Raw genomic sequence first — 57,671 nt, forward strand, 5'->3', positions numbered from 1 at the left:
TGTCCGGCGGCTTTACCTACTTCGCCAAGCAATTACAGGCCAAACTGGGCATCGATTACGTATTCGCCAACGAGTTGGAAGTGGTCGACGGCAAAGTGACCGGCGTGGCGGTCGAGCCGATTGTCGACGCGCAACGCAAGGCCGACCTGCTCAAGGAGCTGGCGCACAAGGAAGGGTTGCGTCTGGAGCAGACCATCGCGGTAGGCGACGGTGCCAACGATTTGCCGATGCTGGCGATTGCCGGGTTGGGCGTGGCGTTCCGGGCCAAGCCGCTGGTCAAACAGTCGGCCAAGCAGGCCATTTCGACCCTGGGGTTGGACGGTGTGCTGTATCTGCTGGGCTTTCGCGACCGCGATGGCCAGCTCTGACTGACTCAATCCGGTCAGAAAATGTGGGAGGGGGCTTGCCCCCGATAGCGGTAGATCAGTCACTTTGATGTTGACTGATACTCAGCTATCGGGGGCGAGCCCCCTCTCACATTAGATCTCTGCAAATATTGGATCAGGCTTTCGGCAGGCCGATCCCTTGACCCATCTGCACCGGCGAACCGGCCAGCAGCGCTTCTGACCACTGCACTTGATCCGGCCCGAACAGCACGATCGCGGTGGAACCCAACTTGAAACGTCCCAGCTCCGCACCTTTTTCCAGGTGGATCGGCGCGCGGGCGGCTTCGTCATAGCGGAAGGTTTTCAGCTCGCGCTTGGGTGGCGTAACCAGGCCGGCCCACACGGTTTCAATCGACGCCACGATCATTGCGCCCACCAGCACCACAGCCATCGGGCCGCGTTCGGTGTCGAACAGGCAGACCACCCGCTCGTTGCGCGCAAACAGCTCCGGCACGTTTTCGGCGGTGGTCTGGTTGACCGAGAAAATCCGCCCAGGCACATAGACCATCTCGCGCAGCGTGCCGGCCAGCGGCATGTGCACGCGGTGATAGTCCTTCGGCGACAGGTAAATAGTGGCGAAATCGCCGCCCATGAAAGGCGCCGCCATGGCTGCATCGCCGCCCAGTAATTCCAATACGCTGAAGCTATGGCCTTTGGCCTGGAACACACGGCCATGCTCGATCGGGCCCAGTTGGCTGACTGCGCCGTCGGCGGGGCTCAGCACGACGCCGGGGGTGGGGTCGAGTGGGCGCGCGCCGTCTTTCAAGGCACGGGTGAAGAACGCGTTGAAGTGCTCATAAGCGGTCACGTCCTCCACCAGTGCCTGGGACATATCCACTTGATAGCGCTTGGCGAACCATGTGGTGAAGGCATTTTTGAACCAGCGCACGCGGCACTCGGCCACGCAACCGGCCAGACGCGACAGTAAGTGGTGCGGCAGCAAGTACTGGCTGAGGATAAACAACTGCTTTTTCATAACTGTCCTTAAACCTTAAGTCTTTTCAACGGGCGTGTCGGGGTGATTACCCCATTCGCCCCAGGAACCGGCATAACCTTTGACTCGCGGATAACCGAGCGCCTTGGCCACCAGGTAGGTGAAGCCAGAGCGATGGTGAGTCTGGCAATGGGTGATGATTTCTTTGTCGGGCGTCAGGCCCAGGTTTTCAAGAATCTGTGGCATGTCGCGGCGGATGCGCAGATTGCGCGCCTTATCCATGCCTTCAGTCCATTCGAAGTTGACCGCACCGGGGATATGCCCGCCCTTGGCCGCGAGCACCTTCTCGCCGGAATACTCCAGCGGGCCGCGCGCGTCCCAGATGCCCAGGTCGGCAGCGCCAAGACGGCTTTGCAGGTATTCGCGGGTGGCGGTGGGGCCATCGTGCAACGTGACGCTGACCGGGCCGCCGGCCGACGGGGGGACGTCGGTGGAGACGGGCAGGCCGTCTGCCAACCATGCCAGCAGGCCGCCGTCGAGATAGTGGTATTTCTGATGGCCGATCACGTCGAGCAACCAGATAAAACGCCCGGCCCAGCCGCCGCCTTCGTCGTCGTAGACCACGTAGGTCGCATCCGGCGTGTGGCCGAGTTCGCCAAACAGCTTTTCCAGGTCGGCCTTGTTCGGCAGCAGGCCCGGAGCCGGCGGTTGGCCCAGTTGGGTGCGTTTGGGGTCAACGAAGTGCGCGCCGGGGATATGCCCTTCGGCGTAGCGGGCGGCGCTGGTGAGGTCCACCACAATCAGGTGTTCGGCACCCAGGCGACTTTGCAGGTCGGCGGATTCGATCACCAGCGGCAAGCCAGAGAAGTCAGGCATGTGAGGTCTCCTGGGCATAAAAGTTGGCGATAAAGGATGGCGATTGTAGCGCAAGCATCAGGCGCCGCGGTTGGTAAAGCAGTGCAGGGCCTTTTCGATGCATTGAGCGGTTTTGCCGAACGCCTGCACGGTGGTTTCCGAGAACGGACCGCCGCCCTGGTCGGCCACCATCAGCATCACGACTTTGCCGTTGCAGCTCAGGGAGCGCAGCAGCAAGTGTTCGCCATTGAACAGGCGGCGCAGGATCGGCGGCAGCAGCGCGGAGAACTGCGCGTGGTTGTCCGGTGTGAAGCGCACCTGGGCGGATTTTTCCAGCAGACGCTGGAGCATTGTGCTGTGGACCACATCCAGGCTCAGGTTGGCGGCATCCTTGGGTAGGCCGTCGACCTGATGCACGCGCAGGGTGCTTTGGGCGCGGTCGGTCATCAACAGCATCACCCGTTGCATGCCGCTGGCAACCAGCGCCTCTTTGGCGCAGGTAGTCAGGTGCATGGCGTTGGCAAAGCGGCTCGGTTCCATCAGCAGTTCGGTGCAGCGGCTGCGCCACACGGCCAGCGCCTCGGCGGTGGGCGGCGGGGCGGGCAGCAAACCACGGTGGATCTTCTGCACATGCCACGGCCAGATCAACGACAGCGCCGGGTGCCAAAGGTCGGGCATCAGCGTGGTGCGGGCGCTGGTCACTGCCTGTTGATGGACTTGCTGCTGCACTTCGGCCAAGGGTTGTTGCAGGTACAGAGCGGTGAGGAATTGCCAGCGCTGCGTGTGCGGGCAGGTCCAGGATTCTTGGGCGGACATCGCTAGGCCATTGGCCAGCAGTACGGTGTTGGCCGGCTGGTTCAGCCAGCGGCGCAGATGGGGGGCGGCGTCCAGCAATTGCTGCTGGTGCAGTGGGTCTTCGTCGCGGGCGATACGCAGCGCTTTGACCAACATGCGTTGCTCATTCAGCAGCAGGGTATAACCCTGGGATACCCACATCGGCAGGTGCCAGGCTTCGGTCAGGCCGATGCACAAGTCCAGCAGGCGTACGCCGAATAACTGCTGTTCAACCACGCGCGCCGACTCACCCTTGTGGATAACCCGCAGCTCCCATTCTTCCAGCAGCTTGGGATAAGCCACCGCCATCGGCCACAGCGGCGACAAAAACAGCAGGCTGCCCCAATGAATGTCTTGCCACAGTCGCGCCAATCGGCTGCCAAACAGACCGTTGGCTTGCTGCGAGGCGTGCTGACTGACCAACAATAGCTGGCGCAACGCCACGGGAATGTCTTGGTCGGGCACCGACGGCAAGCGTGCCAGCAGTTCCTCGGCGCGCTTGAGGCCCAGGCGGTTGAGTGCCACTTCGAGGTTTTCCGCCGGTTCGGCTAGGCTGCCATGGGTATGGCTGTTGGCCTCGCGCATCACGCTGAGCACCAGCGCCGGGCTGTTTTGCATCAGCTCGGCAATATCTCGCAACGAACTGCGGTTGTCGCGGATGGCTTTGCACACACGGTCGTGGCTGGTCTGTGGAACGGGCAGGCGCACCTCGTCCAGACGCTTGATCCAGTCGGGGAGGGAAGCAGGTTTTGCAGTTGGGTCGATTTTTTGTTTGGCCATGGTAGGGGCGCGATCATCACTTGCGGTCAACACGCCCAGAGCGGGCCGAACTGGCTTTTCGCCTTAACGGGCTATAGTCTGGCGCAGTTTTGCCGATAAGTAGAACAAGAGTTTTTCAGTTCCCCCAAATATGTCCATGAACCTGACGGCGCAAGTACTCATCTCCTATGGCTAAAATTATCGGCATCATCGTCGTCCTCGCGAGCGTGCTCGGCGGTTACGTCCTTTCCCACGGTAAGATCGCCGCGCTGATCCAACCTTTCGAAGTGATGATCATCGGCGGGGCGGCATTTGGTGCATTCCTGCAAGCCAACCCTGGGTACATGACCATGCACGTGGTCAAGAAGTCCCTGAGCATGTTCGGCTCGCGCTTCTCCCACACGTTCTATCTGGAAGTGCTGGGCCTGGTCTACGAGATCCTCAACAAGAGCCGCCGCGAAGGCATGATGGCCATCGAGGCCGACATCGAAGACGCCGCCGCCAGCCCGATTTTCGCCAAGTACCCGGCCGTGCTCAAAGACGAGCGCATGACCGCCTATATCTGTGATTACCTGCGCATCATGTCCTCCGGCAACATGGCCCCCCATGAGCTGGAAGGGTTGTTCGACATGGAACTGTTCAGCCTCAAAGAAGAACTGGAGCACCCGTCTCACGCGGTGACCGGCATCGCCGACGGCATGCCCGGCTTCGGTATCGTGGCGGCGGTACTCGGTATCGTGGTGACCATGGCCTCGCTGGGCGAGGGTGATCAGGCGGCCATCGGTATGCACGTAGGTGCGGCCCTGGTGGGTACCTTCTTCGGTATTCTCGCGGCTTACGGGTTCTTCGGTCCGCTGGCGACCTCCCTGGCCCACGACGCCAAGGAAGAGATCAACCTGTACGAATCGATCAAGGCCAGCCTGGTGGCGTCCGCTTCCGGCATGCCGCCTTCGCTGGCGGTGGAGTTCGGTCGCAAGGTGCTGTACCCCAAGCATCGCCCAAGCTTCGCCGAGCTGGAACAAGCGGTTCGCGGTCGCTAAGCCATGGAAAACAACCAGCCGATAATCATCAAGCGCGTCAAGCGCTTCGCTGCGGGGCACCATGGTGGTGCCTGGAAAATCGCCTTCGCCGACTTTGCGACGGCGATGATGGCGTTCTTTCTGGTGCTGTGGCTGATGTCTACCGCCACGCCTGAGCAGAAGATCGCCATCGCCGGCTACTTCAAAGACCCCATCGGTTTCTCGGAAAGCGGCACGCCCTTTGTGATCGACCTGGGCGGCTCGCCTCAACTGGCGCCTGAACGCACCATCAACCCGGAAGTGAAGACCGAGGCGCCTCAGGAGAAAATCCCGATTGAGCGCGATACGGTCGAGTCCATGGCCGAACAGGTCGAGCAGGAGCGTCTTGAGCTACTGCTGCAGGAGTTGCAGAACAAGGTTGAGGAAAACCCACAACTGCTGAAGTTCAAGGACCAGATTTCTTTCGAGATCACCCCCGAGGGTTTGCGCATCCAGATCACCGACGCCGCCAACCGGCCGATGTTCGATTCCGGCAGTGCGCGTTTGAAGCCGTACTTCGAGGACATCCTGCTGGCCATGGCCGACACCATCAAAGCGGTGCCGAACAAGATCAGCATCAGCGGCCATACCGATGCCAAGCCTTACGCGGGCCAGGGCGACTTTGGCAACTGGGAGCTTTCGGCCAACCGCGCCAACGCGGCCCGTCGTGCCCTGGTGGCCGGCAGCTACCCGGATGCGCAAGTGGCGCGAGTGGTGGGTTTTGCCTCTTCGCAACTGTTTGATGCGAAGGATCCGTACAACCCGGTCAACCGGCGTATCGACATTGTCGTGCTGACCAAAAAAGCTCAGCGTGCGATCGAAGGCGATCAACCGCCTGCGACGCCGGCTCCAGGCGCCGGCGCGCCAGGTGAAGTGCCCACTGACCCGAACGCTATCCCGTCAGGGCAGGAGCCGTTGCCGGCCCATGAACTGCGGCAGAAGTTGAATTTGTTCGATGACGGTGGGGTGAAAGACCCGACGGTGCCCAAAGCGGGCTCATAAGCTGTATATAAAAGGCCGCGATCATCGCGGCCTTTTCACGTCTGCTTCGCAGGGCAAGAAACCGGTCAGTAGCTGCTCTCAGGCAAGCTCGCAATGATCGACCGATAGCTATTCATCCGCTGCTGTTGCACGCGGCCATCTTCCAGGGCCTTGAGCAGGGCGCAGCCCGGTTCGCGGTCGTGCTTGCAGTCACGGAAGCGGCAGGTGCCGATCAGGTCGTTGAACTCGATAAAGCCGGCTTCCACATCGCTGCGGCTGACGTGGCCGAGGCCGAATTCGCGGATACCCGGGGAGTCGATCAGCTCGCCGCCGCCGGGGAAGTGAAACAGTCGCGCGGTGGTGGTGGTGTGGGTGCCCTGGCCGGACAGCTCCGACAGCGGCCCCACTCGGGTGTCGACTTCCGGCAGCAGGCTATTGACCAGCGACGACTTGCCGACGCCGGACTGGCCTACGAACACGCTGATGCGCCCGTCCAACTGTTGTTGCAGTTGTTCCATGCCATTGCCGTGATGGGCCGAGACTTCCAGCACCGGGTAGCCCAGGGTGCGGTAGACCGCCAGCAACGCATTGAGCGCCGGAGCATTCTGTTCGTCGATCAGGTCGAATTTGTTCAACAGCAGCAGTGGGCGAATGCCGGCGTGCTCGGCGGCCACCAGGTAGCGGTCGATCAGGTTGGCATGGGGCTCGGGCAGCGGCGCGAAAACAATCACGATCATGTCGACGTTGGCCGCCACCGGCTTGAGCTGGCCGCGACTGTCGGGGCGGCGCAGTTCGGTGCTGCGGGGCAACTGGGCGACGATCACGCCGATCCCTTGGTTGCCAGCACGCCAGACCACGCGGTCGCCGGTGACCAGCGCCGGCAGGTTGGCGCGCAAGTGACAACGGAACACCTGGCCAGCGAGTTCGCCTTCCAGCGCCTCGACTTCGACCTGCACGCCAAAGTGCGCGATCACCAGACCCGTTTGTTCGGGGCCCAGGTCGCCGCCCTCGAGCGCTTCCACGGCGGAGGATTCACGTTTGGCGGCGCGGGCAGCGCGTTCGCCTTGAATCTTTTCGATGCGCCAGTTTTGGCGACGGTTGAGCTGGCGTTTGGCCATTGGTGTTCCGTATCGATAATGCAAAGGTTTGGGTGAAACGGTCGCGAGTCTAGCACGCCCCCGCCTGCTAAACTGCGCAGCTACGCCAAGGTGCCAAGAGAAACGAGCCATGCAAAACCCACAGAACCTGATTTGGATCGATCTGGAAATGACCGGTCTGAACCCCGACACCGACGTCATCATCGAGATGGCGACGATTGTTACCGACAGCAACCTCAATACCTTGGCCGAAGGTCCGGTGATCGCCATCCACCACAGCGACGCAGTGCTAGCCACCATGGATGAGTGGAATACCCGCACCCATGGCAATTCCGGCCTGACCCAGCGCGTGCGCGACAGTCGCATCAGCATGGCCGAGGCTGAAGCCCAGACCATCGCCTTCCTGGAGCAGTGGGTCCCCAAGGGCAAGTCGCCGATCTGCGGCAACAGCATCTGCCAGGATCGTCGCTTCCTTTATACCCATATGAAAGCGCTGGAAAGCTACTTCCATTACCGCAACCTGGACGTGTCCACACTCAAGGAACTGGCTGCGCGCTGGGCGCCGGAAGTCAAAGACAGCTTCCACAAGGGCAGCACTCACCTGGCGCTGGACGATATTCGCGAATCGATTGCCGAGCTGAAGCATTACCGCAAGCACTTCATCAAGGCTTGAAACGGTTTCTTACCGTGTCCGGGCTTCCTGTTGTGAGCGGGCTTGCCCCGCGCTGGGCTGCGTAGCGGCCCCACTGCTGTTGCCGCATTTTTCCCTATAGATATCATCGCCAAGTATTTGGGGCTGCTGCGCAGCCCGGCGCGGGGCAAGCCCGCTCACTACAAGGATCGCCATCATGCTGCTGATGCTTTACCTCATCGCCATCACCGCCGAAGCCATGACCGGCGCCTTGTCCGCCGGTCGGCGCGGCATGGACTGGTTTGGGGTGGTGTTGATTGCCTGCGTGACGGCGCTGGGGGGCGGTTCGGTGCGGGATGTGTTGCTGGGGCACTACCCGCTGACGTGGGTCAAGCACCCTGAATACCTGGTGCTGACCTCGGTGGCCGCGCTGGTGACGATCTTTATCGCGCCGCTGATGCGACGCCTGCGCTCGGTATTCCTGGCCCTGGACGCCGTGGGCCTGGTGGCGTTCACCTTGATTGGCTGCATGACCGCCCTGGAAATGGGGCACGGCATGCTGGTGGCGTCGGTCAGCGGCGTGATCACCGGGGTGTTCGGTGGCATTCTGCGGGATATCTTCTGCAACGACATCCCGCTGGTCTTCCGCCGCGAGTTGTACGCCAGCGTGTCGTTCCTCGCCGCTTGGTTCTATCTGTTGTGCCTGCATCTGGAGCTGCCCGGTGAGCAAGCCATCCTGCTGACGTTGTTCAGTGGCTTTCTATTGCGTCTGCTGGCGATCCGCTTTCACTGGGAAATGCCCAAGTTCGTCTACAACGATGATGTGCACTGACGCTCGGCATGCTGCTTGAGCGCCCATTCCACATGCTCGCGCACCAGCTCCGACGGGTACTCGCGCCGCGCTTTCAGGGCCTCCAGTACCGGAATGCTTGATGGCGCATTGCCCAGTCCTACCGCCAGGTTGCGCAGCCAGCGCTCATAACCGGCGCGGCGCAGGGGTGAGCCTTCGGTGCTGCTGAGGAATTTATCCTCGTCCCACATAAACAGTTCGGCCAGCTCTGCGTTATCCAGGTTATGCCGTGGCTGGAAATCGCCTTCGCCAGTGGGGCGAGCGAAACGATTCCACGGACAAACGATCTGACAGTCATCGCAGCCGAAGACGCGATTACCGATCAGCGGGCGCAAGTCTTCCGGTATCGCCGTTTTCAGCTCGATAGTGAGGTACGAGATACAGCGCCGGGCGTCCAGTACATACGGGCCGACGAAGGCATTGGTGGGGCAGATATCCAGGCAGGCGGTGCAGCGTCCGCAGTGCTCGGTGCTGTGGGGTGGATCGACCGGCAAGGGCAGGTCGACGAACAGTTCGCTGAGGAAGAAATAACTGCCGGCCTTGCGGTTGAGTACCAGGGTGTTCTTGCCGATCCAGCCCAGGCCGGCTTGCTCGGCGATGGCTTTTTCGAGCACTGGCGCGCTGTCGACGAATGCGCGAAAGCCAAAGGGGCCGATCTGGGATTGGATGCGATCGGCCAGTTGCTGCACGCGTTTGCGGATCAGCTTGTGGTAATCGCGACCCAGGGCATAGCGCGAGATGTAGGCTTTTTCCGGCTGGGCCAGTAGATGCGCCATCTGGGTATCGCCCGGCAGGTAGTCCATGCGCAGCGACACCACGCGCAGGGTGCCGGGTACCAGTTGTTCGGGGTGGGAGCGTTTGCTGCCGTGGGCGCCCATGTACTCCATCTCGCCGTGGTAGCCCGCGTCGAGCCAGCGTTGCAGGTGCTGCTCATGCTCGGCCAAGTCCAGGCCGCTGATGCCGACTTGCTGAAAGCCCAGCTCGCGGCCCCAGTCTTTGATCGATTGGGCGAGGGCGGGCAGATCGGAGGTAATAGCGGGCATGAGACACGGGAAACCACAGGTTAGATGCGTATAATTCTGCCAGACATCGGAGCTTGAAGACGCATGCCGCAGACAAAACACGAAATAACCGACGTTCAGCCACTGTTGCCCGGCCATTTGCCGACACTGGCTGCGCGTTCCGCTGACGCCCATAAAGGCCAGTTCGGCCACCTGCTGGTGATCGGCGGCGACCTTGGTTTTGGCGGCGCCGCGCTACTGAGCGCTGAAAGTGCCTTGCGCAGTGGTGCGGGCATGGTGTCTCTGGCCACGCGCCTTGAGCACGTGCCCGCGGCGCTGGCCCGTTTGCCGGAAGTCATGACCCTTGGCGTCAGTTCTGCCAACCAACTGATGGGCTTGCTGGAAAAGATCTCGGTGATCGTCATTGGGCCTGGCCTGGGTGCTGCCAGTTGGGGCAAAAGTCTGTTGTCTGTCGCGGCCAATGCCCGCCAGCCGCAGGTGTGGGACGCCGACGCGTTGAATCAACTGGCCGACGGCGGTGTAAGCCTGCCGGCCAACTGCGTTATCACCCCGCACCCGGGCGAAGCGGCGCGACTGTTGGGGATCTCGACAGCCGACGTTCAGGCCGACCGTCTTAAGGTAGCGCGCGCGTTGAGTCTGAAATTCAATGCCGTCGCCATTCTTAAGGGTGCAGGCAGTTTGATTGCCTGCCCGGATGGGCGCGTTTCCCGCTGCGATCAAGGCCATCCGGCCATGGCCACCGCAGGGCTGGGCGATGTATTGGCAGGCCTGGTCGGGGCCTTGCTGGCTCAGGGCATACCCGCGTACGAGGCCAGTTGCCTGGCCGTTTGGCTGCACGCAACGGCTGGGGAACGACAGGGCACCTTGGGTCGCGGGCTCGCCGCCAGTGACCTGATCCCCGCCATTCGTCAATTGCTGGAGGAGCAGTCACCGTGCCTGAAGTAATTCTTTTTCTGGCCGATGAAGACGCCATGGTTGCGTTGGGCCATCGCCTTGCGCAACTGACGGCCGGCAACGGTCTGGTTTTCCTGGAGGGTGACCTGGGGGCCGGCAAGACCACGCTGTCCCGTGGGATTATTCGGGGATTGGGCCATCAGGGGGCGGTAAAAAGCCCGACGTTCACACTGGTGGAGCCCTACGAGATTGGCGCGGTGCGTGCCTTTCACTTCGATCTTTATCGCCTGGTGGACCCTGAAGAATTGGAGTTCATGGGTATCCGTGATTACTTCGATGAAGATGCTTTATGCCTGATCGAATGGCCAGATAAAGGTGCAGGCTTTTTGCCAAAGCCGGACCTGACCATTACCATTACGCCGCATGAGCATGGACGTCAGCTGAAGTTGTTGCCCCAGAGCGCGCGCGCCGAGTCGTGGTGTGCCGCTTTGGCTTTGGAATTCAAATAATTGGTGGGGTTAGGTATGCGCTTTCGCGCGTTGGTTGCTGTCGTAGGGGTGTTGCTTGCGGCAATGACTGTCAATGCTCTGGCTGCTTCACAGGTAAAGAGTGTGCGCCTGTGGCGAGCGCCGGATAACACGCGACTGGTGTTCGACCTGTCTGGGCCGGTCCAGCACAGCGTCTTTACCCTGACGGCGCCTGATCGCCTGGTGATCGACATCAATGGTGCGACCCTGGCCGCGCCGCTGAAAGTCTCCACCGCCAATACCCCGATTACCGCCATGCGCTCGGCACAGCGTACGCCGACCGATCTGCGCGTGGTTATCGACCTGAAAAAAGTCGTGACGCCCAAGAGTTTCTCCCTGGCGCCGAATGCTCAGTACGGCAACCGACTGGTGGTCGACCTGTTTGACAACGCCGCCGACGCCGCGCCGCCGCCCGCGCCGACCCCGAGCGTGGCAACTGTACCGGCGGTGCCGGTCAACCCTTCGCAGCCTCAGGTCAAGCTGCCACCGCCGCCGCCAGCCCCGGCCGGCAAGCGCGACATCATCGTGGTCATCGACGCTGGCCACGGTGGTGAAGACCCGGGCGCATCCGGCTCGCGTGGTCAGCATGAAAAAGACGTGGTACTGGCCATCGCCCGCGAGTTGCAGCGCCAGGTCAATGGCATGAAAGGCTACCGTGCGGAACTGACCCGCACCGGCGACTATTTCATCCCGTTGCGCGGCCGTACCGAAATTGCGCGTAAGAAGGGCGCCGACCTGTTCGTGTCGATCCACGCCGACGCCGCGCCGTCGACGGCCGCCTTCGGTGCTTCGGTGTTCGCGCTGTCGGACCGTGGTGCCACGTCCGAGACCGCGCGCTGGCTGGCCGACAGTGAAAACCGGTCCGACCTGATCGGCGGAGCTGGCAATGTGTCCCTGGACGACAAGGACAAAATGCTCGCTGGCGTACTATTGGACCTGTCGATGACGGCCTCCCTGACGTCCAGCCTGAACGTCGGCCAGAAAGTATTGAGCAACATTGGGCGCGTCACGTCGTTGCACAAACAGCGTGTAGAACAGGCGGGGTTCATGGTGTTGAAGTCGCCGGATATTCCGTCGATCCTGGTGGAGACTGGCTTTATCTCCAACGCCAACGAAGCGTCCAAACTGGCCAGCGCCAGCCACCAGCAGGCACTGGCACGTTCCATCAGCGCTGGCGTGCGCCAGTTCTTCCAGCAGAACCCGCCTCCTGGCACTTATATCGCCTGGCTGCGTGACTCCGGCAAGATCGCCCAAGGCCCGCGTGATCATCGCGTACAGCCCGGCGATACCCTGGCCATGCTGGCGGTGCGTTTCCAGGTATCGCCCGCGACCTTGCGCAATGCGAACAACCTGAAAACCGATGAGTTGAAAGTCGGCCAGGTGTTGACCATCCCAGGCACAGAATTGGCGGCACAGTAATGAGCGAATCAAACCTCACCAGCGGGTCGCGCATTGAATTGCTCAGCCCGCGCCTGGCCAACCAGATCGCTGCGGGCGAAGTGGTGGAACGACCGGCATCGGTGATCAAGGAGTTGCTGGAAAACAGCATCGACTCCGGTGCCAAGCGCATCGATGTGGATGTGGAGCAGGGCGGTGTAAAACTCCTGCGCGTACGTGACGACGGCAGCGGTATTTCCTCCGACGACCTGCCGCTGGCCCTGGCCCGTCACGCCACCAGCAAAATTCGCGATCTGGAAGACCTTGAACGGGTGATGAGCCTGGGCTTTCGCGGTGAGGCCCTGGCGTCCATCAGCTCCGTAGCGCGCCTGACGTTGACCTCGCGCACCCGCAGCGCCGATCAGGCCTGGCAAGTGGAAACCGAAGGGCGCGACATGGCGCCCCGAGTCCAGCCGGCGGCGCATCCGGTGGGCACCTCGGTGGAAGTGCGCGATTTGTTCTTCAACACCCCGGCGCGGCGCAAATTCCTCAAAGCCGAAAAAACCGAATTCGATCACCTGCAGGAAGTCATCAAACGCCTGGCCCTGGCGCGTTTCGATGTGGCGTTTCACCTGCGCCACAACGGCAAGACCATTCTCAGCCTGCACGAAGCCAGTGATGACGCCGCCCGTGCGCGTCGAGTCGCGGCGGTGTGCGGCGCGGGCTTCCTGGAGCAGGCGCTGCCGATCGAAATCGAGCGCAACGGCTTGCGTCTGTGGGGCTGGGTGGGCTTGCCGACTTTCTCCCGCAGCCAGGCGGATTTGCAGTATTTCTTTGTGAATGGCCGCGCGGTGCGCGACAAATTGGTGGCCCACGCGGTGCGCCAGGCTTATCGCGACGTGCTGTTCAATGGGCGGCATCCGACGTTTGTGCTGTTTTTCGAGGTCGACCCGTCGGTGGTGGACGTCAACGTGCACCCGACCAAACACGAAGTGCGTTTCCGTGATGGGCGCATGGTGCACGACTTCCTTTATGGCACGTTGCACCGCGCGCTGGGCGATGTGCGCCCGGATGACCAACTGGCGGCGCCAATCGTAACCGCGGTGGTGCGGCCAAGTGGGCCCGAGGCCGGTGAATTCGGCCCCCAGGGCGAAATGAGCCTGGCAGGCAACCTGCTGCAATCGCCGCAACCGCAGCCGGCTTACACAGCACCGAACGCTGGCTCGGGTGCGGGTTATCAATATCAATACACACCGCGTCCGCAGTCAGCGGTGCCGGTGGCCGAAGCTCAGGCCGCTTATCGCGAATTCTTCGCGCCGCTGCCGGGCGCACAGCCGAGTGCGGCGGCCTTGCCCGAAGGCGGCGGTGATATTCCGCCGCTGGGTTATGCGTTGGCGCAGCTCAAAGGTATCTACATCCTGGCGGAAAACGCCCATGGCCTGGTGCTGGTCGATATGCACGCCGCCCATGAGCGGATCATGTATGAGCGGCTAAAGGTCGCCATGGCCAGCGAAGGTCTCAGCGGCCAGCCGTTGCTAGTGCCCGAATCCCTGGCGGTCAGCCAGCGTGAGGCCGATTGCGCCGAAGAGCATCACGAGGTTTTCCAGAAGCTGGGCTTTGAGCTGCAGCGTCTGGGGCCGGAAACCCTTGCGATCCGGCAGATCCCTGCGCTGCTCAAGCAGGCCGAGGCCAACCGGCTGGTCGCCGATGTGTTGGCGGACCTGATGGAGTACGGCACCAGCGACCGTATTCAGGCCCACATCAACGAATTGCTGGGCACCATGGCCTGCCATGGTGCCATCCGCGCCAACCGCCGCCTGGCGTTGCCGGAAATGAACGGGCTACTGCGCGACATGGAAAACACCGAGCGCAGCGGGCAGTGCAACCATGGCCGACCGACCTGGACCCAGATGGGCCTGGACGATCTGGACAAACTGTTCCTGCGCGGTCGTTGATGAGTGCCTTGCCCCCCGCAATCTTCCTGATGGGCCCCACGGCCGCCGGTAAGACCGATCTCGCTATCGAGCTGACCAAGGTGCTGCCATGCGAGTTGATCAGCGTCGACTCTGCCCTGGTTTACCGGGACATGGACATCGGCACGGCCAAGCCCTCCAAGGCGTTGCTCGCGCAGCATCCGCACCGGCTGATCGACATCATTGACCCCGCCGAGAGTTATTCGGCGGCGGATTTTCGCACCGATGCCCTGGCCGCCATGGCTGAGATCACCGCACGGGGCAATATTCCCCTGCTGGTGGGCGGCACGATGCTCTATTACAAGGCTTTGCAGGAAGGTCTGGCGGATATGCCGCCAGCGGACCCTCAGGTGCGTGCCGGGCTTGAAGACGAGGCTGCACGCCTTGGCTGGCAAGCCCTGCATGATCAGTTGGCAGCGGTAGATCCGGTGTCGGCGGCGCGCATTCATCCTAATGACCCTCAGCGCCTGACGCGCGCCCTGGAAGTCTGGCGTGTCAGCGGGCTGACCATGACCGAGCATCGGCAGCGACAATCTGCGCAAAGTGCTGATGCAGGCGCATCTGGGCAGTCACAATTGCCCTATACTGTGGCCAATCTGGCCATCGCTCCGGCAAATCGCCAGGTGCTGCATGAACGAATTGCACAAAGATTCACAATTATGTTGGAACAGGGGTTTGTGGAAGAGGTCGTAGCACTGCGTTCCAGAGGTGACCTGCATCCAGGGTTGCCTTCGATACGTGCTGTAGGCTATCGCCAAGTCTGGGATCATCTGGATGGCAAGCTGACGTCAGCCGAAATGCAGGTGCGCGGCATCATCGCCACGCGCCAATTGGCGAAACGCCAGTTCACCTGGTTGCGCAGTTGGAGCGATTTGCACTGGCTGGACAGCCTGGACAGCGACAATCTGTCACGCGCCTTGAAATACTTGGGAACGGTCTCCATATTGAGCTGAGTCCTTGCAATTGCCGTCTATCCTTGGGGGTGTGACGGTTAAAGCTTTCTATTTTCCGATTTTTATTATTGATCCTTAAAGGAGTGCGGCACATGTCAAAAGGGCATTCGCTACAAGACCCTTACTTGAATACCTTACGTAAAGAGAAAGTGGGGGTTTCCATTTATCTGGTCAACGGTATCAAGTTGCAAGGTACGATTGAGTCGTTCGACCAGTTCGTGATCCTGTTGAAAAACACCGTCAGCCAGATGGTTTACAAACACGCTATCTCAACAGTCGTCCCTGTTCGCCCAATCCGCCTGCCTAGCGCAGCGGGTGACGAGCAAGCTGACGCTGAGCCAGGTAACGCCTGATAGGAGTCTCCTTTGTTCTTTGAGCGCCACGGTGGTGGTGAGCGAGTAATCCTCGTTCACTTGGATGGACAGGACCCTGAGGCGCGCGAAGATCCGCAGGAGTTTCAGGAACTGGCAAATTCGGCCGGCGCCGAGACCGTTGCGTTTTTTAACGTGCCGCGTCATCGGCCAACCGCCAAATACCTGATCGGCAGCGGCAAGGTCGAGGAATTGCGCGACCTGGTTCACGCCGAAGAAGCCGATCTGGTGATCTTCAATCACACCCTCACGCCCAGTCAGGAACGTAACCTCGAACGTGTTTTCGAGTGTCGCGTGATTGACCGCACCGGTCTGATTCTCGATATCTTCGCCCAGCGCGCCCGCACCCATGAAGGTAAGCTTCAGGTCGAATTGGCCCAGCTTGACCATATGAGTACGCGTCTGGTGCGCGGCTGGACTCACCTTGAGCGTCAGGGTGGCGGTATCGGCATGCGTGGGCCGGGTGAAACCCAACTCGAAACCGACCGCCGTCTGCTGCGGGTTCGCCTGCGTCAGATCAAGGGGCGGCTGGAGAAAGTCCGCAGCCAGCGCGAGCAGTCGCGCCGTGGGCGTTCGCGTGCGGATATTCCTACCGTGTCTCTGGTGGGCTACACCAACGCCGGCAAGTCCACGCTATTCAACAACGTGACCAAGTCCGACGTGTACGCGGCGGACCAACTGTTCGCCACCCTCGACCCTACTTTGCGTCGTCTGGATCTGGCCGACCTGGGGCCGATCGTGTTGGCCGATACCGTGGGTTTTATTCGTCACTTGCCGCACAAGCTGGTCGAGGCATTTAGGTCTACGCTCGAAGAGTCGAGCAATTCCGACTTGCTGCTGCATGTAATCGATGCGGCCGAGCCGGACCGCATGTTGCAGATCGAGCAGGTGATGCTGGTGCTGGGCGAGATTGGTGCCCAGGACTTGCCGATCCTCGAGGTCTATAACAAACTCGATTTGCTTGAAGGCGTGGAGCCGCAAATCCAGCGCGATGAGAACGGCAAGCCCCAGCGGGTCTGGCTGTCGGCGCGCGATGGCAGTGGCCTGGAGCTGCTTGAACAAGCGATTGCCGAGTTGCTCGGCAGTGATTTGTTCGTCGGCACCTTGCGCTTGCCCCAGCGTTTTGCTCGACTGCGTGCACAGTTTTTCGAGCTGGGCGCGGTACAGAAAGAAGAACACGATGAAGAAGGTGTGAGCTTGCTGGCCGTTCGATTGCCGCGCTCGGAGCTGAATCGGCTGGTCAGTCGTGAAGGTGTGGTGCCGACAGAGTTCATCGAACAACACACTTTGCAATAAAAGCCTCCGAAAGCGGTTGTGCCGCAGTAGCAGGCATTCTGTAGCATTGGTCGGCGCGCCGTGGGTGCGTCTTTGCTTTATCAGATGGAGAGCGCTATGGCTTGGAATGAGCCGGGTGGCAACTCGAATAATCAGGATCCTTGGGGTGGTAAGCGCCGCAATAATGGCGACCGCAAGGGGCCACCAGATCTCGACGAGGCCTTCCGAAAGCTGCAGGAAAGCCTGAATGGGTTGTTCGGTGGTGGAAAAAAACGTGGTGGTGACGACGGCGGTCGCACGGGCAAGGGCGGTGGTTACGGCCTGCTCGGCTTGGGCCTTGTGGTGCTGGCGGCTGTCTGGCTGTACAGCGCGGTCTACGTGGTGGACGAGCAGGAGCAGGCCGTGGTGCTGCGCTTCGGCAAGTACTACGAGACTGTTGGTCCGGGCCTGAATATCTATTTCCCGCCGATCGACAAGAAGTACATGGAGAACGTCACGCGTGAGCGTGCCTACACCAAGCAGGGCCAGATGCTGACCGAAGACGAGAATATCGTCGAAGTGCCGCTGACCGTGCAGTACAAGATCAGCAACCTGCAGGACTTCGTGCTGAACGTTGATCAGCCGGAAATCAGCCTGCAACACGCAACCGAAAGTGCACTGCGCCATGTGGTGGGCTCCACCGCCATGGATCAGGTGCTCACCGAAGGTCGTGAGCTGATGGCCAGCGAGATCAAGGAGCGCCTGCAACGGTTCCTCGATACCTACCGCACCGGTATCACCGTCACCCAGGTGAACGTACAGAGCGCAGCGGCACCGCGTGAGGTGCAAGAAGCCTTCGACGACGTGATCCGTGCCCGTGAGGACGAACAGCGTTCGCGCAACCAGGCTGAAACCTACGCCAACGGCGTCGTGCCGGAAGCCCGCGGTCAAGCTCAGCGCATCATCGAAGATGCCAACGGTTATCGCGACGAAGTAGTGTCTCGCGCCAAGGGTGAGGCCGATCGCTTCACCAAGCTGGTGGCCGAGTACCGTAAGGCGCCGGAGGTTACCCGCGAGCGTCTGTACCTGGACACCATGCAGGAAGTTTTCAGCAATACCAGCAAGGTTCTCGTGACCGGCAGCAAGGGCGGGCAGAACAATCTGCTTTACCTGCCGCTGGACAAGATGATCGAAGGTGGTCGTAGCAGCACCAGCGCGCCGTCTACCGGTTCCAATGCCGCTGCCAATGAAGCGAGCGCCCGTGCGGCTGCTGACTTGCTGCAACAGCAAACACGTACCAGGGAGAGTCGTTGATGAGCAATAAATCGCTGACCGCCCTGATTGTGGGTGTCGTCGTGGTCATCGCTGCCTGGAACTGCTTCTACATCGTGGCTCAGACCGAGCGTGCGGTGCTGCTGCAATTCGGTCGCGTGGTCCAGGCGGATGTCCAGCCGGGTCTGCATGTGAAAGTCCCCTACGTCAACCAGGTGCGCAAGTTCGATGCACGCCTGATGACTCTGGATGCACCGACACAGCGCTTCCTGACCCTGGAAAAGAAAGCCGTGATGGTTGACGCCTACGCCAAGTGGCGCGTCAAGGACGCCGAGCGCTTCTACACCGCAACTTCCGGTCTCAAGCAGATTGCCGACGAACGTTTGTCGCGTCGTCTGGAATCGGGCCTGCGTGACCAGTTTGGTAAGCGCACCCTGCACGAGGTGGTGTCCGGTGAGCGTGATGCGCTGATGGCGGATATCACGGCTTCGCTGAACAAGATGGCGGAAAAAGAGCTGGGCATCGAAGTGATCGATGTTCGGGTCAAGGCCATCGACCTGCCGAAGGAAGTAAACCGCAGCGTGTTCGAGCGTATGAGCACCGAGCGTGAGCGTGAAGCGCGTGAGCATCGCGCCAAGGGTAACGAGTTGGCCGAAGGTATCCGCGCGGATGCCGATCGTCAGCGTCGTGTACTGCTGGCCGAAGCCTATCGCGAGTCTGAAGAGGCCCGTGGTGATGGCGACGCTCAAGCTGCGGCGATCTACGCCAAGGCCTACGGTCAGGATCAGGAGTTCTACGCGTTCTATCGCAGCCTGCGTGCCTACCGTGAAAGCTTCGCCAACAAAACCGACGTCATGGTGCTGGACCCAAGCAGCGATTTCTTTCGCTACCTGGAAAAAGCCAAGTAAGCGCCTGTGACTGCGTAGGGCACACTCCGTCGGGCGGGTAAAACGCCTGGCGGGGTGATCCTTTCAGAAAACGGGTGTATGATGCGGCAGCCGGGAAATTCCCGGCTTTTTTGCGTCTGCATGTTTGATTCGGCAGGCGTGACAGGTTTTTCGAGGAAAGTGCCCGACGAGGCCGCTGGCAGGCCGTTCGTCACGTCGCTCTTGCGCGTGGTTTATGCAGGCGGCGGGCATTTTCTGCTTCACTCAAGGCTCGGCCGAGGGCTGGCCGCCCGGATCAAAGGGGAATGGCGTAATGGCAACGGTAGACCGCTGGCTGCTGCCAGATGGCATCGAAGAAGTACTGCCACCGGAAGCTGCGCGCATCGAAGTAGCGCGCCGCCAGGTGTTGGATCTGTTCCAGAGCTGGGGTTATGACTTTGTCGTAACCCCTCATATCGAGTACCTCGAATCCCTGCTGACCGGCGCGGGCCAGGACCTGGATCTGCGCACCTTCAAGGTTATCGATCCGCAGTCGGGTCGGCAGATGGGATTCCGTGCCGACATCACGCCGCAGGTGGCGCGCATCGACGCACACACCCTGCGTCGCGAAGGCCCGAACCGCCTGTGCTACGCCGGCAGCGTACTGCATGCGAAGCCCCGCGCCTTGTCGTCTTCCCGTAGCCCGATCCAACTGGGCGCCGAGCTGTACGGCGACGCCAGCCCGAGCAGCGACGTGGAAGTCATCAGTTTGATGCTGGCCATGCTGCAACTGGCTGACGTCCCGGATGTGCACATGGACCTGGGCCACGTCGGTATCTACCGCGGCTTGGCCCGTGCGGCCGGTTTGTCTGGTGAAGTGGAGCAACAGTTGTTCGATGCCTTGCAGCGCAAGGCCATCGATGAAGTCATCGCGCTGACTGAAGGTGTGCCCGCCGATCTGGCCCGCATGCTACGCGCGCTGGTGAACTTGTGTGGCGGCCGCGAAGTGCTTTCGGCTGCCCGTGAACAACTGGCGAGCGCGCCGGCGGCGGTTTTGGCGGCATTGGATGATGTGGTGGCCATTGCCGAGCAGTTGTCGGCACGTTTCCCGCAGTTGCCGCTGTATTTCGATTTGGGCGAGCTGCGCGGTTATCACTACCACACGGGTGTGGTGTTCGCGGTGTTTGTTCCGGGCGTTGGCCAGGCCATCGCCCAAGGCGGTCGTTATGACGATATCGGTGCCGACTTCGGTCGCGCGCGTCCGGCCACCGGCTTCTCCACCGATTTAAAAACCCTGGTGACCCTGGGGCGTGCTGAGGTCGAGCTGCCGTCTGGTGGCATCTGGATGCCCGACAGTACGGACGCAGCACTCTGGCAGCAGGTCTGCCAGTTGCGCAGTGAGGGTCAGCGTGTCGTCCAGGCATTGCCTGGGCAGCCATTGGCCGCCGCCCGTGAAGCGGACTGCGACCGGCAATTGATTCTGCAGAACGGGCTTTGGCAAGTATCGCCACTGGCTTCTTGAGTTTTCCTGCCGGCCATCGCCGGCACCAAGTTTGCGCGAATGAGGACAAGTGTTATGGGTAAGAATGTCGTAGTCCTGGGCACCCAATGGGGTGATGAGGGCAAAGGCAAGATCGTTGATCTGCTGACCGAACATGCTGCCGCCGTAGTGCGCTACCAAGGTGGTCACAACGCTGGCCACACCCTGGTCATCGATGGCGAAAAAACCGTTTTGCACCTGATCCCGTCGGGCGTGCTGCGCGAAGGTGTGCAGTGCCTGATCGGTAACGGCGTGGTGGTTGCACCGGACGCCCTGCTGCGGGAAATCACCAAGCTGGAAGAGAAAGGCGTACCGGTGCGCGAGCGCCTGCGTATCAGCCCGTCCTGCCCGCTGATCCTGTCGTTCCACGTCGCGCTGGACCAGGCCCGTGAAAAGGCCCGCGGCGAGCTGAAGATCGGCACCACCGGTCGTGGCATCGGCCCGGCCTACGAAGACAAGGTTGCACGTCGTGGCTTGCGTGTGGGCGACCTGCTCAACATGCCGCGCTTTGAAGACAAGCTGCGTGAACTGGTGGATTACCACAACTTCATGCTGGTCGGTTACTACAAAGAGCCGGCCATCGAGTTCGACAAGACCCTGGCCGAGTGCAAAGAATACGCTGAGCTGCTCAAGCCGTTGATGCTGGACGTGACGGCTGAGCTGCACGACCTGCGTCGCGCCGGCAAGGACATCATGTTCGAAGGTGCCCAAGGTTCGTTGCTGGACATCGACCACGGCACCTACCCGTACGTGACCAGCTCCAACACCACGGCTGGCGGCGTTGCCACCGGTTCGGGCGTGGGCCCAATGTTCCTGGATTACATCCTGGGCATCACCAAGGCGTACACCACGCGCGTCGGTTCGGGTCCATTCCCGACTGAGCTGTTCGACGAAGTAGGCGCGCACCTGGCCAAACAAGGCCATGAGTTCGGTGCAACCACCGGCCGTGCTCGCCGTTGTGGCTGGTTCGATGCCGTTATCCTGCGTCGCGCTATCGATGTGAACAGCATCTCGGGCATCTGCCTGACCAAGCTGGACGTACTCGATGGTCTGGAAACCATCAACATCTGCACCGGCTACAAAGATGCAAACGGTAACGACGTTGCGCCGACTGATGCCGACAGCTACGTAGGCCTGCAGCCTGTGTACGAAGAAGTGCCGGGTTGGACCGAGTCGACCGTGGGCGCCAAGTCCCTGGAAGAGCTGCCGGCCAATGCTCGTGCCTACATCAAACGCGTTGAAGAACTGATCGGCGCACCGATTGACATTATTTCGACGGGCCCTGACCGCAACGAAACCATCGTTCTGCGTCACCCGTTCGCTTAATAAGCTGTTGATCTAAAACGCAAAGGGCTCCTTCGGGAGCCCTTTGTCGTTTCTAACGAACAAACGGCACGACCCTTGCTGTATTTCCTTCTTTCGCGGTGCTATCAAATTAATGGCACCCGTGGTGGAGGGAATTTCCGATGTCTGCCGTTCTTTCATTGTTACAAAGCCGATTGCTGCGCCCGGTGTTCGTTACCCTGGGTATCGCCCTTTTGGTGCAAGTGCTGGTGGCCGTCGCGCTGACGCGGAGCACCGTCACGGCGTTGGAAGCCGATCTGGGCAGCCGCCTAGGCATCGACAGTCAAAAACTGTCGAACGAGCTGGCGCAAGCCGGGAAGGAAGTCACTTCCAGTCTCGACAGCCTGTCCTCCAGTACGCGTCAGCGCTTGACCAGCGGTTTGTCTTCGCGTTTGCAGGCAGAGCAGAAGCAACTGCGCGCAACCCTGGAAAAAGACCTGCAAGACTCCGCCAATGATATGGCGCAGCTGCTGGCTTCGGTGGCGCCGCGGGCCATGTGGGACAGCGATGTGCCGACTTTGTCCGAGTTTGCCCGGCGTGCTCAGCGCAATCCCAACGTGTTGTTCGTGGTCTACGACGACGCGACCGGTGAGCATTTGACGCGTTACCTGAACCGCGAAAACCCAATCAACAAAGCGCTGTTGGAAAAAGGCCAGGGTGATCGTGCCTTGGACAAAGTGCTCAATGCGGCCAAGACCGACCCGTCGGTTTACTACGTTGAGGCGTCCATCAGTCCGAATGGCGTGGAGATCGGCAAGGTGCTGATGGGGGTGTCCACCGCTTCGGTGGAAGCCGACCTGCAGGCGTTGGATAAGCGTTTTGCCGCCCTGATCGCCAGCGGCGACCAACTGGTGGGCGACAGCCTCAAGGGCGCGGCGGCTGACAGCGCGGCCGCCATGGGCGCCAAGTTGCAGTCGGCGCAGGCCACTGCCACCCAGATGACGGCCAATACCACCAATGCCGTGCAGGAAGCGGCCGGTACGCTGCGCTGGCGCATCGGCATGGGCCTGGCGTTGGTGGGGCTGGGGGTTCTGGTGCTGATTGCGGTGGTGCTCGGGCGCCGCGTGGTCAATCGTCTGAAGTTGCTGATCGCGGCCATGGATGATCTGGCGGCGGGCGAAGGTGACCTCACCAAGCGCGTGCAAATCAGCAGCAAAGACGAGATCGGCGACATGGCCTCGGCGGTTAATCGCTTTGTGGATAAGTTGCAACCGATCGTGCGTGAGGCGGGCGATGTGGCCCAGCGTACCGGGGTTGAGATCGGTGCGATGACCTTGCGTAATGCCGGTGCCGATGCGGCAGCCGGTTTGCAGCGTGATGAAGTGGCCGAAAGCCTGCGTGCCCTCTCGGAAATGGCCGACGAGGCTCAGGCCGAAAGCCAGGCTATGCAGGCTGCTTTGCAGCAGGTGGTGGATATCCGCCAGGCTACGGACCAGAACTCACGCACTTCGGCCGAAGTAGGTAGCTTGATTGAGGCATTGGCTGGGCAGGTCGAGGCGGGCGCGCAGGTTATCGAGCGTCTGGCGCAACAGAGCGAGCAGATCGAGGTGGTGTTGACGGTGATTCATGGCATTGCCGAGCAGACCAACCTGCTTGCGCTTAACGCGGCCATCGAGGCTGCGCGGGCCGGCGAGACCGGGCGCGGCTTTGCGGTGGTGGCGGATGAGGTGCGCGCCTTGGCGAGCAAGACTCAAAGCTCCACTGGGGATATCCAGGCGCATATCGTGGCGTTGCAGCAGGGCGCTCGCGAGGCAGTGGAAACCATTGGCAAGGCCGGTCGCCAAGCCAATGAGGGTTTGTTGGTGCTGCGCGATAGCGTGCGCTTGCAGCAGACGGTGCAGGCGTCGGTGGAGCAGGTGCACGCCGCGATTGGCCTGGCCACTCGTGCCGCTGAACATCAGGCTAAAGGCGCCCAAGCCGTGCGTGGACGGGTCGAGGTGATCCATGCCCAGGCCGAGCGTGCCGCTCAGGCAGTGGTGGAAACCACCGCCAGCGGCAAGGTGTTGGATGGGTTGGCTGCGCAGTTGAAGGCGAGTCTGGGTCAGTTTCGGGCTTAGCGTTGCCTGCCGTACAACCTGTGGGAGGGGGCTTGCCCCCGATAACGCTTTCAGCGACTCAAATACATCCGCGTCGTGAGCAAATAGACCGGCAGCCCCGACACCACGATCAACAGCGCCGCATAAGGCGCCGCCGCCGCGAATTCCACATTTGAGGTGTGCGCCCACACGGCTGTCGCTAACGTATTCAGCCCGGTCGGGCTGAGCAGCAGCGTCGCGGTCAGCTCTTTCATGGCATCGAGAAATACCAGTGCGAACGCTGCGCCCAATGCCGGAAAGATGATCGGCAGGGTTACCCGGCAAAACGCGCTGAATGACGATGCCCCCAGCGTGCGCGCGGCCTCTTCCAGTTGCGGTGCCGCCTTGTTCAGCGCGGTGCGGATCGGCGCCTGGGCCAGTGGCAGGAACAGCAGCGCATACGCGATCAGCAGCAACGCTGAAGTCTGGTACAGCACCGGCACATAGTGCAGGGCGAAGTACACCAGCGTCAGCGCAATCACCAGCCCAGGCAGGGCGTGCAGCAAGTAGGGCAAGCGTTCCGCCCAGATCGCCAATTGGCCCTTGTAGCGCACCACCAGCAGCCCGACCGGCACCGCGAGCACCAGGCACAGCGCCGCGCCGCCCAGCGACAGGGCCAAGGAGGAGAGCAGCGCCTCGCTGATTTCAGCCAGCGGAAACGCCGCCGACGAACCTACCGCCAACCAATAGCCGAGCATCCCCAGGGGAATGCCGCTGCCAATGATCGCCAGCGCCAGGCAATACACCTGGCCCAGCGGCGCCCACTTGCCAAGTTTGACCGGCTCGGCATGGCGCGCGGCGCCTTGGCCGATACGCACATGTCGACCTTTGCCACGCACGCGCAGCTCCAGCCACAGCAGGGTCAGGCACATCACCAGCAGCACCGCCGAGAGCATCGCGGCATTGGCGTTGCTGAATTCCAGTTCGAATTGCTGATAGATCGCGGTGGTAAACGTCTGTAGGCCGATGATCGACAGCGCACCGAACTCCACCAGCATATGCAATGCGATCAGCAGCGCCCCGGCCAGCAAGGACGGCCATAACAACGGCAGCGTGACGCGCAGGAATATGCCCCAGCGATTCAGCCCCAGGGTGCGCGCCGATTCTTCCAGTGACGGGTCGAGGTTACGCAACGTTGCCGCCACCGGCAGAAACACCAATGGGTATTTGGACAGGCTCATCACCAGAATCGCCCCGCCCAGCCCCTCGAAGTCGGCGCTCAGCGACACCCAGGTGAAACTGCTGACAAACGCCGGCACGGCAAATGGCAGGCACAGGATCACGCCCCAGATACGCCGCCCGCGCAGGTTGCTGCGTTCCAGCAGCCACGCCAGGGACAGGCCGATCACACCGCAGGTCAGCGTCACACCGACCATCAGCGCCAAGGTGTTGCGCAGCAATCCGAACACGTAAGGCCGCCACAGCAGGTGCACCGCTTGCGCCCAGCCCGCCTCCCAGGCCTTCAGCCCCACATAGGCCAGCGGCAACAGGCTCAAGCCAACCAGCAATAGCACGGGAATCAGCAGCCAGATCGAAGGGCGCTTGCGTCGAGGGCTGAATCCCCCGCCCATGGCGCGGAGCGATGGGTTCATCAGTTCAGGCCAACTTCACGTTCCAGCTCCAGGGCTTCTTCGGCGTTGCCCAGGTCGGCGGGGGTGACTTTTGGCGGTTGCAGTTCGTTGAACGGCTTGAGCCCGCGATTGGACTGCATACCTTTGCGTAGTGGGTATTCCGCCGAGGTGTTGGTGATTACGCGCTGGCCTTCTTCGCTGGCCATGAACGCCAGCAGCTGCTGCGCTTCCTTGGGATGCTTGCTCGACTTCAGCGCCGCAGCGGAGGACACGGTGATCAGGCCGCCGGCGTCGCCATCGGTGAAGTAATGCAGTTGGGAGTCGAGGTTGGTTTTTTCTTTCTTCAAGGCAAACCAGTAGTAGTTGTTCACCAGAACCGTGGCCACTTCGCCGTTTTCCACCGCCTTCAGTGCCACCATGTTGTTGCTGTACACCTTGCCGAACGCGCGCAGGCCGGTGAGCCATTCTTCGGCGGCTTCGCGGCCGTGCAGCTTGATGATTGCCACGGCTTGTTCCTGGAACGCGCCGCTGGTGGGGACAAAGCCGACTTTGCCTTGCCACTCGGGGCCGGCGAAATCCAGCACCGACTTGGGCAGGTCTTTCTCGGCGATCAACTTGGGGTTGAACGCCACGACGCGGGTGCGTGCGGTTACGCCCATCCAGTCGCCATTGCTGCCCACGTAGTCCTTGGGCAACACGTCCAGGGTGCTGGCGTCGATCTTGGCCAGCAGGCCTTGCTCGCCGAGCTTGTTCAGCGGTGGGGATTCTTCGGTGTAGATCACGTCGGCGGGAGAGCGCTCGCCCTCTTCCACGACCTGGCTGGCCAGCTGGTTGCTGCTGCCTTTGCGCACATTGACGTGGATGCCTGTCTTGGCTTCGAAGGCTTTGGCGAGTTCGTCGCCGACTTCTTTGTGTTGGCCGTTGTACAAGGTCAGGGAGACCTTGTCGGCGGAATAGGCAGTGGGGGAGAGCAGAGTCAGGCCGAGTAGAGTGATGGTCAGGCCACGCAGAAGGGATGTCTTGGGACGGGTATCGCGGATCATCATCCGGGGTTTTCCTCACTTGAGTGCAACAAATCATTGCAAGGATAAACGATAAAACTTCTCAAGTGCGGGTGAGGGGACAATTGCGGGAAAAGTTTTCAAGCCCCGGAAACGAAAAAACCCGCTTTCGCGGGTTTGATCTGAATATGGTGCCCAGGAGAAGACTCGAACTTCCACGACCGTAAGGTCACCAGCACCTGAAGCTGGCGTGTCTACCAATTTCACCACCTGGGCATTCTCAGCAGCGTTACCGCCGTTGATGGGGCGAACTATACGGTGGGCTTTTTGATCTGTAAACCCCTGATTCAAAAATATAAATCAAGTTTTTCGTTAGAAATCAAAGGCCTGTAACGCAAAAACCCGCTTTCGCGGGTTTTTGTGAGACTCAAGGCGAACCTCAAGTTTTGAATTGGTGCCCAGAAGAAGACTCGAACTTCCACGGCCTTGCGGCCACCAGCACCTGAAGCTGGCGTGTCTACCAATTTCACCATCTGGGCAGTATCTGCGACGTTGCCGGCGTCGATGGCGCGCACTATACGGAGCGATTTTTGACCTGTAAACCCCCGCCATGAAAAAACCCTGGAAAATTTCGCCAGTGGTCGTGCAAGGTGCCCGGCGAGGGCTTTAAAGGGCGTTTAAACGCTTGTTGATGCCTGAAATTTCCCGTTTCAATACGCGTATGCCAAACTAACCCGCATATAGACAAGGTGAAAACTCTCTAATGGCCGATTGGCAGTCCCTCGATCCCGAGGCCGCTCGTGAAGCGGAAAAATATGAAAACCCTATTCCTAGCCGCGAACTGATCCTGGCGCATCTCGCCGATCGGGGTTCGCCTGCTAGCCGCGAGCAATTGGTTGAAGAATTCGGTCTGACCACCGAAGACCAGCTCGAAGCCCTGCGCCGCCGCCTGCGCGCCATGGAGCGCGACGCTCAACTGATCTACACCCGCCGTGGCACCTACGCGCCTGTGGACAAGCTCGACCTGATCCTCGGTCGCATCGCCGGCCACCGTGACGGCTTCGGCTTCCTGATCCCGGACGACGGCAGCGATGACCTGTTCATGAGCCCTGCGCAGATGCGTCTGGTGTTCGACGGCGATCGTGCCTTGGCACGCGTTTCCGGCCTCGACCGTCGCGGTCGTCGCGAAGGCGTGATTGTCGAAGTGGTATCCCGTGGTCACGAGACCATCGTCGGCCGGTACTTCGAAGAGGGCGGTATTGGTTTTGTCGTTCCGGACAACCCCAAGGTGCAGCAGGAAGTGCTGATCACTCCAGGCCGCAACGCCAACGCCAAGGTCGGTCAGTTCGTCGAGGTGAAAATCACCCACTGGCCAACCCCGCGCTTCCAGCCTCAGGGCGATGTGATCGAAGTGGTCGGCAACTACATGGCGCCGGGCATGGAAATCGATGTCGCGCTGCGTACCTACGATATTCCTCACGTCTGGCCCGAAGCCGTGGTGAAGGAAGCGCGCAAGCTCAAGCCGGAAGTTGAAGAGAAGGACAAAGAGAAGCGCATCGACCTGCGCCATCTGCCGTTCGTGACCATCGACGGCGAAGATGCCCGCGACTTCGACGACGCGGTCTACTGCGAAGCCAAGCCGGGCAAGCTGCGCCTGTTCTCCGGCGGCTGGAAGTTGTACGTGGCGATCGCCGACGTTTCCAGCTACGTGAAGATCGGCTCGGCCCTGGATAACGAGGCCCAGGTGCGCGGTAACTCCGTGTACTTCCCTGAGCGCGTGATTCCGATGCTGCCGGAGGAATTGTCCAACGGCCTGTGCTCGCTGAATCCGAAAGTCGACCGTTTGGCCATGGTGTGCGAGATGACCATCTCGAAAACCGGCGAAATGACCGACTATCAGTTCTACGAAGCCGTGATCCATTCCCAGGCCCGCCTGACCTACAACAAGGTCAGCACTATCCTGGAAACGCCGAAATCCAGCGAAGCCAAGGCACTGCGTACCGAGTATGCGGGTGTAGTGCCGCACCTCAAGCAGCTGTATGCGCTGTACAAGGTGCTGCTGGGCGCGCGTCATGTGCGTGGCGCCATCGACTTTGAAACCCAGGAAACCCGGATTATTTTCGGTTCCGAGCGCAAGATTGCGGCGATCACACCCACGACCCGCAATGATGCACATAAGCTGATCGAAGAGTGCATGCTGGCGGCCAACGTGGCCACGGCTGAGTTCCTCAAGAAGCATGAGATCCCTGCGCTGTACCGTGTGCATGACGGCCCACCGCCGGAGCGTCTGGAGAAACTACGCGCTTTCCTCGGCGAGCTTGGGCTGTCCCTGCACAAAGGCAAGGAAGGCCCGACGCCGAAGGATTATCAGGCACTGCTGGCGAGCATCAAGGACCGTCCGGATTACCATGTGATCCAGACCGTGATGCTGCGCTCCCTGAGCCAGGCGGTGTACAGCGCCGACAACCAAGGCCACTTCGGCCTGAATTACGAGGCGTACACGCACTTCACTTCGCCGATCCGTCGTTACCCGGACCTGCTCACGCACCGCGCGATCCGCAGTGTGATCCATTCCAAGATGAACACCCCGCACGTCAAGCGCGCCGGTGCCATGACCATTCCGAAGGCGCGGATCTATCCGTACGACGAAGCGGCTCTGGAGCAGTTGGGCGAGCAGTGCTCCATGAGCGAGCGCCGCGCCGACGAAGCCACGCGCGATGTGGTGAACTGGCTCAAGTGTGAGTTCATGAAAGACCGCGTGGGCGAGTCCTTCCCGGGCGTGATCACTGCCGTAACCGGTTTTGGTCTGTTCGTCGAGCTGACCGATATCTACGTCGAGGGCCTGGTGCACGTCACCGCCTTGCCAGGCGACTACTACCACTTCGACCCTGTGCATCACCGTCTGGCGGGCGAGCGCACCGGTCGCAGCTTCCGTTTGGGCGACACGGTGGAAGTGCAGGTCATGCGCGTCGATCTCGACGAGCGCAAGATCGACTTCGGTATGCCTGATAAACCGGTCGAGCCGACTGGCCGTAAAAAACGTGGCGGCGATACCGCTGCGCCAGTTAGCAAGGGCAAAGGTACGGCTGCCAAGACGGCTGAACCTGAGCCGGCTAAAGCCGCTCGCCGTTCGTCCGCCAAAGACAAAGCTCCCGATGCCTATCGCCCAAGCGACGCGGCGGCGAAAAACGCCGAGCTGCGCAAGAGTCGCGAGTTGAAGCAGCAGTTGCTCAACGAAGCCAAAAGTGGTGGTAAAGCGGCGTCTGGGGGAAAGTCCCACGGAGCGGAAAAACCGTCGAGCAAACCGAGTAAACATCGTAAAGGCCCGCCGAAAGCGGGTTCGGCTCCCGCGAAAAGCGGCGGGTCGCGCAAACCTAAGGCCAAGTCATGAGTCTGGAAAAAATCTACGGCGTACACGCCGTAGAAGCCCTGCTGCGTCACCATCCCAAGCGCGTCAAGCAGGTATGGCTGGCGGAAGGTCGCAGCGAGCCGCGCGTGCAGGCGCTGGTCGAGTTGGCCAATGAAAACCGTGTTGCCATCGGCCAGGCCGAACGCCGTGAGATGGATGCCTGGGTCGAGGGTGTTCATCAGGGTGTCGTGGCTGATGTCAGCCCAAGCCAGGTGTGGGGCGAGGCCATGCTCGATGAGCTGCTCGACCGTACCGAGGGCTCGCCGCTGTTGCTGGTGCTGGACGGCGTGACCGATCCGCACAACCTCGGCGCCTGTCTGCGTTCGGCGGATGCTGCCGGCGCGCTGGCGGTGATTGTGCCTAAAGACAAGTCCGCCACCCTGACGCCGGTAGTGCGTAAAGTCGCCTGCGGCGCGGCGGAAGTGATTCCGCTGGTGGCCGTGACCAACCTGGCGCGCACCCTGGAGAAACTCCAGCAACGCGGTTTGTGGGTTGTGGGCACGGCGGGCGAGGCCGAGGTCAGCATTTATGACCAAGACCTCACCGGCCCGACCATTCTGATCATGGGTGCCGAAGGCAAAGGTATGCGCCGCCTGACCCGCGAGCACTGCGATTACCTGGTGCATTTGCCGATGGCCGGTAGCGTCAGCAGTCTCAACGTTTCGGTCGCGACCGGCGTGTGCTTGTTTGAAGCCCAGCGTCAGCGTGGGGCCAAAAAGGCGGTCGCTTCGCGTAAGTCCTAAGCTTCAAGCTGCAAGTTAACAGCACGGTGGTTGACCGCTTGTAGCTTGTAGCTTGCAGCTTCCCCCCTGCTCCTCTACTATTGCGCCCCTTGCCTTCCTGGCAGGCATCGATGTGCCTCCCTGCGGCAAGATCCATAAGTGTCATTCACTCCTTGTCTGACCGTTTTTGAGCGGCAGGCTACAACCCGTAAGGAGCATTCATGCGTCATTACGAAATCATCTTTTTGGTCCACCCGGATCAAAGCGAGCAAGTCGGCGGCATGGTTGAGCGTTACACCAAGCTGATCGAAGAAGACGGCGGCAAAATCCACCGTCTGGAAGATTGGGGCCGTCGTCAACTGGCCTACGCAATCAACAATGTTCACAAGGCTCACTACGTGATGCTGAACGTTGAGTGCACTGGCAAGGCCCTGGCCGAGCTGGAAGACAACTTCCGCTACAACGATGCAGTGATCCGTAACCTGGTCATCCGTCGCGAAGAAGCCGTTACCGGCCAATCCGAGATGCTCAAGGCTGAAGAAAACCGCAGTGAGCGCCGTGAGCGTCGCGACCGTCCTGAGCACGAAGGCGCTGATAGCGCTGATAGTGATGACAGCGACAACAGCGATAACGCTGACGAGTAATCCACGGACCTTTTAAGGAGCCTATCAAATGGCACGTTTCTTCCGTCGTCGTAAATTCTGCCGCTTCACCGCTGAAGACGTGAAAGAGATCGATTACAAAGATCTCAACACTCTGAAAGCCTACGTATCCGAGACCGGCAAAATCGTTCCAAGCCGTATCACCGGTACCAAAGCACGTTATCAGCGTCAGCTGGCCACCGCTATCAAGCGCGCCCGCTTCCTGGCCCTGCTGGCCTACACCGACAGCCACGGCCGCTGAGACCGGGCAGTCGACAAGTAGTAAGGGATTGAATGCATGCGCGCCTTAGCTGAGTTCATCATGCGCGGTCGTATGCAGGCCACTCTGGTAGTGGCTGGCTGTGCGGCGTTGCCGTTGCTTTATTGGTTGGGTGCTGCCGCGGGTTGCCTTGTGCTGCTGCGGCGCGGTTTGAAGGACGCCGTTGGCGTTCTTGCCCTGGGTTTGTTGCCGGCCTTGATCTGGTGGCTGCAAATGGGTGATCCACGAGTGCTTCTGGTACTGCTGGGGTCATCGAGCCTTGCGTTGGTTTTGCGCGCAAGCGAGTCCTGGGTCCGCACGCTGCTGGTCAGCGTGGCATTGGGGTTGGTGTACTCAGTGATGCTTGGCGCGGCTTTCCGCCCGCAAATCGAGGCGCTGGCGCAGGAGATCGTCAAGATCCTGCCGCTGGCCCTCGGGGATCTCTACCAGCAATTGTCGGTAGATGAGCGAGCGCGGTTTGCGTCACTGATTGCGCCGGTCCTGACCGGCCTGATTGCGGCATTGTTGCAGGTCGTCAGCGTGCTGAGCCTGATTCTTGGGCGTTATTGGCAGGCGTTGTTGTACAACCCGGGTGGTTTTGGTCGCGAGTTTCGCAGTATCAGAATCCCCGCGGGACCGGCGATGTTGCTGCTGGCGTGCATGGTTGTCGGACCGAACTTCGGTCCACAGATGGCCTTGTTGGCGCCGATTTGCAGTGTACCGCTGGTGTTTGCCGGGCTGGCCCTGATCCATGGGCTCGCCGCGCAGAAGCGCCTGGCCAAGTTTTGGCTGGTGGGGTTGTACGTGACGCTGTTGCTGTTCATGCAGCTGATCTATCCGTTACTCGTGGTTCTGGCCATTGTCGACGGCCTGATTGATTTTCGCGGTCGTCTGGCGCCGAAAGACGCCGATAACGCGAACGGTGAAGGTTAAAAGTTAGAGGATTTTCACATGCAACTGATCCTTCTGGAAAAAGTCGCCAACCTGGGCAACCTGGGCGACAAAGTGAACGTTAAGGCCGGCTACGGTCGTAACTACCTGCTGCCATACGGCAAAGCCACCGCTGCAACCGCTGCCAACCTGGCTGCGTTTGAAGAGCGTCGCGCTGAGCTGGAAAAAGCCGCAGCAGACAAAAAAGCATCGGCCGAAACTCGCGCTGCCCAACTGGCTGAGCTGGAAGTGACTATCACTGCCACCGCCGGTGACGAAGGCAAGCTGTTCGGTTCGATCGGCACCCACGACATCGCTGATGCACTGACCGCCTCCGGCGTTGAAGTGCAGAAGAGCGAAGTTCGTCTGCCGAACGGCACCATCCGCAACGTAGGTGAATTCGACGTAGCCGTGCACCTGCACGCCGAAGTTGAAGCCACCGTACGCGTTGTTGTGGTAGCTGCTTAAGGCTGTACCTAACTGACTGGCACCTCGCGTGTCAGCCAGTTAACATCGGGCACGATCCTGTTTACAGGTCGTGCCTTTTGTTTTTCTACACACCCCAAATTCCAAGTGGCCATGAACGATATTTCCGCTCCTGAGCAATACGATCTGCAAACCGCTGCCCTGAAGGTGCCGCCGCATTCCATCGAGGCCGAACAGGCCGTGCTCGGTGGCTTGATGCTGGACAACAACGCCTGGGAACGCGTGCTGGATCAAGTCTCGGACGGGGACTTCTATCGTCATGACCATCGCCTGATTTTCCGCGCCATCGCCAAGCTGGCCGACCAGAACTCCCCGATCGACGTGGTGACCCTGGCCGAGCAACTCGATAAAGAGGGCCAGACCTCCCAGGTCGGCGGCCTCGGTTACCTGGGCGAGTTGGCGAAAAACACGCCGTCCGTCGCCAACATCAAGGCCTATGCCCAGATCGTGCGTCAGCGCGCCACGCTGCGTCAGTTGATCGGCATCAGCACTGAAATCGCCGACAGCGCCTTCAACCCCGAAGGCCGCACCGCAGAAGAAATCCTCGATGAAGCCGAGCGCCAGATCTTCCAGATCGCCGAAGCCCGGCCGAAAACAGGCGGCCCGGTAGGCGTCAACGAGCTGTTAACCAAAGCCATTGATCGGATCGACACCTTGTTCAACACCGATGCGGCCATTACCGGTATTTCCACCGGCTACACCGACCTCGACGAGAAGACCAGCGGCCTGCAGCCGGCCGACTTGATCATCGTGGCCGGCCGTCCGTCGATGGGTAAAACCACCTTCGCGATGAACCTGGTGGAAAACGCCGTGTTGCGCAGCGACAAGACCGTGCTGGTGTACTCCCTCGAGATGCCAGGCGAATCGCTGATCATGCGTATGCTGTCGTCCCTGGGCCGCATCGACCAGACCAAAGTGCGTTCCGGTCAGTTGGAAGACGACGACTGGCCGCGCCTGACCTCGGCGGTCAACCTGCTCAACGACCGCAAATTGTTTATCGATGACACGGCGGGCATCAGCCCTTCGGAGATGCGTGCGCGTACCCGTCGTTTGGTGCGTGAGCACGGCGACATCGCCTTGATCATGATCGACTACCTGCAGCTGATGCAGATCCCGGGCTCCAGCGGCGATAACCGCACCAACGAAATTTCCGAGATCTCCCGTTCCTTGAAAGCCTTGGCCAAGGAATTCAACTGCCCGGTGGTGGCACTGTCCCAGCTCAACCGTTCCTTGGAACAGCGCCCCAATAAACGCCCGGTGAACTCCGACTTGCGGGAATCGGGTGCGATCGAGCAGGACGCCGACGTGATCATGTTCGTATACCGCGACGAGGTGTATCACCCGGAGACCGAGCATAAAGGCATCGCCGAGATCATCATCGGCAAGCAGCGGAACGGGCCGATCGGCTTTATCCGCCTGGCGTTTATCGGCAAGTACACGCGCTTCGAAAACCTGGCGCCGGGCAGCTACAACTTCGACGACGACGAATAAAGCCTTCTGCTCAATTCCGACCATTACCGTCGGAATTGGTCATATTTTGTGCTATATTCCGCGCCCGCGATTTTTCATCTCAACACCGGTCACCGTCATGCAAACAGCCAAGCCGTTATTTGACTATCCCAAGTACTGGGCCGAATGTTTCGGCCCTGCGCCATTCCTGCCGATGAGCAGGGAGGAGATGGATCAGCTTGGCTGGGATTCCTGCGACATCATCATCGTCACCGGTGATGCGTACGTTGACCATCCGTCGTTCGGCATGGCGATCATCGGCCGGCTGCTGGAGTCCCAGGGCTTCCGCGTCGGGATCATTGCGCAACCGAACTGGCAGTCCAAAGACGACTTCATGAAGCTCGGCGAGCCGAACCTGTTCTTCGGTGTCGCGGCCGGCAACATGGACTCCATGATCAACCGTTACACCGCCGACAAGAAAATCCGCTCCGACGACGCCTACACCCCTGGCGGCATGGCCGGCAAGCGCCCGGACCGCGCCAGCCTGGTGTACAGCCAGCGTTGCAAGGAAGCCTACAAGAATGTGCCGATCGTGCTCGGCGGCATCGAAGCTTCCCTGCGCCGCATCGCCCACTACGACTACTGGCAGGATCGCGTGCGCAACTCGATCCTGATCGACGCCACCGCCGATATCCTGCTGTACGGTAACGCCGAGCGGGCCATCGTCGAGGTGGCCCAGCGCCTGTCCTGGGGCCACAAGATCGAAGACATCACCGATGTGCGCGGCACCGCGTTTATCCGCCGTGACACGCCGGCGGGCTGGTACGAAGTGGACTCCACCCGCATCGACCGTCCGGGCAAGATCGACAAGATCATCAACCCGTACGTGAACACCCAGGACACCCAGGCCTGCGCCATCGAGCAGGAGAAAGGCCCGGTCGACGACCCGGAAGAAGCCAAGGTCGTGCAGATCCTGGCCAGCCCCAAGATGACCCGCGACAAAACCGTGATCCGCCTGCCGTCGGTGGAAAAAGTGCGCAATGACGCGGTGCTCTATGCCCACGCCAACCGCGTGCTGCACCTGGAAACCAACCCAGGCAACGCCCGCGCCCTGGTGCAAAAGCACGGTGAAGTGGACGTGTGGTTCAACCCGCCGCCCATTCCGATGACCACCGAGGAAATGGACTACGTGTTCGGCATGCCTTACGCACGCGTCCCGCACCCGGCGTACGGCAAGGAGAAGATCCCGGCCTACGACATGATTCGCTTCTCGGTGAACATCATGCGTGGCTGTTTCGGTGGCTGCACCTTCTGCTCGATCACCGAGCACGAAGGCCGCATCATCCAGAACCGTTCCGAAGAGTCGATCATTCGCGAGATCGAAGAGATCCGTGACAAAGTCCCAGGCTTCACCGGGGTGATCTCCGACCTCGGCGGCCCGACCGCGAACATGTACCGTATCGCCTGCAAGAGCCCGGAAATCGAATCCGCGTGCCGCAAGCCATCGTGCGTGTTCCCTGGCATCTGCCCGAACCTGAACACCGACCATTCGTCGTTGATTCAGCTGTACCGCAGCGCCCGTGCATTGCCGGGAGTGAAGAAGATCCTGATCGCCTCCGGTCTGCGCTACGACCTCGCCGTGGAATCGCCGGAATACGTGAAAGAGTTGGTGACTCACCACGTCGGTGGTTACCTGAAGATCGCCCCGGAACATACCGAGGAAGGTCCGCTTAACCAGATGATGAAACCGGGCATCGGCAGCTATGACAAGTTCAAGCGCATGTTCGAGAAGTACACCAAGGAAGCGGGCAAGGAACAGTACCTGATCCCGTACTTCATCGCCGCTCACCCCGGTACCACCGATGAAGACATGATGAACCTGGCGCTGTGGCTCAAGGGCAACGGTTTCCGCGCCGACCAGGTGCAGGCGTTCTACCCGTCGCCGATGGCCACCGCCACCGCGATGTATCACTCGGGCAAGAACCCGCTGCGCAAGGTCACTTACAAGAGTGACGCAGTAACCATCGTCAAGAGCGAGGAGCAGCGCCGTCTGCACAAGGCTTTCCTGCGCTACCACGACCCGAAAGGCTGGCCGATGCTGCGCGAAGCGCTGACCCGCATGGGCCGCGCCGACCTGATCGGGCCGGGCAAGGACCAACTGATCCCGCTGCATCAGCCGAGCACCGACAGCTACCAGAGCGCCCGTCGCAAGAACTCGACGCCGGCCGGTAGCCACAAGGTCGCCAAGCAGACCACCACCAAGATCCTCACCCAGCACACCGGCCTGCCACCTCGTGGCAGCGACGGCAGCAACCCGTGGGACAAGCGTGAACAAGCCAAGGCCGCGGCCCAGGCGCGTAACAAGCAGGCGGCTAAGGAACGTAGCGATGCGGCCAAGGGCAAGGGCGGCAAGCCAGCCCGTAAGCCTGTGGTGCCGCGTTGATCATCGCTTGAAAATGCAAAACGCCAGCCTTGTGCTGGCGTTTTGCTTTCTGGTCGGGGGTGAGGCTGTTTGGTAAGGTGGCGCTCATTAAATCGCTATCGGGGGCAAGCCCCCTCCCACACTTGACCGCATTCACGCTCCAATTGTGGGAGGGGGCTTGCCCCCGATAGCGTCAGTCCAGTCTCCACCCTTCAAGGAAGAACTCCTCATGGGCAACCCTCTGGCCGGCATCGGTATGGACTCCAACCGCTCCCAGTTCATGGCGCGCCAGCGCATCGAAAGTCAGATCAACTTGCCACGCTTATTCGCCGCCATTGACGCCGACCCCGGCATCGTCGGCGCAGGCGTGGTGTATATCGACGCCGACTTCAACGTCGTCACCCTGCGCGAATTCAAGCCCATTTGCAGTATCAAGCCCAAGCGCATCATTTTGCGTGAAGCGCAGAAGTACATTTCGCCTGCCCAGTTTGTGGAGCAGGTGAAGACCGACCCCCGTGAAGGTCGCCTGCAGAAGGAGGCGTTTGATATGGGGCTTTCCTGCGGCGCGGCGGTGATTGGCTGGATTGTGGTGTTCAGCGGCAGTGTCGCTGTACCGTTCACCGCCGGCGCCAGTGCTTTTGTGGTGGGCATTGGCGTCACGGCGGCATTGGCCAGCAGCGCGCAATGCGGTTTTGGCGTGGCGCGTACTTACAACGAAGTGCTTGACCCTGAAGCCAACGATCGCATGGACGACGCGGAATGGTATGGCGCCGTTTCCCCAGTTCTCGATGCCGCCTCGCTGGTGGGCATCGGCACGGGCGCCTTGACCACGTTCCGGCTGCTCAAGGCCAAAAAAGCTGCCGCATTAGGCAAGAGTTGGTACGAGTTGCTCAAAGGTCTGACGCGCCAGGAGCGTAAGAAGTTGACCAAGGAGTTGCTCAGCCTGAGAGACCCGAGCCTGACCCCCAAATTGATCAAATTGCAGCAGCGTGCCGGCAAACTGACCAAAAGCTACAGCTCGACGCAAATCCGTCATGCCACGCTGACGCAAATCAAGGATGCATTGGGGGGCCTGCTGGGGATCTGGGGCAGCTATCGAACCGGCCATGTGGGCACGGCTGAAACCATTGCGATCGGTCTGTTCGAGGATTTGACGGAATGAAGGGCTTTCCCGACATGGGCAGCTTCCTGGCGCGTTATTTTCCCGTATTCATGGGTACCGTGTTCATGGCGATCTTTTCTGGCTCGGCCGCAGTGTCGATGGCGGGCGTGACGTACCTGCGCGGAGTTGATCCCGCGCTCAAGTCCAGCTATTCAGGGGCTGCGATCCTGGTATTGGTGGCGGTGCTAGTGTTTGGCAACGTGATGATCGCTCGAGGCTATCCCTGGGCGACCAGGCTGGTGGCAGGCTACCTGGTGTGCTGCCTGTTGTTCGTCGTGCCGATGATTCAATACGACCTTCACTTGCTGGTATACGGCTCGGCGTTGTTGTTTCCTTTGCTGGGGTTGCTATTGCTCAACAGCAAGCGCCACCGCGAAATGCGCCACAGACTCCTCGAAATACGTCGTCTGCGCCAAGCCGTCGTTGCGCAGCGAAAAGCCCGTTGATTGGCTGGATTTGCCCTTTATTCGCGTACTCGCGTCACAAATAGGTGCAACGCTTGCACTATTGCCCTCTACGATGGCGCCGTTTTGGTGCTGTACTGCACCGGGTCTTACGATAACGCGCAATGACCGCTGCTCTGGCATAAGTCTTGCGCGCTATGTGCCCATGCCCTGGCTCGCAGGAGGCCGCCGTGTCGATTCATGTCGCGTTGCACCACGTTACGCATTACCGCTACGACCGTGCTGTCGAACTCGGCCCGCAAATTGTGCGCTTGCGCCCGGCGGCCCACAGCCGTACGCGGATTTTGTCCTATGCGCTGAAAGTGCTGCCCGAGCAGCACTTCATCAATTGGCAGCAGGATCCCCAGGGCAATTACCTGGCGCGCCTGGTGTTTCCGGAAAAGACCGCCGAACTGCGTATTGAAGTCGATCTGGTCGCCGAGATGGCGGTGTTCAATCCGTTCGACTTTTTTCTTGAGCCCTACGCCGAAAACATTCCCTTCAACTACGCCGTCGACGAGCAGCGCGAGCTGGCGCCGTACTTGGAAACCCTGCCACTGACGCCGAAGTTCGCTGCTTACCTGGCCGGTATCGACCGCACGCCGCTGCCGGCGGTGGACTTTCTGGTGGGCCTCAATCAACGCCTGGCGGCGGACATCGGCTATCTGATCCGCATGGAACCCGGTGTGCAGACCCCGGAATTCACTTTGGAAAACGCCTCGGGTTCGTGCCGCGACTCGGCCTGGCTGCTGGTGCAACTGTTGCGCAACCTGGGGCTGGCGGCGCGGTTTGTGTCGGGTTATCTGATCCAGCTCACCGCCGACGTCAAAGCCCTGGACGGGCCGTCCGGCACCGATGTGGATTTCACTGACCTGCACGCCTGGTGTGAGGTGTACTTGCCTGGTGCCGGCTGGATCGGCCTGGATGCCACCTCCGGCCTGTTCGCGGGGGAAGGGCATATTCCGTTGGCTTGTAGCCCCGATCCTTCCTCTGCCGCACCTATCAGTGGGCTGGTGGAGCCTTGCGAGTGCGAGTTTGCCCATGAAATGTCGGTGGAGCGGATCTGGGAGGCGCCACGCGTCACCAAGCCTTACACCGAAGAGCAGTGGCACGCGATCCAGGCCCTGGGCCGGCAGATCGACGGCGACCTGCTCAAGCACGACGTGCGCCTGACCATGGGCGGCGAACCGACCTTCGTGTCCATCGACGACCCCGACGGCGCCGAGTGGAACACCGCCGCGCTGGGGCCGGACAAGCGGCGCCTGTCCGCCCAATTGTTCCAGCGCATGCGCCAGCACTACGCGCCCCAGGGCCTGGTGCACTTCGGCCAAGGCAAGTGGTACCCGGGCGAACAACTGCCGCGCTGGTCGCTCAATTGCTATTGGCGTCGCGACGGCGTGCCGATCTGGCACAACAGCGCACTGGTCGCCGACGAGCAGCAGGACTACGGCGCCAACGACGAGTTGGCTGGGCGCTTCCTGGCCAGCGTCGCCGAGCGCCTCAAATTGCCGGCGCGTTTCGTGTTCCCGGCCTTCGAAGATCAGTTTTATTACCTGTGGCGCGAAGGTGCACTGCCGCAGAACGTCACGGCCCAAGACCCGCGACTCAGCGACGAACTTGAACGCGAGCGCCTGCGCAAAGTGTTCAGCCAGGGTTTGGATAAAGTCATCGGCCATGTGCTGCCGCTGGCGCGCACGGCGGCCAATGACCGCTGGCAGAGCGGGCGCTGGTACCTGCGCGATACCCATTGCCGGTTGGTGCCGGGGGACTCGCCCCTGGGCTACCGCCTGCCATTGGCGTCGCAGCCCTGGGTAACGGCGGCGGAGTATCCGTTCGTGCACCCCACAGACCCTAACCAGGATCTGCCGGAGCTGCCGGATAACGCGCAACTGCACCATCACGCCGAGCCGGCCCCCAGCGACGAACGCATGCCGCAGGTGGACGAGTCCGCCGATTGGCTGACCCGCACCGCGCTGTGCGCCGAGGCTCGCGAAGGGCGGCTGTACCTGTTTATGCCGCCGCTGGAGCGCGTGGAAGATTATCTGGAACTGGTCGCCGCCATCGAAGCCAGCGCAGAAGAACTGCATTGCCCGCTGCTGCTGGAAGGCTACGAGCCACCGGCCGATACGCGGCTGAGCAACTTCCGGGTCACGCCGGACCCGGGCGTGATCGAGGTCAACGTGCAACCGTCCGCCACTTGGGATGAGTTGGTAGAGCGCACCGAGTTTCTCTACGAAGAGGCGCGACAAACCCGACTGACCACGGAAAAATTCATGATCGACGGGCGCCACACCGGCACCGGCGGCGGCAACCACTTCGTACTCGGCGGCGCCACGCCCAAGGATTCGCCGTTCTTGCGCCGCCCGGATCTGCTGCGCAGCCTGATCAGTTACTGGCATAACCACCCGTCGTTGTCCTACCTGTTTTCCGGGCTGTTTATCGGCCCCACGTCCCAGGCGCCGCGGGTGGACGAAGCGCGCAACGATGCGCTGTACGAGCTGGAGATCGCCTTCGCGCAAATGCCCGAACCCGGTGAGGAATGCCCGCCGTGGCAGGTCGACCGCCTGCTGCGCAACCTGCTGATCGATGTCACGGGCAATACCCACCGCGCCGAGTTCTGTATCGACAAACTCTACTCCCCCGACGGCGCCACCGGTCGTCTGGGCCTGTTGGAACTGCGTGCCTTTGAAATGCCGCCCCATGCGCGCATGAGCCTGACCCAGCAGTTGCTGCTGCGCGCCTTGGTCGCGCGGTTCTGGCGTGAACCCTATGCCCCGGCCAAGCTGGCGCGCTGGGGCACCGAGCTGCATGACCGTTTCCTGCTGCCGCACTTTATCGAGCAGGACTTTGCCGACGTTATCGTCGAACTCAATGCCGCAGGGTATCCGCTGCGGGCCGAATGGTTTGCCGCGCACTTGGAGTTTCGTTTTCCCAAGGTCGGCGACTATGCCGTCAGCGGTATCGAGCTGGAATTGCGTCAGGCCCTGGAACCCTGGCATGTGCTGGGCGAAGAGGGCGCGGCGGGCGGCACGGTGCGTTATGTGGATTCGTCCCTGGAGCGCCTGCAAGTGAAGCTCACCGGCCTGCCGCCACAACGTTATCTGCTGACCTGCAACGGCATCCCGGTGCCGCTGCAACCCACTGGTCGTGTCGGTGAGTTCGTCGCGGGTGTGCGCTACCGCGCCTGGCAACCGGCCAACTGCCTGCAACCGACCATCCCGGTGCATGCGCCGCTGGTGTTCGACCTGCTCGACACCTGGATGCAGCGCTCGCTGGGCGGCTGCCAGTACCATGTTGCGCATCCGGGCGGGCGCAATTACGACAGCTTGCCGGTGAATGCCAACGAGGCGGAGAGCCGGCGCATGGCGCGGTTTTTCCGGCTCGGCCATACACCCGGAAAGCTCCCCGTACCGACCATCGTGATCAACGATGAATTACCGATGACCCTGGATCTACGACGCTTTGCCAATAAGAATGACTGACTGCGATTGAAAGGTGGGAGGGCCCAGCTCCTGCCCACCGTTGATTGCAATGAATCTGAGTTAACCTGAGCCCCTTTGCCTCTGCCGAGCGTTCCATGTCCGACTTGCTCGACCGTTACCCGCTGACCGCGGGCACTTATCATGAATTGCTGGACGACAGCGGTGTAGTGCGTGCCCATTGGCGACGCCTGCTCGATCACCTGCAGCGCAGCACCCCGGCGCAGCTGGCCCAGCGCCAGGCGCTGTTGACCCGGCAGATCCAGGAAAACGGCGTGACCTACAACGTCTACGCCGACCCTAAAGGCGCCGACCGCCCATGGGAATTGGACCTGCTGCCCCATGTGCTGGCCTTTGACGAGTGGCAGCACCTGGCGGCCGGTATCGCCCAGCGTGCGCGCTTGCTCAATGCGGTGCTGGCCGATCTGTATGGCCCGCAGCGCTTGATCAAGGAAGGTCTGCTGCCGGCGGAACTGGTGTTCGGGCATAACAACTTCCTATGGCCGTGCCAGGGCATCCAGCCGCCCGATGGCACGTTTTTGCACCTGTATGCGGTTGACCTGGCGCGCACCCCGGATGGCCGCTGGTGGGTCACCGCTGACCGCACCCAGGCGCCGTCGGGTGCCGGCTACGCCTTGGAAAACCGCACCATCGTGTCCCGCGCCTTCCCGGACCTGTACCGCGACTTGCAGGTGCAGCACCTCACCGGTTTTTTCCGCACACTGCTGGAAACTTTGGCGCGCCAGGCCCCCGGCGATGATCAGACGCCGCTGATCGTGCTGCTTACCCCAGGGCGTTTCAACGAAAGCTACTTCGAACACCTCTACCTCGCCCGTCAGCTTGGTTACCCGCTGGTGGAGGGGGGCGATCTCACCGTGCGCGACAGCCGCGTGTTCCTCAAAACCCTCAGTGGCCTGCGCCGCGTGAACGCGATCATGCGCCGCCTGGACGACGACTTTTGCGACCCGCTGGAGCTGCGCACCGACTCAGCCCTCGGCGTGCCCGGCCTGCTCGATGCGGTGCGCCAGGGCAATGTGCTGGTGGCCAATGCCCTGGGCAGCGGCGTGCTGGAGTCTCCGGGTTTGCTGGGCTTTCTGCCGAAAATCAACCAGTTTTTGTTTGGCGAAGAACTGATCCTGCCGTCCATCGCCACTTGGTGGTGCGGCGAGGCGCCAGTGCTTGCCGAAGCCTTGGAAAAACTGCCGGAGTTGCTGATCAAACCGGCATTTGCCTCGCAGAGTTTTACCCCCGTGTTTGGCCGCGATCTGGATGATGCGCAGCGCCAGGCCCTGACCGAACGCATGCGCGCGCGCCCTTACGCGTACGTGGCCCAGGAGCTGGCGCAACTGTCCCAGGCGCCGGTGTGGCACACCGAAGAGGATCACCTGCAACACCGTGCCATCGGCATGCGCGTTTACGCCGTGGCCAGCGACGACGGCTATCGCGTGCTGCCTGGCGGCCTGACGCGCGTCGCCGCCGAGGCCGATGCCGAGGTGGTGTCGATGCAGCGCGGTGGCGCGAGCAAAGACACCTGGGTGCTCGGCGAGCGGGCGCCCGGCGGCGAACAGTGGCGCGCACAGCGTTCCATCGGCGCCCATGACCTGGTGCGCCGCGACCCGTATCTGCCCTCGCGGGTGGTGGAAAACCTGTTCTGGTTCGGCCGGTATTGCGAGCGCTGCGATGACAGCGCGCGCTGGCTGCGGATCGTGCTGGCGCGCTATGTCGACGGCGACGACCCGCTGGCGTTGCAGGCGGCGGTGGAACTGGGCGAGAACTTGCGCTTGTTGCCGGAGGAGGGCGACCTGCCCGAGCGTCTGCTGGCCGCGTTGCTGGGTGACGACTGGCCGTCGAGCCTGCGCGCCAACCTGCAACGCTTGCAATGGGCGGCGTCCCAGGTGCGCGGCAAGTTGTCCCGGGAAAACTGGCAGGCCCTGGTGGAGCTGCAGCGCGAAGCCTTGGAGTTGGAGCGCGAAACGGCGGACTTCGGCGAGTTGCTGGACTTTCTCAACCGCCTGGTGATGTCCCTCGCGGCGCTGTCCGGGTTCGCCCTGGACGACATGACTCGCGATGAAGGCTGGCGCTTCTTGATGATGGGGCGGCGCATCGAGCGTCTGCAGTTTCTCAGCAGCAGCCTTGCGGCGTTCCTGCGCGGCGTGGCGGTGTTCGATCAAGCGGGGCTGGAATGGTTGCTGGAATTGGGCAACAGCAGCATCACCTACCGCTCGCGCTACCTGGCGGTGCCGCAACTCATCCCGGTGCTCGACCTGTTGCTGCTGGACGAGCAGAACCCCCATGCGGTGTTGTTCCAGCTCAAACTGGTGAGCCGCACCTTGCGGCGGCTCAATGACGACTTTGGCGTGCCGCGGGAAACCGGCCTGGGGCCGTTGGTGGAGCGCCTTACGCGCTTCGACCTGAGTTGCCTGGAGAACCCGCTGTTCGGCGAGTCCGGCGTACGCGCCGCGCTGGATGGCCTGGCCGACCTGCTGCAAGCGGTGGCCGATGAGAGTGGTCAAGTGTCGGATCGCCTGGCGCTACGCCACTTTGCCCATGTGGATGATGTGAGCCAGCAAACGGTGTCGCTGTGATGAGTGCGCGCTATCAGATTTTCCACGATACCCATTACCACTACGACAGCCCGGTGTCCCTGGCCCAGCAGTTGGCGCATCTGTGGCCGCGTGCGTGTGAGTGGCAGCGCTGCAGCGCGCAACAGTTGGATATCAGCCCGTCGCCGTCTTCACGCCGCGATGAGTTGGATGTGTTCGGCAACCCCATCACGCGCCTGGCGTTCGAGCGGCCCCATGACGAACTGCTGGTCAACGCCGGATTGACCGTGGAAGTACTGGCGCGCCCGGCGCCGGATTTCGCCCGGTCACCCGCCTGGGATCAAACCCGCGACAGCCTGACCTACAGCAGTCGCCCGATGTCGCCCGAGGTGATCGAAGCGTGCCGTTATCGCTTCGAGTCGCCCTATGTGCATCTGAAACACACCTTCGTCGATTTTTCGGAAAGCTGTTTTGCGCCGGGGCGGCCATTGCTGCTGGGCGTGCAGGCGTTGATGCAGAAGATCTTCAGTGAATTCACCTTCGATGCCGAAGCCACCCAGGTCGCTACACCGCTGGTGGAGGTGCTGGAACGCCGTCGCGGCGTGTGCCAGGACTTCGCCCACCTGATGCTTGCGTGCCTGCGCTCCCGTGGCCTGGCGGCGCGTTATATCAGCGGTTACCTGCTCACCCAGCCGCCACCCGGCCAGCCACGGCTGATCGGCGCCGATGCGTCCCATGCGTGGGTTTCTGTGTATTGCCCGGTGTCGGGCTGGGTGGATTTCGATCCGACAAATAACGTACAGCCGGCACTGGAGCACATCACCCTGGCCTGGGGCCGGGATTTTTCCGATGTGTCGCCGTTGCGTGGGGTGATTCTGGGGGGAGGGAGCCATGACCCGGAAGTGCGGGTGACGGTGATGCCGCTGGAGTAACGGTGGATTGTGGTGAACAGGGCGGGCCTATTCACCACAAAGAAAATTATTCAGCCGGATCTTTTGGTGTTTCGGTCTCGTCGCTCGTTTCTTCACCATCGGCATCCGGGTTCAGCGCGCCGGCTTCTTCATCGGCGGCGGCTTTCTTGCGTTGCAGCTTTTCCTCTTTCTTCTGTTCCTTGGCCAAGTCTCTCTGACGTTTGGCGAAGGAGTAATTAGGTTTGGCCATGGGCAATCCTCTAGGGTCGAAGGTGAGGGTGGGCGGCACGCGGCTGCCTCGGGTCGCCATGGTAGCAGCTTAGCAGCGCGCTTGGCCTTCACTTACCGCAGGCGTAGGCGGCCAGCAGGCCGTTGAACAGTTGGTTGAGGCGCATGGCTCGGACTCCAGTGGATGATGGAGCCGATCATAAGCAGGCTGCGGCACTTTGGCCGGTTGATTATGTCGATAGGTCTGATAGCCTAAAGTTGTATACAATTTGTTGATTCAGATCATAGGAAATCGTGCCTGTCTCAGGCACCCTTGCCGCATCATGCGTTTTTAACCCTGCCTTGGAGATTCACATGTTTGCCAAAATCGTTGCTGTTTCCCTGCTGACATTGGCCAGCGGCCAGTTGCTGGCTGCAGAGTGCAAGATTACCGTCGACTCCACTGACCAGATGTCCTTCAACACCAAGGAAATCACGATCGACAAGAGCTGCAAAAAATTCACCGTCGAATTGACTCACTCCGGCAGCCTGCCAAAAAACGTCATGGGCCATAACTGGGTGCTGACCAGCGCCGCTGACATGCAGCCGGTCGCGACCGATGGCATGGCCGCCGGTATCGAAAAGAACTACCTGAAAGAAGACGACGCCCGCATCATCGCCCACACCAAGATCATCGGTGCCGGCGAGAAAGATTCCGTGACCTTCGACGTGTCGAAGCTGGCCGCGGGTACTGATTACGCATTCTTCTGCTCGTTCCCAGGCCACATCTCGATGATGAAAGGCACTGTGGTCGTCAAGTAAGCGCGCGTAATCGTTCATCGGGGGCAAGCCCCCTACCACCTTGGATTGTGAATACAGTCAACTGTGGGAGGGGGCTTGCCCCCGATGACGTTCTGCCTGGTTCAACTCACGGCGCAAACGGCATGACCCGCTTGTGTTCGGTCTTGCGATACGTCTCGCAGATGATCCTGAACGCCTCTTCCCGCACCGGCTCGCCATGCAGGAACGCATCGATCTCAGCGTAAGTCACCCCATGTGACGCCTCATCCGGCTTACCCGGCGACAAGTCTTCCAGGTCGGCGGTCGGCACCTTCTCCACCAGGGATTCCGGCGCCCCAAAGTGCCGTGCAATCGCACGTACCTGGTTTTTTACCAGCCCGCTCAACGGCGCCAAGTCGCAGGCCCCGTCGCCGAACTTGGTGAAAAAGCCCATCACCGCTTCCGCCGCATGGTCGGTACCGATTACCAAGCCGCCCGCCGCACCGGCGATGGTGTACTGCGCCACCATGCGCATCCGCGCTTTGGTGTTGCCCAACACAAAATCGCGGGACACCGCTGCTTGACCTTCAAACGCCGCCACTTCATTGGCCAGGGCTTTGACCGCCGGGCCGATATTGACGGTGTGGCGCTCGTCCGGGTCGATAAAATCCACTGACGCCTGGGCGTCGATTTCATCGAACTGGGTTTCATAGGGCAGGCGCACGGCGATGAAGCGGTAGGCCTCGTCGCCGGTGCTGGCGCGCAATTCCTGCATCGCCCCTTGAGCCAGCAGGCCGGCGGTCAGGGAATCGACGCCGCCACTGATGCCCAGCACCAGGGCCTTGAGCCCGGAGTTGCGCAGGCAGTCCTGAATAAACTTCACGCGCCGCGCCACTTCGGCTTCAAGCGCGGCCTGGTCATTGAATGGCGCTTGGACCTTGAGCTGCTGCGCAATCTCACGCTGTACGGCTTGCATGGTTCACTCCTTGCTGGATAGGGCAGGTACTTTGAAAACGTGACGCAAATAGGCGACGAAATTCGGGTCGGTGCATTGGGTCTTGCCCGGTTCATCGGAAATCTTCGCCACCGGTTGGCCATTGCAGGCGGTCATTTTAAGCACAATGCTCATGGGCTCCACCCCCGGAATGTCACAGGTCAGGTTGGTGCCGATACCGAAGCTCACATTAATGCGACCCCGCAATGCGCGGAAAATCTCCAGGGCCTTGGGCAGCGATAGGCTGTCGGAAAACACCAGGGTCTTGCTCATCGGCTCGATGCCCAGCTTGTGATAGTGAGCGATGGCTTTTTCCGCCCACTGCACCGGGTCGCCGGAGTCGTGGCGCAGGCCGTCGAAGAGTTTGGCGAAGTACAGATCGAAGTCGCCGAGGAACGCGTCGGTGGTGATGCAGTCGGTCAGGGCGATACCCAACAGGCCACGGTATTCGCGAACCCAGCAATCGAGCGCGGCGATCTGGCTGTCGATCAGGCGCGGGCCGAGCTGCTGATGGGCCATGATCCATTCATGGGCCATGGTGCCCAGGGGTTTCATGTCGAACTCGCGGGCCAGGTGCACGTTGCTGGTGCCGACGAATCGGCCGGGGAAGTCATGTTTGAGCACACTGACCACTTCTTCCTGCACTCGGTACGAGAAGCGCCGACGGGTACCGAAGTCGGCCACTTGCAGCTCCGACAGCTCGTCGCTGCTGGCGTTGGCCGTCAGCCAGTCGAACTTGCGGTACAACTGCTCGCGCGCTTGTTCGAGGATCACCGTCTGGTAGCGGTAGCGGTTGCGCACTTCGCTGACAATGGCAAGCAACGGCACTTCGAACAGGATCACATGCAGCCATGGCCCGCGCAGGCGGATAAACAGCTCGCCGTTCTCGATGCCGGTCTGCACGTAGCGCAGGTTGAAGCGGAACAGCCCGAGGAAGCGCAAAAAGTCCGGCTTCATAAAGCTGATGCGCTCCAGAAAACCCAGCTGATCCGGGCTCAGGCTCAGCTCGGCGAGGCGCTCGATCTGGTAGCGGATCTCCGCCAGGTAGGGGCGCAAGTCTTCGCTGTTACGGCAACGGAATTCCCATTCAACTTCCACGTTGGGGTAGTTGTGCAGCACCGCCTGCATCATGGTCAGTTTGTAGAAGTCGGTGTCGAGCAGGTTCTGCACGATGCGATCGGCAAACACACTCTCGCTCATAACGGGAATCTCCAGATGGGTCGGCGAGGGGGCCGACCTTTACGCACAATTAAGGAAGGGGGCTAGTGGCGCATAGACCTGAGGGGTTTTGCCAGACATTTTTTCGGTGAGGCCACTGGCCTAATCGCGGCAAGCCCCCTCCCACATTTGAAATGCATTCCACTCCAGGCACTAAATCACCTGCTCCATCATCCACTTCACAAATTCGCGCACCTTGGGCACTTCGGCCGCGTGCTCCGGGTAAGCCAGGTAATACGCATCCTGGCTAGGCATCGCATGCTGCCAGGGGATCACGAGCTTGCCGTCGGCCAGTTCTTCTTCCACCAGAAAACGCGGTAACAACGCCACGCCGCACCCCACCTGCGCCGCTCGGATGCACATATAGAAAGTGTCGAAACGCGGGCCGTGGTAGCTGTGTTCGGTGTGGTAGCCCTGGCTGGCGAACCAGTCGTGCCAGCCTTGAGGCCGCGAAGCGTTTTGCAGCAGTACCAGTTCGCTCAATTGGGTCGGGTCGGTAAAGGGCTGCGGGGGCAGGCTTTCCGGGGCGCACACCGGTACCAGCTCTTCGCTGAACAGCTTCAGGCTCTCGGTGCCGGGGCGTGAGCCTGGGCCGAAGTAGAAGGCCATGTCGGCCTTGCCTTGCAGCAGTTCGTCCGGCTCCTGCTCGTTGCACAGGTCCAAATGGATCTGTGGGTGCCGCAAGCGCCAGCCCTTGAGGCGTGGCACCAGCCAGCGCGCGCCGAAGGTGTAGGGCGTGGACACCCGCAGCACTTCGGTCTCGCCGCCGTAGGAGCGCAGGTAATGGGTGGACATCTCCACCTGCGTGAGGATCTTGCGCACTTCCACCAAATACAGATCGCCCGCCGGGGTCATCTGCAAGCGCCGGCGCACGCGGCGGAACAGCAGGTGTTGCAGCAACTCTTCCAATTGCGCCACCTGTTTGCTCACCGCGCTCTGGGTGAGGTTCAGCTCCTCGGCGGCGCGGGTGAAGCTCAGGTGGCGCGTGGCGGCTTCGAAGCACTGCAAGGCGGTGATCGAAGGCAAATGTCGTTTGTTCAGCACGGGGTGCCTCTTTTAATTCTTGGCATGAATAAACGGAATGATATCTCGCCTAATCGTCGTTTGTTGGCAAGTCTTGGGCCAGCTACAAATAAGCTTTGGATCGCCGCGCCGGTCGCGGCGCTTTTTTGTACGCAGATTGAAGGAGTGACCCATGGTTGCCGCATTGCTTGATCGTCTCGGGGTGAACCCGGCGTTGTACCAGTCGGGGAAACAGCCCGTGCATTCGCCGATCGATGGCAGCCGTATCGGCAGCGTGCACTGGGAGGGCGCCGCCGAGGTGGAGCAGCAGGTCAGTCGCGCCGAGCATGCATTCGAAGCCTGGCGCAAGGTGCCCGCACCGCGTCGCGGTGAGCTGGTGCGCCAGTTCGGTGACGCACTGCGCCAATACAAGGCCGACCTGGGTGAGCTGGTGTCCTGGGAAGCTGGCAAGATCACTCAGGAAGGGTTGGGTGAAGTGCAGGAAATGATCGACATCTGCGACTTTGCCGTCGGCCTGTCGCGTCAGTTGTACGGTTTGACCATCGCCTCTGAGCGCCCTGGCCACCATATGCGTGAAACCTGGCACCCACTGGGGGTGGTCGGCGTGATCAGCGCGTTCAACTTTCCGGTCGCGGTGTGGGCGTGGAACACCGCGCTGGCACTGGTGTGCGGCAACGCGGTGATTTGGAAACCGTCGGAAAAGACCCCGCTCACCGCCCTGGCCTGCCAGGCGCTATTCGAGCGCGTGGTGAAAAACTTCAGCGATGCCCCTGAGTACCTGAGCCAGGTGATCATCGGCGGCCGCGTCGCCGGCGCCGCGCTGGTGGATGACCCCCGCGTGGCCCTGATCAGCGCCACCGGCAGCACCCGCATGGGCCGCGAAGTGGCGCCTAAGGTCGCCGCGCGCTTTGCCCGCAGCATTCTCGAGCTGGGCGGCAACAATGCCATGATCCTTGGCCCGAGCGCCGACCTGGACATGGCGGTGCGCGCTATTTTGTTCAGCGCCGTCGGCACCGCCGGCCAGCGTTGCACCACCCTGCGTCGCTTGATCGCCCATGAGTCGGTCAAAGAAGAAATCGTCACCCGCCTCAAGGCCGCGTATGCCAAGGTGCGCATCGGCCATCCGCTGGAAGGCAACCTGATCGGCCCGCTGATCGACAAACACGGCTTCGACGCTATGCAGGATGCCCTGGAGCAAGCCTTGAGCGAAGGCGGCAAGGTATTCGGCGGCAAGCGCCAGCTGGAAGACAAGTACCCCAACGCTTACTACGTGTCGCCGGCCATTGTGGAAATGCCCGAGCAAAGCGATGTGGTGTGCACTGAGACCTTTGCGCCGATCCTCTACGTGGTCGGCTATACCGATTTCGCCGAAGCCCTGCGCTTGAACAACGCCGTGCCGCAGGGCCTGTCCTCGTGCATTTTCACCACCGACGTGCGTGAAGCCGAGCAGTTCATGTCGGCGGTGGGCAGTGACTGCGGCATCGCCAACGTCAACATCGGCCCCAGCGGCGCGGAGATTGGCGGCGCGTTTGGCGGTGAGAAAGAGACCGGCGGCGGGCGTGAATCGGGTTCGGATGCCTGGCGCGGCTATATGCGGCGCCAGACCAACACCGTGAACTATTCGCTGGAGTTGCCGTTGGCGCAGGGCATTACTTTCGACTGATTACTGCACGTTGGACTGAATCTTGGGAGAGGGCTTGCCCCCTCCCACATTTAATCGCACTAGCACATCAAGATAGTTGTTTGTTGGGTCTCATCGGAGTCTGGCAATGGCATTACGCGAAACATGTTTGTGGGAACACCTCACCCCCAGCCGGCCGGATCGCGCCGCGCTCAAGGGCGAGGTCAACGTGGATGTGTGCGTAATCGGCGCCGGGATCACCGGCCTGTCGGCGGCCATTCATTTGCTGGAGCAGGGAAAGAGCGTCGCCGTGCTGGAGGCTCATCGCACCGGGCACGGTGGTTCGGGGCGCAACGTCGGGCTGGTCAACGCCGGCTTGTGGATTCCCCCGGACGATATCGAAGCCGGCTTCGGCGAAGCGGTGGGCAGCCAGCTCAACCGCATGTTGGGTGCGGCGCCGGCGCTGGTGTTCAGCCTGATCGACAAGTACAACATCGATTGCCAGCTGCGTCGCGAGGGCACGTTGCACATGGCGCATAACGCCCGTGGCGAGGCGGATCTGCGCAGTCGTGAAGAACAATGGAAGCGCCGTGGCGCCCCGGTGGAATTGCTCACCGGCCAGGCGTGCGAGCAAGCCACGGGCACCAAAAAGATCGCTGCTGCGTTGCTGGATCGGCGCGCGGGGACCTTGAACCCGATGGCCTACACCAGTGGTTTGGCCAACGCCGCCATGGGGCTCGGCGGTCAGTTGTTTGACCATTCTCCGGTGACTCAACTGGAACGCCAGGGCTCGAACTGGTCGGTGCAAACCGAGCACGGTGCGGTGCGGGCGGCACAGGTGGTGATCGCTTCCAACGCCTACACCGAAGGCGAATGGACCGAGCTGCGCCGCAACTTTTTCCCCGGTTACTACTACCAGGTCGCCTCGGCGCCTTTGAGTGACGACGCTGCGCGGCAAATCCTGCCTGGCGGTCAGGGCTCCTGGGACACTCGCCAGGTCTTGAGCAGTATCCGCCGCGATGCCGATGGCCGACTGTTGCTGGGCAGCCTGGGCAACGGCAACCAGAAACCGGCATGGTTTCTCAAGGCGTGGGCCGATCGGGTGCAGCAGCACTATTTTCCTTACCTCAAATCGGTGCAGTGGGAGTACACCTGGACCGGCTGCATTGCCTTCACCCCCGACCATTTGATGCGCCTGTTCGAACCAGCCCCGGGGCTGGTGGCGGTCACTGGCTACAACGGGCGCGGCGTGACCACCGGCAGTGTGGTGGGCAAGGCGTTTGCCGACTACCTCTGTCACCAGAATCCCCAGGCATTGCCGATTCCGTTTGCGCCGATGCAGCCGTTGGCGGCGGTGGGCCTGCGCAGCTGCCTGTATGAGGCAGGATTCTCGCTGTATCACGCGGGGCAATGCTTGAGGATTGTCATCTGATCAGCGAAATACCCTTCAAATTCCTGGGTTTTCTTAGCAAGCTACTAATCTGTATTGGTGCAAGTCGTAGCAATCACGCACTGTAAATGTGCAGTTCCGTTACGCCTTGGGTTACCGCTGTAGGAACTGTCGTTTGTGGTTCTGGTTGCAGGTGGCACCGGTAGAGGTTGTACCTTTTGGGGCTTGCGGTTGCGCCTGTGCGCGCCAGGGGGTTGCACGTCCTGGCGAGCGGAGCCGAAACACCTGTAATAACAATGACACCGTGTCTTTTTGAAGAATAAAAACGTAATGGCACGAGGCTTGCTCTGAGCTTTCGGTGAAAGGTTTGAATGCAAGTTGTCGTGCCAATAATCAAAAATATCGGAGCACCACTCATGTCCCAGACGTTTTACAAGAAAGGCTTTCTTGCTCTCGCCGTTGCAGCGGCGCTGGGTGTTTCTACGTTTGTTCAAGCTGATGTGAAGATCGGCGTAGCGGGGCCGATGACCGGCGCCAACGCGTCGTTCGGTGAGCAGTATATGAAGGGTGCCCAGGCGGCGGCCGACGCCCTGAACAAGACTGGCGGTATCAACGGCGAGAAAATCGTGCTGGTAGCCGGTGACGACGCATGCGAACCCAAGCAAGCCGTGGCCGTGGCCAACCGCCTGGTGGACCAGGATAAAGTGATTGGCGTGGTCGGGCACTTCTGCTCGTCGAACACCATCCCCGCGTCCGAGGTGTACGACGAGGCCGGCGTGATCGCAATCACCCCAGGCTCCACCAACCCCCAAGTGACCGAGCGCGGCCTGGGCGCCATGTTCCGTATGTGCGGGCGTGACGACCAGCAAGGCATCGTGGCCGGCGACTACATCGTCGATGTGCTCAAGGGCAAGAAAGTCGCGGTGATCAACGACAAGGACACCTACGGTAAAGGTCTGGCCGACGCCACCTCGGCGCAGTTGACCAAGCGTGGCGTCAAGCCAGTGCTGGAAGAAGGCCTGACCCGCGGCGAGAAAGACTTCAGCGCCCTGGTCACCAAGATCCGTTCCACCGGTGCCGACGTCGTGTACTTCGGCGGCCTGCACCCGGAAGCCGGCCCGCTGGTGCGTCAGTTGCGCGAGCAGGGTCTCAAGGACGTCAAGTTCATGTCCGATGACGGTATCGTCACCGACGAGCTGGTGGCCACTGCCGGTGGCGCGCAATACGTCGACGGCGTGTACATGACTTTCGGTGCCGACCCGCGTCTGCTGCCGGACAGCAAGGCCGTGGTGGAAGAGTTCCGCAAAGCGGGCTACGAGCCGGAAGGCTACACCCTGTATGCCTATGCCTCGCTCCAGGCCCTGGCCGCCGGCTTCAATGGCGCCAAATCCAACAAAGGCGAAGACGCGGCCAAGTGGCTCAAGGCCCACCCGGTCAAAACCGTGATGGGCGAGAAGAACTGGGATGCCAAAGGCGACCTGAAAGTCTCCGACTACGTGGTTTACCAGTGGGATAAAGACGGCAAATACCATCAGTTGGAAAAGCAGAAGTAATCCATGCGAGAGGGGGCTTGCCCCCGATAGCAGTGTGTCAGTCAACAGTTGTCTAGCTGACCCACCACGTCGGGGGCAAGCCCCCTCCCACATTGGGACTGCGTTGTATTGAGATCTGACTTTTCCTCCAGAAGCGCCGCGCACCTCCGGGTGTGCAGGTGCTCACCGCGTGAGATTGCGTTATGGATGGTATTTTCCTGCAGCAACTGGTCAACGGCCTGACCCTCGGGTCGGTCTATGGCCTGATCGCCATCGGCTACACAATGGTCTATGGCATCATTGGCATGATCAACTTCGCCCACGGCGAGGTTTATATGATTTCCGCTTACCTCGCGGCGATCAGTCTGGCACTGCTGGCTTACTTCGGCATCGAATCCTTCCCGCTGCTCATTCTCGGCACCTTGATCTTTACCGTGGTCGTCACCGGCGTTTACGGGTGGGTCATCGAACGTGTCGCCTATAAACCGCTGCGCAACTCCACCCGACTGGCGCCGCTGATCAGTGCCATCGGCATCTCATTGATCCTGCAGAACTACGCACAGATCGCCCAGGGCGCCAAGCAGCAAGGCGTGCCGACGCTGCTCGCCGGCGCATGGCGTGTCGATATCGGCACCGGCTTCGTGCAGCTCACCTACACCAAGGTGTTCATCCTGCTGGCGGCCTTCGCCGGCATGGCATTGCTCACCTACGTCATCAAGTACACCAAGCTCGGCCGCATGTGCCGCGCCACTCAGCAAGACCGCAAAATGGCCTCGATCCTGGGGATCAACACCGACCGCGTGATCTCCTACGTGTTTGTGATCGGTGCCGCCATGGCGGCCCTGGCCGGCGTATTGATCACCCTCAACTACGGCACGTTCGACTTCTATGCCGGCTTCATCATCGGCATCAAGGCGTTTACCGCAGCGGTACTCGGCGGCATCGGCTCCCTACCTGGGGCGATGCTCGGCGGGATCATCCTCGGGATCTCCGAATCGCTGTTCTCGGGGTTGATCAACTCTGACTACAAAGACGTGTTCAGTTTCTCCCTGCTGGTGGTGATTCTGATTTTCCGTCCTCAGGGCCTGCTGGGTCGTCCGCTCGTGGCTAAGGTGTAAAACATGTCTGCTGCCAAACCCATCGATATCAAGAAAAGTGTCGTCGATACGGTCCTTGCCGGGCTGATTTCGCTGATCGTGTTCGGTCCGATCGTCGGCGTGGTCCTCGACGGCTACAGCTTCAACCTGGAACCGGCCCGTGTGGGCTTGCTGGTCGCCATTGTGATGGTCGGCCGCTTTGCCATGAGCCTGTTCCTGCAAACCCCCAAGGGCGTGAAGATCCTGCAGGGCTTCGAAAGCAGTGGCTCCGGCGTGCATGTGCTGGCACCGGACTACAAATCGCGGCTGCGCTGGATCATTCCAGCATTGATCGTGATCGCCATCGTGTTCCCGATCTTTGCCAACAAGTACCTGCTGACCGTGGTGATCCTCGGGCTGATCTACGTGTTACTGGGCTTGGGCCTGAACATCGTGGTTGGCCTGGCCGGACTGCTCGACCTGGGTTATGTGGCGTTCTACGCCATCGGGGCCTACGGTCTGGCGCTGGGTTACCAATACCTGGGCCTGGGCTTCTGGTCGGTGCTGCCATTGGCGGCCGTCGCGGCGGCGCTGGCGGGGTGTATCCTCGGCTTCCCGGTGTTGCGCATGCACGGCGACTACCTGGCCATCGTGACCCTGGGCTTCGGTGAAATCATCCGGCTGGTGCTCAATAACTGGCTGTCGTTCACCGGCGGCCCGAACGGCATGCCCGTGCCTTCGCCGACCTTTCTGGGTCTGGAGTTCGGGCGCAGAGCGAAGGAGGGCGGGGTACCGTTCCACGAGTTCTTCGGCATCGATTACAACCCCAATATCAAGTTCATGTTCATCTACATCGTGCTGTTCCTGGTGGTGCTGGCTGTGCTGTACATCAAGCACCGCCTCACGCGCATGCCGGTGGGCCGCGCCTGGGAGGCCCTGCGCGAAGATGAGATTGCTTGCCGCTCCATGGGCCTGAACCACGTGCTGGTCAAGCTCTCGGCGTTCACCATAGGCGCCTCGACGGCCGGTTTGGCCGGGGTGTTCTTTGCCAGTTATCAGGGGTTCGTCAACCCGTCGTCGTTCACCTTCTTCGAGTCGGCGCTGATCCTGGCCATTGTGGTGTTGGGCGGTATGGGCTCGACGGTGGGCGTAGTGATCGCGGCGTTCGTGTTGACCGTGGCGCCGGAACTGCTGCGCAGTTTCTCCGAGTACCGTGTATTGCTGTTCGGGGTGTTGATGGTGGTGATGATGATCTGGCGACCGCGCGGTTTGATCCGCATCAGCCGTACCGGCGTGACACCACGTAAAGGAGTGGCGCCATGAGCAAGGAAGTTGTGCTTTGCGTGGAACACCTGATGATGCACTTCGGTGGCATCAAGGCCTTGAGCGATGTGAGCCTCAAGGTCGAACGCAACTCGATCTTCGCCCTGATCGGCCCCAACGGCGCCGGCAAGACCACGGTGTTCAACTGCCTCACCGGTTTCTACAAAGCCAGTGGCGGCAAGATCGAGCTCAACGTGCGGGGCAAGCAGACCAATGTGATCCAACTGCTGGGCGAGCGCTTCCAGGCCACCGATTTTGTATCGCCGAAAAGCTTCCTCAGCCGCGTCTACTACAAGATGTTCGGCGGCACCCACCTGGTGAACCGGGCGGGGCTGGCGCGTACGTTCCAGAACATTCGCCTGTTCAAAGAAATGTCCGTGGTGGAAAACCTGCTGGTGGCCCAGCACATGTGGGTCAACCGCAATATGTTGGCGGGCATCCTCAACACCAAGGGCTACCGTAAGGCCGAGAGTGATGCCCTCGATCACGCGTTTTACTGGCTGGAAGTGGTGGACCTGGTGGACTGCGCCAACCGTCTGGCCGGCGAGCTTTCCTACGGCCAGCAGCGGCGCCTGGAAATCGCTCGGGCCATGTGCACCCGGCCGCAGATCATCTGCCTGGACGAGCCGGCGGCGGGCCTCAACCCCCAGGAAACCGAAGCTCTGAGCGCGATGATTCGCCTGTTGCGCGACGAACACGACCTGACGGTGGTGCTGATCGAACACGACATGGGCATGGTGATGAATATTTCCGACCACATCGTGGTGCTGGACCACGGCAACGTGATCGCCGAGGGCGGGCCGGATGCGATCCGCAACGACCCGAAAGTGATCGCTGCTTACCTGGGCGCTGACGAAGAGGAGCTGGTATGAGTGCACCTATCCTCGAAATGAAGGAGCTGGACGTGTTCTACGGCCCGATCCAGGCCCTGAAAAAAGTCTCGCTGCACATCAATGAAGGCGAAACCGTCAGCCTGATCGGCTCCAACGGTGCGGGTAAGTCCACACTGTTGATGTCGATCTTCGGCCAGCCTCGGGCCGAGTCCGGGCAGATCCTCTACAACGGCGTCGACATTACCCACAAGTCGTCCCACTACATCGCCTCCAACGGCATCGCGCAGTCGCCGGAAGGGCGGCGGGTGTTCCCCGACATGACCGTCGAGGAAAACCTGCTGATGGGCACCATCCCGATCGGCGACAAGTTCGCCAGCGAAGACATGCAGCGCA

The 57,671-nt window shown here is 61.1% G+C and carries 49 protein-coding genes, 2 tRNA genes and 1 pseudogene (2 of these 52 cut by a window edge); 39 read left to right on the forward strand and 13 right to left on the reverse strand.

Annotated features, from left to right (window positions below; translation table 11 throughout):
• Positions 1–368, forward strand: partial view of a phosphoserine phosphatase SerB gene (gene serB, locus HRH33_RS03425; protein WP_034095589.1) — the 3' portion only. 847 nt of this gene lie to the left of the window's left edge; only the last 368 of its 1,215 coding nucleotides appear in the window; its start codon lies beyond the left edge, outside the window; its stop codon occupies positions 366–368.
• Between the two features lie 133 nt (positions 369–501).
• Here serB and asd read toward each other — a convergent pair whose 3' ends face one another.
• From asd to HRH33_RS03440, 3 genes are read right to left on the reverse strand one after another with little or no spacing between them, the layout of a single operon-like run.
• The gene (gene asd, locus HRH33_RS03430) at positions 502–1,362 is read right to left on the reverse strand and encodes an archaetidylserine decarboxylase (protein ID WP_173603361.1); all 861 of its coding nucleotides are present in this window, start codon (positions 1,360–1,362) and stop codon (positions 502–504) included.
• 15 nt (positions 1,363–1,377) lie between these two features.
• A complete protein-coding gene (locus HRH33_RS03435; protein WP_167416793.1) occupies positions 1,378–2,196 on the reverse strand; it encodes a rhodanese-like domain-containing protein in 819 nt (272 codons plus the stop codon).
• Between the two features lie 57 nt (positions 2,197–2,253).
• Entirely contained in the window at positions 2,254–3,789 is a 1,536-nt protein-coding gene (locus HRH33_RS03440) for an HDOD domain-containing protein (protein ID WP_034095592.1), read from the reverse strand.
• 167 nt (positions 3,790–3,956) lie between these two features.
• Between HRH33_RS03440 and motA the strand changes: the two genes are divergently transcribed.
• Together motA and motB are read left to right on the forward strand one after the other, a co-directional pair.
• The gene (gene motA, locus HRH33_RS03445; protein WP_034095593.1) at positions 3,957–4,808 is read left to right on the forward strand and encodes a flagellar motor stator protein MotA; all 852 of its coding nucleotides are present in this window, start codon (positions 3,957–3,959) and stop codon (positions 4,806–4,808) included.
• Positions 4,809–4,811: 3 nt separating this feature from the next.
• Positions 4,812–5,828: a flagellar motor protein MotB gene (gene motB, locus HRH33_RS03450; protein WP_167416794.1), complete on the forward strand. Its 1,017-nt coding sequence runs from the start codon at positions 4,812–4,814 to the stop codon at positions 5,826–5,828.
• Positions 5,829–5,893: 65 nt separating this feature from the next.
• Here the strand turns inward: motB and rsgA are convergent, their stop codons facing one another.
• Entirely contained in the window at positions 5,894–6,925 is a 1,032-nt protein-coding gene (gene rsgA, locus HRH33_RS03455) for a small ribosomal subunit biogenesis GTPase RsgA (RefSeq protein WP_034111514.1), read from the reverse strand.
• A gap of 109 nt (positions 6,926–7,034) precedes the next feature.
• Between rsgA and orn the strand changes: the two genes are divergently transcribed.
• Together orn and HRH33_RS03465 are read left to right on the forward strand one after the other, a co-directional pair.
• The gene (gene orn / locus HRH33_RS03460; RefSeq protein WP_167416795.1) at positions 7,035–7,577 is read left to right on the forward strand and encodes an oligoribonuclease; all 543 of its coding nucleotides are present in this window, start codon (positions 7,035–7,037) and stop codon (positions 7,575–7,577) included.
• 172 nt (positions 7,578–7,749) lie between these two features.
• Complete coding sequence (locus HRH33_RS03465; RefSeq protein WP_173603573.1) at positions 7,750–8,367, forward strand: trimeric intracellular cation channel family protein; 618 nt, start codon at positions 7,750–7,752, stop codon at positions 8,365–8,367.
• Here the strand turns inward: HRH33_RS03465 and queG are convergent.
• Entirely contained in the window at positions 8,346–9,428 is a 1,083-nt protein-coding gene (queG, locus tag HRH33_RS03470; protein WP_167416796.1) for a tRNA epoxyqueuosine(34) reductase QueG, read from the reverse strand. The genes HRH33_RS03465 and queG overlap by 22 nt on opposite strands.
• 63 nt (positions 9,429–9,491) lie before the next feature.
• On the opposite strand from queG, the gene HRH33_RS03475 reads away from it, so the two are divergent.
• From HRH33_RS03475 to HRH33_RS26610, 13 genes and pseudogenes are all read left to right on the forward strand, one after another.
• Positions 9,492–10,352 (forward strand): NAD(P)H-hydrate dehydratase, encoded by an 861-nt coding sequence (locus HRH33_RS03475; protein WP_167416797.1) that lies wholly within the window; start codon positions 9,492–9,494, stop codon positions 10,350–10,352.
• Positions 10,340–10,810, forward strand: coding sequence for a tRNA (adenosine(37)-N6)-threonylcarbamoyltransferase complex ATPase subunit type 1 TsaE (gene tsaE / locus HRH33_RS03480; RefSeq protein ID WP_034136653.1), 471 nt, complete (start codon positions 10,340–10,342; stop codon positions 10,808–10,810). Before HRH33_RS03475 ends, tsaE begins: the two co-directional genes overlap by 13 nt.
• Before the next feature lie 15 nt (positions 10,811–10,825).
• Entirely contained in the window at positions 10,826–12,247 is a 1,422-nt protein-coding gene (locus tag HRH33_RS03485; protein WP_034095601.1) for an N-acetylmuramoyl-L-alanine amidase, read from the forward strand.
• The gene (gene mutL / locus HRH33_RS03490; protein ID WP_167416798.1) at positions 12,247–14,160 is read left to right on the forward strand and encodes a DNA mismatch repair endonuclease MutL; all 1,914 of its coding nucleotides are present in this window, start codon (positions 12,247–12,249) and stop codon (positions 14,158–14,160) included. The genes HRH33_RS03485 and mutL overlap by 1 nt, the downstream gene beginning before the upstream one ends.
• Positions 14,160–15,131 carry a tRNA (adenosine(37)-N6)-dimethylallyltransferase MiaA gene (gene miaA, locus HRH33_RS03495; protein WP_167416799.1) on the forward strand — a complete coding sequence of 324 codons (972 nt, stop codon included), beginning with the start codon at positions 14,160–14,162 and terminating at the stop codon, positions 15,129–15,131. Before mutL ends, miaA begins: the two co-directional genes overlap by 1 nt.
• Positions 15,132–15,223: 92 nt before the next feature.
• Positions 15,224–15,484, forward strand: coding sequence for an RNA chaperone Hfq (gene hfq / locus HRH33_RS03500; RefSeq protein ID WP_034095604.1), 261 nt, complete (start codon positions 15,224–15,226; stop codon positions 15,482–15,484).
• A gap of 12 nt (positions 15,485–15,496) precedes the next feature.
• The gene (hflX, locus tag HRH33_RS03505) at positions 15,497–16,798 is read left to right on the forward strand and encodes a ribosome rescue GTPase HflX (RefSeq protein ID WP_034095605.1); all 1,302 of its coding nucleotides are present in this window, start codon (positions 15,497–15,499) and stop codon (positions 16,796–16,798) included.
• Positions 16,799–16,894: 96 nt separating this feature from the next.
• A complete protein-coding gene (gene hflK / locus HRH33_RS03510) occupies positions 16,895–18,070 on the forward strand; it encodes an FtsH protease activity modulator HflK (RefSeq protein WP_034136656.1) in 1,176 nt (391 codons plus the stop codon).
• On the forward strand, positions 18,070–18,936 hold the full coding sequence (hflC, locus tag HRH33_RS03515; RefSeq protein ID WP_034095607.1) for a protease modulator HflC: 867 nt from the start codon (positions 18,070–18,072) through the stop codon (positions 18,934–18,936). The genes hflK and hflC overlap by 1 nt, the downstream gene beginning before the upstream one ends.
• Positions 18,937–19,228: 292 nt before the next feature.
• Positions 19,229–20,416 (forward strand): ATP phosphoribosyltransferase regulatory subunit, encoded by a 1,188-nt coding sequence (locus HRH33_RS03520; RefSeq protein ID WP_034136657.1) that lies wholly within the window; start codon positions 19,229–19,231, stop codon positions 20,414–20,416.
• Between the two features lie 54 nt (positions 20,417–20,470).
• Complete coding sequence (locus HRH33_RS03525) at positions 20,471–21,760, forward strand: adenylosuccinate synthase (protein WP_034095609.1); 1,290 nt, start codon at positions 20,471–20,473, stop codon at positions 21,758–21,760.
• 1,115 nt (positions 21,761–22,875) lie between these two features.
• Positions 22,876–22,929, forward strand: a pseudogene (locus HRH33_RS26605) (hypothetical protein); the annotation flags it as partial.
• A 201-nt stretch (positions 22,930–23,130) separates the two neighbouring features.
• Positions 23,131–23,835 carry a methyl-accepting chemotaxis protein gene (locus tag HRH33_RS26610; RefSeq protein ID WP_371918512.1) on the forward strand — a complete coding sequence of 235 codons (705 nt, stop codon included), beginning with the start codon at positions 23,131–23,133 and terminating at the stop codon, positions 23,833–23,835.
• 50 nt (positions 23,836–23,885) lie between these two features.
• Here the strand turns inward: HRH33_RS26610 and HRH33_RS03535 are convergent, their stop codons facing one another.
• From HRH33_RS03535 to HRH33_RS03550, 4 genes are all read right to left on the reverse strand, one after another.
• Positions 23,886–25,445, reverse strand: coding sequence for an ABC transporter permease (locus tag HRH33_RS03535; RefSeq protein WP_123479549.1), 1,560 nt, complete (start codon positions 25,443–25,445; stop codon positions 23,886–23,888).
• A complete protein-coding gene (locus HRH33_RS03540; RefSeq protein WP_034111524.1) occupies positions 25,445–26,470 on the reverse strand; it encodes an extracellular solute-binding protein in 1,026 nt (341 codons plus the stop codon). The genes HRH33_RS03535 and HRH33_RS03540 overlap by 1 nt, the downstream gene beginning before the upstream one ends.
• Before the next feature lie 144 nt (positions 26,471–26,614).
• Positions 26,615–26,701 (reverse strand) — tRNA-Leu (locus tag HRH33_RS03545).
• A gap of 176 nt (positions 26,702–26,877) precedes the next feature.
• A tRNA-Leu gene (locus HRH33_RS03550) sits at positions 26,878–26,964 on the reverse strand.
• A 224-nt stretch (positions 26,965–27,188) separates the two neighbouring features.
• Between HRH33_RS03550 and rnr the strand changes: the two genes are divergently transcribed.
• From rnr to HRH33_RS03615, 13 genes are all read left to right on the forward strand, one after another.
• Positions 27,189–29,816, forward strand: a complete 2,628-nt coding sequence (gene rnr / locus HRH33_RS03555; RefSeq protein ID WP_167416801.1) for a ribonuclease R — start codon at positions 27,189–27,191, stop codon at positions 29,814–29,816.
• Positions 29,813–30,577, forward strand: a complete 765-nt coding sequence (gene rlmB, locus HRH33_RS03560; RefSeq protein WP_034136661.1) for a 23S rRNA (guanosine(2251)-2'-O)-methyltransferase RlmB — start codon at positions 29,813–29,815, stop codon at positions 30,575–30,577. Before rnr ends, rlmB begins: the two co-directional genes overlap by 4 nt.
• A gap of 200 nt (positions 30,578–30,777) precedes the next feature.
• Complete coding sequence (gene rpsF, locus HRH33_RS03565; RefSeq protein ID WP_003236224.1) at positions 30,778–31,200, forward strand: 30S ribosomal protein S6; 423 nt, start codon at positions 30,778–30,780, stop codon at positions 31,198–31,200.
• 28 nt (positions 31,201–31,228) lie between these two features.
• On the forward strand, positions 31,229–31,459 hold the full coding sequence (rpsR, locus tag HRH33_RS03570; RefSeq protein WP_002551829.1) for a 30S ribosomal protein S18: 231 nt from the start codon (positions 31,229–31,231) through the stop codon (positions 31,457–31,459).
• A gap of 36 nt (positions 31,460–31,495) precedes the next feature.
• Positions 31,496–32,389: a YybS family protein gene (locus tag HRH33_RS03575; protein WP_034095615.1), complete on the forward strand. Its 894-nt coding sequence runs from the start codon at positions 31,496–31,498 to the stop codon at positions 32,387–32,389.
• A gap of 18 nt (positions 32,390–32,407) precedes the next feature.
• A complete protein-coding gene (rplI, locus tag HRH33_RS03580) occupies positions 32,408–32,854 on the forward strand; it encodes a 50S ribosomal protein L9 (protein ID WP_003171376.1) in 447 nt (148 codons plus the stop codon).
• Positions 32,855–32,965: 111 nt separating this feature from the next.
• Positions 32,966–34,363: a replicative DNA helicase gene (dnaB, locus tag HRH33_RS03585; protein WP_034095616.1), complete on the forward strand. Its 1,398-nt coding sequence runs from the start codon at positions 32,966–32,968 to the stop codon at positions 34,361–34,363.
• A gap of 97 nt (positions 34,364–34,460) precedes the next feature.
• Positions 34,461–36,764, forward strand: coding sequence for a YgiQ family radical SAM protein (locus tag HRH33_RS03590; protein ID WP_047881402.1), 2,304 nt, complete (start codon positions 34,461–34,463; stop codon positions 36,762–36,764).
• A gap of 208 nt (positions 36,765–36,972) precedes the next feature.
• On the forward strand, positions 36,973–37,905 hold the full coding sequence (ssp4, locus tag HRH33_RS03595; protein ID WP_034095618.1) for an Ssp4 family T6SS effector: 933 nt from the start codon (positions 36,973–36,975) through the stop codon (positions 37,903–37,905).
• The gene (locus HRH33_RS03600; RefSeq protein ID WP_034136663.1) at positions 37,902–38,351 is read left to right on the forward strand and encodes a hypothetical protein; all 450 of its coding nucleotides are present in this window, start codon (positions 37,902–37,904) and stop codon (positions 38,349–38,351) included. The genes ssp4 and HRH33_RS03600 overlap by 4 nt, the downstream gene beginning before the upstream one ends.
• 188 nt (positions 38,352–38,539) lie before the next feature.
• The gene (locus tag HRH33_RS03605) at positions 38,540–41,830 is read left to right on the forward strand and encodes a transglutaminase family protein (RefSeq protein ID WP_173603362.1); all 3,291 of its coding nucleotides are present in this window, start codon (positions 38,540–38,542) and stop codon (positions 41,828–41,830) included.
• 95 nt (positions 41,831–41,925) lie between these two features.
• Positions 41,926–44,412, forward strand: coding sequence for a circularly permuted type 2 ATP-grasp protein (locus HRH33_RS03610; RefSeq protein WP_167416803.1), 2,487 nt, complete (start codon positions 41,926–41,928; stop codon positions 44,410–44,412).
• The gene (locus HRH33_RS03615) at positions 44,412–45,302 is read left to right on the forward strand and encodes a transglutaminase family protein (protein WP_167416804.1); all 891 of its coding nucleotides are present in this window, start codon (positions 44,412–44,414) and stop codon (positions 45,300–45,302) included. The genes HRH33_RS03610 and HRH33_RS03615 overlap by 1 nt, the downstream gene beginning before the upstream one ends.
• A 46-nt stretch (positions 45,303–45,348) precedes the next feature.
• Here HRH33_RS03615 and HRH33_RS03620 read toward each other — a convergent pair whose 3' ends face one another.
• A complete protein-coding gene (locus tag HRH33_RS03620) occupies positions 45,349–45,531 on the reverse strand; it encodes a hypothetical protein (RefSeq protein WP_034095623.1) in 183 nt (60 codons plus the stop codon).
• Positions 45,532–45,863: 332 nt separating this feature from the next.
• Between HRH33_RS03620 and azu the strand changes: the two genes are divergently transcribed.
• Positions 45,864–46,310, forward strand: coding sequence for an azurin (gene azu / locus HRH33_RS03625; protein WP_034111536.1), 447 nt, complete (start codon positions 45,864–45,866; stop codon positions 46,308–46,310).
• Positions 46,311–46,416: 106 nt separating this feature from the next.
• Here azu and nadE read toward each other — a convergent pair whose 3' ends face one another.
• From nadE to HRH33_RS03640, 3 genes are all read right to left on the reverse strand, one after another.
• Positions 46,417–47,244, reverse strand: a complete 828-nt coding sequence (nadE, locus tag HRH33_RS03630) for an ammonia-dependent NAD(+) synthetase (protein ID WP_167416805.1) — start codon at positions 47,242–47,244, stop codon at positions 46,417–46,419.
• 3 nt (positions 47,245–47,247) lie between these two features.
• On the reverse strand, positions 47,248–48,462 hold the full coding sequence (pncB, locus tag HRH33_RS03635; RefSeq protein ID WP_034136668.1) for a nicotinate phosphoribosyltransferase: 1,215 nt from the start codon (positions 48,460–48,462) through the stop codon (positions 47,248–47,250).
• 171 nt (positions 48,463–48,633) lie between these two features.
• Positions 48,634–49,524 carry a LysR family transcriptional regulator gene (locus tag HRH33_RS03640; protein ID WP_034136669.1) on the reverse strand — a complete coding sequence of 297 codons (891 nt, stop codon included), beginning with the start codon at positions 49,522–49,524 and terminating at the stop codon, positions 48,634–48,636.
• Between the two features lie 151 nt (positions 49,525–49,675).
• Here HRH33_RS03640 and amaB point away from each other — a divergent pair, with 151 nt between their 5' ends.
• The 7 genes from amaB to HRH33_RS03675 all read left to right on the forward strand — a co-directional run.
• The gene (amaB, locus tag HRH33_RS03645; RefSeq protein WP_167416806.1) at positions 49,676–51,166 is read left to right on the forward strand and encodes an L-piperidine-6-carboxylate dehydrogenase; all 1,491 of its coding nucleotides are present in this window, start codon (positions 49,676–49,678) and stop codon (positions 51,164–51,166) included.
• 106 nt (positions 51,167–51,272) lie between these two features.
• Positions 51,273–52,556 (forward strand): L-pipecolate oxidase, encoded by a 1,284-nt coding sequence (gene amaA, locus HRH33_RS03650; protein ID WP_034095629.1) that lies wholly within the window; start codon positions 51,273–51,275, stop codon positions 52,554–52,556.
• Between the two features lie 374 nt (positions 52,557–52,930).
• On the forward strand, positions 52,931–54,067 hold the full coding sequence (locus tag HRH33_RS03655; protein WP_034095630.1) for a branched-chain amino acid ABC transporter substrate-binding protein: 1,137 nt from the start codon (positions 52,931–52,933) through the stop codon (positions 54,065–54,067).
• Positions 54,068–54,249: 182 nt separating this feature from the next.
• A complete protein-coding gene (locus HRH33_RS03660) occupies positions 54,250–55,164 on the forward strand; it encodes an ABC transporter permease subunit (protein ID WP_034095631.1) in 915 nt (304 codons plus the stop codon).
• A 3-nt stretch (positions 55,165–55,167) separates the two neighbouring features.
• Positions 55,168–56,445, forward strand: coding sequence for a high-affinity branched-chain amino acid ABC transporter permease LivM (gene livM / locus HRH33_RS03665; RefSeq protein WP_034095632.1), 1,278 nt, complete (start codon positions 55,168–55,170; stop codon positions 56,443–56,445).
• Entirely contained in the window at positions 56,442–57,317 is an 876-nt protein-coding gene (locus tag HRH33_RS03670; RefSeq protein WP_034095633.1) for an ABC transporter ATP-binding protein, read from the forward strand. The genes livM and HRH33_RS03670 overlap by 4 nt, the downstream gene beginning before the upstream one ends.
• Positions 57,314–57,671, forward strand: the 5' portion of a protein-coding gene (locus HRH33_RS03675) for an ABC transporter ATP-binding protein (RefSeq protein WP_034095634.1). It continues 359 nt past the right edge of the window; the window shows 358 of its 717 coding nt (coding positions 1–358); its start codon is at positions 57,314–57,316; its stop codon lies off the right edge, out of view. Before HRH33_RS03670 ends, HRH33_RS03675 begins: the two co-directional genes overlap by 4 nt.

This window comes from Pseudomonas rhodesiae (assembly GCF_013285305.1).
GTDB classification, from domain to species: Bacteria; Pseudomonadota; Gammaproteobacteria; order Pseudomonadales; family Pseudomonadaceae; genus Aquipseudomonas; species Aquipseudomonas rhodesiae.

What these genes read in the sequence shown, in the direction of transcription:
- HRH33_RS03485 (WP_034095601.1), top strand. Translation starts at nt 10,826, where the DNA reads ATGCGCTTTCGCGCGTTGGTTGCTGTCGTAGGGGTGTTGCTTGCGGCA.
- dnaB (WP_034095616.1), top strand. Translation starts at nt 32,966, where the DNA reads ATGAACGATATTTCCGCTCCTGAGCAATACGATCTGCAAACCGCTGCC.
- azu (WP_034111536.1), top strand. Translation starts at nt 45,864, where the DNA reads ATGTTTGCCAAAATCGTTGCTGTTTCCCTGCTGACATTGGCCAGCGGC.
- HRH33_RS03575 (WP_034095615.1), top strand. Translation starts at nt 31,496, where the DNA reads ATGCGCGCCTTAGCTGAGTTCATCATGCGCGGTCGTATGCAGGCCACT.
- HRH33_RS03660 (WP_034095631.1), top strand. Translation starts at nt 54,250, where the DNA reads ATGGATGGTATTTTCCTGCAGCAACTGGTCAACGGCCTGACCCTCGGG.
- rsgA (WP_034111514.1), bottom strand. Translation starts at nt 6,925, where the DNA reads ATGGCCAAACGCCAGCTCAACCGTCGCCAAAACTGGCGCATCGAAAAG.
- HRH33_RS03535 (WP_123479549.1), bottom strand. Translation starts at nt 25,445, where the DNA reads ATGAACCCATCGCTCCGCGCCATGGGCGGGGGATTCAGCCCTCGACGC.
- motB (WP_167416794.1), top strand. Translation starts at nt 4,812, where the DNA reads ATGGAAAACAACCAGCCGATAATCATCAAGCGCGTCAAGCGCTTCGCT.
- pncB (WP_034136668.1), bottom strand. Translation starts at nt 48,462, where the DNA reads ATGAGCGAGAGTGTGTTTGCCGATCGCATCGTGCAGAACCTGCTCGAC.
- nadE (WP_167416805.1), bottom strand. Translation starts at nt 47,244, where the DNA reads ATGCAAGCCGTACAGCGTGAGATTGCGCAGCAGCTCAAGGTCCAAGCG.
- HRH33_RS03615 (WP_167416804.1), top strand. Translation starts at nt 44,412, where the DNA reads ATGAGTGCGCGCTATCAGATTTTCCACGATACCCATTACCACTACGAC.
- HRH33_RS03435 (WP_167416793.1), bottom strand. Translation starts at nt 2,196, where the DNA reads ATGCCTGACTTCTCTGGCTTGCCGCTGGTGATCGAATCCGCCGACCTG.
- HRH33_RS03655 (WP_034095630.1), top strand. Translation starts at nt 52,931, where the DNA reads ATGTCCCAGACGTTTTACAAGAAAGGCTTTCTTGCTCTCGCCGTTGCA.
- orn (WP_167416795.1), top strand. Translation starts at nt 7,035, where the DNA reads ATGCAAAACCCACAGAACCTGATTTGGATCGATCTGGAAATGACCGGT.
- mutL (WP_167416798.1), top strand. Translation starts at nt 12,247, where the DNA reads ATGAGCGAATCAAACCTCACCAGCGGGTCGCGCATTGAATTGCTCAGC.
- ssp4 (WP_034095618.1), top strand. Translation starts at nt 36,973, where the DNA reads ATGGGCAACCCTCTGGCCGGCATCGGTATGGACTCCAACCGCTCCCAG.
- livM (WP_034095632.1), top strand. Translation starts at nt 55,168, where the DNA reads ATGTCTGCTGCCAAACCCATCGATATCAAGAAAAGTGTCGTCGATACG.
- motA (WP_034095593.1), top strand. Translation starts at nt 3,957, where the DNA reads ATGGCTAAAATTATCGGCATCATCGTCGTCCTCGCGAGCGTGCTCGGC.
- HRH33_RS03590 (WP_047881402.1), top strand. Translation starts at nt 34,461, where the DNA reads ATGCAAACAGCCAAGCCGTTATTTGACTATCCCAAGTACTGGGCCGAA.
- HRH33_RS03525 (WP_034095609.1), top strand. Translation starts at nt 20,471, where the DNA reads ATGGGTAAGAATGTCGTAGTCCTGGGCACCCAATGGGGTGATGAGGGC.
- hflC (WP_034095607.1), top strand. Translation starts at nt 18,070, where the DNA reads ATGAGCAATAAATCGCTGACCGCCCTGATTGTGGGTGTCGTCGTGGTC.
- HRH33_RS03440 (WP_034095592.1), bottom strand. Translation starts at nt 3,789, where the DNA reads ATGGCCAAACAAAAAATCGACCCAACTGCAAAACCTGCTTCCCTCCCC.
- rpsR (WP_002551829.1), top strand. Translation starts at nt 31,229, where the DNA reads ATGGCACGTTTCTTCCGTCGTCGTAAATTCTGCCGCTTCACCGCTGAA.
- HRH33_RS03600 (WP_034136663.1), top strand. Translation starts at nt 37,902, where the DNA reads ATGAAGGGCTTTCCCGACATGGGCAGCTTCCTGGCGCGTTATTTTCCC.
- HRH33_RS03475 (WP_167416797.1), top strand. Translation starts at nt 9,492, where the DNA reads ATGCCGCAGACAAAACACGAAATAACCGACGTTCAGCCACTGTTGCCC.
- amaB (WP_167416806.1), top strand. Translation starts at nt 49,676, where the DNA reads ATGGTTGCCGCATTGCTTGATCGTCTCGGGGTGAACCCGGCGTTGTAC.
- HRH33_RS03670 (WP_034095633.1), top strand. Translation starts at nt 56,442, where the DNA reads ATGAGCAAGGAAGTTGTGCTTTGCGTGGAACACCTGATGATGCACTTC.
- amaA (WP_034095629.1), top strand. Translation starts at nt 51,273, where the DNA reads ATGGCATTACGCGAAACATGTTTGTGGGAACACCTCACCCCCAGCCGG.
- hflK (WP_034136656.1), top strand. Translation starts at nt 16,895, where the DNA reads ATGGCTTGGAATGAGCCGGGTGGCAACTCGAATAATCAGGATCCTTGG.
- rplI (WP_003171376.1), top strand. Translation starts at nt 32,408, where the DNA reads ATGCAACTGATCCTTCTGGAAAAAGTCGCCAACCTGGGCAACCTGGGC.
- rpsF (WP_003236224.1), top strand. Translation starts at nt 30,778, where the DNA reads ATGCGTCATTACGAAATCATCTTTTTGGTCCACCCGGATCAAAGCGAG.
- hfq (WP_034095604.1), top strand. Translation starts at nt 15,224, where the DNA reads ATGTCAAAAGGGCATTCGCTACAAGACCCTTACTTGAATACCTTACGT.
- asd (WP_173603361.1), bottom strand. Translation starts at nt 1,362, where the DNA reads ATGAAAAAGCAGTTGTTTATCCTCAGCCAGTACTTGCTGCCGCACCAC.
- queG (WP_167416796.1), bottom strand. Translation starts at nt 9,428, where the DNA reads ATGCCCGCTATTACCTCCGATCTGCCCGCCCTCGCCCAATCGATCAAA.
- HRH33_RS03540 (WP_034111524.1), bottom strand. Translation starts at nt 26,470, where the DNA reads ATGATGATCCGCGATACCCGTCCCAAGACATCCCTTCTGCGTGGCCTG.
- HRH33_RS03620 (WP_034095623.1), bottom strand. Translation starts at nt 45,531, where the DNA reads ATGGCCAAACCTAATTACTCCTTCGCCAAACGTCAGAGAGACTTGGCC.
- miaA (WP_167416799.1), top strand. Translation starts at nt 14,160, where the DNA reads ATGAGTGCCTTGCCCCCCGCAATCTTCCTGATGGGCCCCACGGCCGCC.
- HRH33_RS26610 (WP_371918512.1), top strand. Translation starts at nt 23,131, where the DNA reads ATGGCCGACGAGGCTCAGGCCGAAAGCCAGGCTATGCAGGCTGCTTTG.
- rnr (WP_167416801.1), top strand. Translation starts at nt 27,189, where the DNA reads ATGGCCGATTGGCAGTCCCTCGATCCCGAGGCCGCTCGTGAAGCGGAA.
- HRH33_RS03520 (WP_034136657.1), top strand. Translation starts at nt 19,229, where the DNA reads ATGGCAACGGTAGACCGCTGGCTGCTGCCAGATGGCATCGAAGAAGTA.
- HRH33_RS03610 (WP_167416803.1), top strand. Translation starts at nt 41,926, where the DNA reads ATGTCCGACTTGCTCGACCGTTACCCGCTGACCGCGGGCACTTATCAT.
- rlmB (WP_034136661.1), top strand. Translation starts at nt 29,813, where the DNA reads ATGAGTCTGGAAAAAATCTACGGCGTACACGCCGTAGAAGCCCTGCTG.